Below are 46,412 nucleotides of genomic sequence, written 5' to 3'. Positions count from 1 at the left end.
TCACCCTGACACCACCATCTCCTTGCGCCTCAAGCTCAAGCGCGCCGGGTGGAACGATGCCTTTCTTTTTGAGCTCCTCGGCCACATGCGATAGCCCTGCCCTCCAGGGGAGGTGAGCGGCCCCTAAATCTTCGCGGCCGTCTTCGGCCAATATTTGTCGCGCAAGTGCCGCTTCACCAGCTTGCCGGTCGGCGTGCGCGGCAGCTCGGCTTCGAAATCGATCGAGCGCGGGCACTTGATGGCGGAGAGGCGGTGCTTGCAATAGGCGATCAGGTCGGCTTCGAGTGCTTTGCCGGCACGGCTCATGTCGTGCGGTTGCACCACCGCCTTCACCTCTTCGCCCATCTCCTCGTTCGGCACGCCGAACACGGCGACGTCGGCGACCTCGGGGTGGGTGATGAGCACGTCCTCGGTCTCCTGCGGATAGATGTTCACGCCGCCGGAGATGATCATGTAGGATTTGCGGTCGGTGAGGTAGAGGAAGCCGTCCTTGTCGAGATAGCCGACGTCGCCGAGCGTCGACCAGCCCTTGGCGTTGTAGGCCTTCTTCGTCTTCTCGGGGTCGTTGTGATAGGTGAAGGCCGGCGCGTCCGCGAAATAGACCGTGCCAATCTCGCCCACCGGCTGCTCCTCGTCGTTCTCGTCCAGAATCTTGATCGTGCCGACCACGGCGCGGCCGACGCTGCCGCGGTGCTCCAGCCATTGCTGCGAAGTGCAGACCGTGACGCCGTTGCCTTCCGAGCCGGCGTAATACTCGATCAGGATCGGTCCCCACCATTCGATCATCTTGGCTTTGACATCGACAGGGCAGGGCGCGGCGGCGTGGATCGCGCCCTTGAGTGTGGAGACATCGTATTTGGTGCGCACCTCGTCCGGCAGCTTCAGCATGCGCACGAACATGGTCGGCACCAGCTGCGACTGCGTGACCTTGTATTTTTCGACCAGCTTCAAAAATTCCTCGGCGTCAAAATGCTCCATGATGATGGAGGTGCCGCCGAGCACGATCGCCATCATGTTGAAGCGCAACGGAGCCGCGTGATAGAGCGGCGCCGGCGAGAGGTAAGTGCTTTCGGCGTTCATGCCGCACATGTCGGCGCAGAGCACGCGCAGAAACGGATTCGGCTCGTCGATCGCTTTGCCTTCGAAGGCCTTCTTGACACCCTTGGGCCGCCCGGTGGTGCCGGACGAGTAGAGCATGTCGTAGCCGGCGACCTCGTCTGCGATTGGCGTCGTCGGCTGCGCGGCGGCTTCGTTGTCGTAGGAGCGGAAGCCCGGTGAGGGCTCGTCCATCATGTAGAAGATCGGCTCGCCGGCGGCGCCCCTGATCAGGCCATTGATCTGGTCGGCGCATTTCGGTGTGGTGATGACGACCTTGGCGCCGCAATCCTTCACGATGTAGTCGATCTCGTCCTGCTTCAAATAGCGGCTGATCGCGGTGTAATAGAGCCCGCTGCGTTGTGCGGCCCAGCAGATCTCCATGAAGGCGAGCCGGTTCTCCATTAACAGCGCGATGTGGTCGCCGGCCTTCAAGCCAAGCGAGCGGAACAGATGCGCGCCCTGGTTCGAGAGCTCGTCGAGCTCGCGATAGGTGATCGCCTTGCCGCTGCCGGCCATTCGATAGGCGCTCTTGTTCGGCGTGGTGCGGGCGTGGATGGAGGGGTGAGTCATGTCTCTGCTTGTTCAGTTAGGTGTGGCGTTCCCCGGACGCAGCGCATCGCGCAGTGGTGCGCTGCTGATCCGGGGTCCACTGTGAGGCATGGGCCCCGGCTCTGCGCCGCCGCGCTTCACGCTGCAGCGCGACCGGGACACGCGAAGGCTTACAGCCGCTCCACGATCGTCACGTTGGCCATGCCGCCGCCCTCGCACATGGTCTGCAGGCCGTAGCGCTTGCCGCGCTGGTGCAGGGCGTGGACTAGCGTGGTCATCAGCTTGGTGCCGGAGCCGCCGAGGGGATGGCCGAGCGCGATGGCGCCGCCGTTGACATTGAGACGCTCCGGGTCGGCGCCGGTGGTCTTCAGCCACGCGGTCGGCACCGAGGCGAAGGCCTCGTTGACCTCGAACAGGTCAATGTCACCAATTTTCATGCCGGCCTTCTCCAGCGCGCGCTTGGTCGCGTGCAGCGGGGCGTCGAGCATGATGACGGGATCACCGCCCGTCATGGTCATGTGATGGATGCGGGCGAGCGGCTTGACGCCGAGCTGCTTAAGGCCGCGCTCGTTCACCACCATGACGCCGGAAGCGCCGTCACAGATCTGGCTGGCGCTGGCCGCGGTGAGCTTGCCGTTCTCGGCGATCAGCTTGACGCCCTTGATGCCGTCGAGACTGACGTCGAAGCGGATGCCCTCGTCGATGTGATGGGTGTCCTTGCTGCCGTCCGCACGGGTGATCTCGAGCGGCACGATCTCCTTCTTGAAGTGGCCGGCCTGGGTGGCCGCGATCGCGCGCTGATGGCTGTTGTAGGAATATTCGTCGAGCTCATCCTTGGAGAGGCCGTACTTCTCCGCCATCATCTCCGCGCCGGTGAACTGGCTAAAGACGATGTTGGGATACTTCTTCTCGATGCCCGGGCTCTTGTAATTGCCAAAACCGTTCTTGGCCGGGAGCTGTGACGACAGGCCCATCGGCACCCGCGTCATCGATTCCACGCCGGCCGCGATCACGACGTCCATCGCACCGGACATCACGGCTTGCGCGGCGAAGTGCAGCGCCTGCTGCGAGGAGCCGCACTGGCGGTCGATCGACGTGCCCGGCACGCTCTCCGGCAGTTTTGAGGCCATCACCGCATTGCGCGCGACGTTGTTGGACTGCTCGCCGACCTGCATCACGCAGCCCATGATCACGTCCTCGACCTGGGCGGGATCGACCTTGGTGCGGTCGACCAGCTCGTCCAGCACCTTGGCGGCGAGATCGGCCGGATGCCAGCCGGCGAGGCGGCCCCCCTTGCGCCCGCCCGCGGTACGCGCAGCGGCGACGATGTAAGCCTCGGCCATGTCGGTTTCTCCCTGAATTTCTTGATTGGGGTTGGTTGTCGGGGAGGGATTTAAGGGGCGCGAGATCGTTTAGTCAATCGATCAATTAACTCTTGTGATGCGGCGCGGCTTGGGCTTATCTGCGCGCCTCACGAGGCATGTTCAGGGATCTCTGTGGCTACCAGCGTACCGACCAAGCTCCCCAGCGGGAAGAATTCCACGGCAGAGAAATTGCTCGTGGCCGCAAGCGAGCTGATGATCGAACGCTCCTCGATCGAGATCTCGCTCTCCGACATCGCGCAGAAGTCGGGCGCCAACGCCGCGTTGGTCAAATATCACTTCGGCAACAAGGACGGCCTGCTGCTGGCACTGCTCGCGCGCGATGCCGCGACCGAGCTGTCCAATCTCGAATACCTGCTGGCGCAGCCCATCACACCGACCGCGAAGCTGAAACTGCACATCGGCGGTATCATCCGCGCCTATTACCGGTTCCCGTACATGAACCGGCTGATCCATTATCTGCTGCACGAGACCAATGCGAGCTCCGCCGACGAGGTCTCGAAGTTCTTCGTGGCGCCGCTGCTCGACTTTCACCGCCGCCTGCTCGCCGAGGGCGAGCGAGCCGGCGAATTCCGCGCCACCGATCCGGTGCTGTTCTACACCAGCCTGATCGGCGCCTGCGACCATCTGTTCTTCGGCCGGCACGCGATGTCGCGCGCGACCGGGGTCGGCCCGGTCACCGACGAAGTCTGCCGGCAATACATCAAACACATGGAAACGCTGATCTGCGGCGGCATCCTCGCGCAAGCCGAGGAAGCTGTCGCGGCCGGGTGATCCGGCCGAACTTTCAAGTCCAGAGAAGAAACGCCCAAGGAAAGGTACAAGCGATGCAGTTGAAAGACGTAGCCGTTCTCATCACCGGCGGCGGTTCGGGGCTTGGTGCCGCGACCGCCCGGGCCATGGCCGCCAAGGGCGCCAAGATCGGCGTGATCGACCAGAGCAAGGAAAACGCCGAGAAGGTTGCTGCCGAAGTGAAGGGCGTCGCGCTCCATGCCGACGTCACCAGCGAAGAGCAGATCAAGGCAGCGATCGCCAAGGCAGAAGCCGCGCATGGCGTGGCGCGCGTACTGATGAACTGCGCCGGCATCGGCGGCTCGCAGCGTATCGTCGGCCGCGACGGCGTTTACCCGCTGGAAAAGTTCGCCCGCATCATCAACGTCAACCTGATCGGCACCTTCAACTGCCTGCGCCTGTTCGCCGAGCGCCTGGTCACGATCGAGCCGATCGGCGAAGAGCGCGGCGTCATCGTCAACACAGCCTCGGTCGCCGCTTACGAAGGCCAGATCGGCCAGATCGCCTATTCGGCCTCGAAGGGCGGCGTCGTCGGCCTGACGCTGCCGGCCGCGCGCGACCTCGCCAGCCAGAAGATCCGCGTCAATACCATCGCGCCCGGCCTGTTCTTCACGCCGCTCTTGATGGGTCTCAACGAGGAGGCCCGCAAGAGCCTGGGCGCCCAGGTGCCGCATCCCTCACGCCTCGGCGACGCCAACGAATACGGCATGCTCGCCGTGCACATCGTGGAGAACCCGATGCTGAACGGCGAGACCATCCGTCTCGACGGCGCCATCCGCATGGCGCCGCGGTAAGGCTCTCTTCCCTTCTCCCCTTGTGGGAGAAGGTGGCGCGAAGCGCCGGATGAGGGGTCTCTATCCGCGGACGCAGACCCCTCACCCGAGCGAACTCGTGGCTACCGACGTGCATGCCCTCTCCCACAAGGGGAGAGGGCACAATAATAGGCACCTCCCGCGCGCATGCACGAGGCCCCCATGTCCCGACCGCTGCTGATCGAGCATGATGACGGCGTTGACCGGGTGACGCTGAATCGTCCTGAAAGCCTCAATGCGCTCGATCCGGCGCTGATCGATGCGCTCAACGTCTACTTTCAGGGGCTTCAGCGCAACCGCGACACGCGCGTCGTGGTGTTGCGCGGCGCCGGCACGAATTTTTGCGCGGGCCTCGATCTCAAGGCCGCGATGGCTCGTCGCGCCGGCCAGCAGGAGCCGCCTGGCGTTACCGAGTCGCTGGATTCGCAGCGGCGCATCGCCGACATCGTGATGTTGATGCGGCGCTGTCCGCAGCCGATCCTAGCGCTTGTGCAGGGCGCCGCGGCGGGCGGCGGCTTTGCGCTGGCGCTTGCCTCCGACATCCGCATCGCCACGAAATCGGCGCGCATGAATTGCGCTTTCATCAAGCTCGGCCTCGGCGGCTGCGACATCGGCACCAGCTATTTCCTGCCGCGGCTCGTCGGGGTGTCGGTGGCGTCCGAGTTGATCCTGACGGGGCGTTTCATCGGCGCCGAGCGCGCGCTCGCGGTCGGGCTCGTCTCGGAGGTCGTCGACGAGGACAAGCTCGATGATGCAGCCGCGCCTTATGTCAACGCGATGATGACGGCCTCGCCCGTGGGGCTGAGTCTCTCCAAGGAATGTCTCAACATGAGCGTCGATGCCGGTTCGCTGGAAGCTGCGATCGCAATGGAAGACCGCAACCAGGTCCTGTGCAGCCGTTCCGAGGAATTTTCGGAAGGCATCAGGGCCTTCCTTGAGAAGCGAAAGCCTGTCTATATCAAACGCTAAAGACAAAGATCCGCCAAGGACAAGAAATTCCGGGAGACGCAAAATGAGTGGAAGCGCGGCGGCGGTGATGACGAAGCCCGCCTTTCGCAAGGTCGAGTGGCTCGCGCGCGACATCGCCGTCGAGCGCCGCGGCGACGGCACGGTGGTGCTGAAGTCGCGCATTCCGCTGCAGCCTTACGAGAAGCACATTCCAGCTTCGCTGGCGAAATGGGCGAAACAGGCCCCCGAGCGCATCTGGCTCGCGCAGCGCGGCGGAGTGAATCGCGGATGGCGCAAAGTGTCCTATGGCGAAGCCAAGCGCACCGTGGATGCGCTGACGCAAGCGCTGCTGAACCTCAAGCTCGAGGGACGACCCGTCACGATCCTCTCCGGCAATTCGATCGAGCACGCCCTGATGACGCAGGCCGCGATGCAGGCGCGCGTTCCGGCGGCTCCCGTGTCGCCGGCCTACTCGCTGATGAGCCACGATCACGTCAAGCTGAAATATCTGTTCGATTTGATCCAGCCGGCCGTGGTGATGGTGCAGGACGGCCCGATCTTCGAAAAGGCACTGAAGGCGCTCGACCTCACCGGCGTTACCGTCGTTCACGTCGCGCGCCCCTGCGATGGCATCAAGAGCGTCGGCTTTGCCGAACTCGCCGCAACGCCGGTGACCGCCGAGGTCGAAGCGTCGGTTGCACAGATCACGCCCCAGACCATCGGCAAGCTGCTGTTTACCTCCGGCTCGACCGGCATGCCAAAAGCCGTCATCAACACGCAAGCGATGATGTGCGCCAATGCGGCGATGATGATGCAGGTGCGGCCCCGGGATCCCAGCGGCCCGATCTCGACCATGCTGGACTGGATGCCCTGGAACCACACCATGGGTGGCAATGCGGCGTTCCACCCGATCCTCGTCGATGGCGGCACACTCTATATCGATGACGGCCGGCCGGTGCCGGGCCAGTTCGAAGAGACGCTGCGAAACTTGCGCGAGATCTCGCCGACCTATTACGCCAACGTGCCGGCCGGCTATGCTGCGTTGGCGGCGGCGATGGAGAAGGACGACGCGCTGTGCCGCTCGTTCTTCAAGAACCTGTCGATCATGGCCTATGGCGGCGCGCGCCTGCCGGACGATCTCTACGATCGCATGCAGGCGCTCGCGGTGAAGACGACCGGTGAGCGCATCGTGTTCTACACCGGCTGGGGCTCGACCGAGACCGCGCCGACCTCGACCGGCACGTATTGGGAGACCGAGCGCGTCGGCCTGATCGGGCTCCCGTTCCCCGGGGTCGAATTGAAGATGGTGCCGTGCGGCTCGAAATACGAACTTCGCCTGCGTGGCGTCAACGTCACGCCCGGCTATTTCGGTCAGCCTGAGCTGACGAAGAAGATGTTTGACGAGGAGGGTTTTTACTGCATCGGCGATGCCGGCATCTTCGTCGACGAGAAGGATCCGGTGCAGGGCATCATCTTTGCCGGGCGCGTGGTGGAGGATTTCAAGCTCACTACGGGCACCTTCGTGCACGTCGGCTCACTCCGGACCGATGCGATCGCGGCCGCAACGCCCGTCGTGCATGACGCGCTGGTCGCGGGACAGGATCGCCCGTTTATCGGCCTGCTGGCCTGGCCGAACCTGCACGCTTGTCGCCAACTCGTCGGCAATCCCGATCTGAGCTTTGCGGATGCGGTCAGGCACCCCGAGGTGATCGCTTGCTTCAGGCGCGGGCTGGAGACGCACAACCGGGAATGCGAAGGCGCCAGCAGCCGCATCATCGCGCGTGCCATGCTGATGGCCGAACCGCCCTCCATCGACGGCAACGAGCTCACTGATAAGGGCTACATCAACCAGCGCGCCGGCTTGGAGCGCCGCGCAGCGCTGGTGGAGCGGCTTTATGCGGATGAGCCGGATGAAGATGTGATCGTGCTGCGATGAATGCGCAACACTCTCAACCTCGTCATTCCGGGATGGCCAAAGGGCCAGGTCCGGAATGACGGCTTCAATGAGTACGACGAATAAAAAGGTAGCCCGCCATGAACTTCGATTTCTCCGACGACCAGAAGCAGCTCCGCGACCAAGCGCGCAAATTCCTCACCGAAAAGTGCTCGCCCAAGGCCGTACGCGTCGTCCTCGACGGCAAGGCGTCCTATGACAAGGAGTTGTGGAAGGGCCTTGCCGAAATGGGGTTTCTCGGCGTCGCGATCCCGGAAGAGTTCGGCGGTGCGGGCGCCGGCCATCTCGAGCTCTGCGTGATCGCGGAGGAAATGGGACGCGCGAACGCGCCGGTGCCGTTCTCCTCAACTGTTTACCTCGCCGCCGAAGCGCTGCTGATCGCCGGCAGTGACGCGCAGAAGAAAAAGTGGTTGCCCGCTATTGCCTCGGGCGAGGCGATCGGCACGCTGGCGCTGTTCGAAGGCAAGGGCAATCCGTCGCCGAAGAATGTCAAGCTGGCCGCTTCGAATGGCGCGCTCAACGGAGTCAAGAAGCCGGTCGCCGACGGCGCCATCGCCAATTTCGCGGTGGTCGCCGCGCGCACAGGATCGAGCGGACGTGAGAATGACATCTCGCTGTTCCTGGTCGATCTCAGGGCCGGCGGCGCCGAGGTGAAAAGCCTCACCAACCTCGATCCGACCCGTGGGCAGGCCGAGATCACCTTCAAGGACTGTAAGGCCGAGCCGCTGGGGGGCATCGGTGAGGGTTGGAGCATCCTCACCCAGGTGCTCGACCGCGCCGCGGTGCTGTGCGCGTTCGAGCAAGTAGGCGGCGCCGACCGCGCCCTGGAAATGGGCCGCGACTACGCGCTCGACCGCATCGCCTTCGGCCGGCAGATCGGCTCGTTCCAGGCCGTAAAGCACATGCTCGCCGACATGTATGTCTCGGCGACGCTGGCACGCTCCAACAGCTATTACGGTGCCTGGGCGCTCTCGACCAGCGCAGCCGAATTGCCGGAAGCCGCCGCCGCCGCGCGCATCAGCGCGACGCAGGCGTTCCAGCACTGCGCCAAGAACAACATCCAGGTTCACGGCGGCATGGGTTTCACCTGGGAGTTCGACTGCCACATGTACTACCGCCGCGCCAACGCCATGGCGCTCGGGCTCGGCAGCCTCACCTATTGGGAAGACCAGTTGATCGACCGCATGCGGAAGAAGAACGCGGCGTAACGTTGTCGTCATTCCGGGCGCCGCAAAGCGGCGAACCCGAAATCTGGAGATGAGTGAATAACATCGAGATTCCGGGTTCGCGCTACGCGCACCCCGGAATGACAGAGAGAAAGAGCCATGAACTTCGACGACACCCCGCAAGAGGCCGCATTCCGCGCCACCGCCCGCGCATGGATTGATGCGAACGCGCCCAAGCAATACGAAGAAGAGCTGCGCAAGTCCTCGCTCGGCCGCACCCAGCTCAGGAACGCGAACATTCTCGAGGTCGCAAAGGCCTGGCAAAAGAAGAAGGCCGATGCCGGCTGGGCCTGCCTGCACTGGCCGAAGGAGTACGGCGGCCGCGGCTCATCGCCCATCGAGCGCGTGATCTGGCAGCAGGAGGAGGGCCCGTTCGGAAAGCTCTCCCACATGTTCATCATCGGCCACGGCATGTGCGGGCCGACCATGATGGCATTTGCGCGCGAGGAACATAAGCGCACCTATCTGCCGCCGCTCGCTTCCGGCGAGAAGGTCTGGTGCCAGCTCTTCTCCGAGCCGGCCGGCGGCTCGGACGTCGCGGGGCTTCGTACTCGCGCGGAGAAGGACGGCGATGAATGGGTCATCAACGGCCAGAAGATCTGGACATCAGGCGCGCATTATTCCGACTACGGCATCCTCTTGACCCGCACCGATCCGACCGTGCCTAAGCACAAGGGCCTCACCATGTTCTTCCTGGACATGAAGAGCCCGGGCGTCGAGGTCAGGCCGATCAAGCAGGCGAGCGGCGCGTCCGATTTCAACGAGGTCTATTTCACGAATGTCCGCATCCCCGACCACCAGCGCCTCGGCGAGGTCGGTGACGGCTGGAATGTCTCGCTGACCACGCTGATGAACGAGCGCATGTCGATCGGCGCAGGCGTCTCGACCGGCTTTCCGGAGCTGTTCGAATATTGCTCCAGCCTGATGCTCGACGACGGTCCTGCGATCGATGATCGCGCCGTGCGCGCGAAGCTGGCGAACTGGGCGGTGAAGGCGAGCGGCCTGCGCTACACCAGCATGCGCGCGATCTCGGCGCTCTCGAAGGGCGAGCGGCCGGGGCCGGAGAATTCCATCGGCAAGCTGGTGGCAGGCTCGATGATCCAGGACGTCGCGACCTACGCGCTGGACTTGCAAGGTGCGGCTGGTGTCGTCAGCGGTCCAGAGGATGCCGAAGTCGCGGGCCGCTTCCAGGCGATGCTGCTGCGTGCACCGGGTACGCGCGTCGAAGGCGGCACCGACGAGATCATGCGCAACATCATCGCCGAGCGGGTGCTGGGCCTGCCGGGCGACATCCGTGTCGACAAGGACGTGCCGTTCAACAAGATCCCGACAAAGGGAAGAGGTTAATCATGTCCCGGAGGCGGTGCGGTACGAAGTGCCGCTCCGCCGCGCCGGGACCCCGAGCTACAATGGGCCCCGGCTCGAGAGCGCACCGCTTTGCGCTGCGCAGCGTCCGGGGCAGGGAGAGGAGAGTTCGAAGATGAATTTCGACGACACCCCGCAAGAGGCCGCATTCCGCGAGACCGCGCGCAAATGGGTCGAGGCCAACGCGCCGAAGGAACTCCATGCCGAGTTATCAAAATCTTCGCTCGGCCGAATCCGCCTCGCCAAGCAAGACATCGTCGATGTCGGCAAGGCCTGGCAGAAGAAGAAGGCCGAAGGTGGCTGGGCCTGCCTGCACTGGCCGAAGGAATATGGCGGCCGCGGCGCGACGCCGATCGAACGCGTCATCTGGCAACAGGAAGAGGGCGTCTACGGCAAGCTGACGCAACCTTTCCAGATCGGTGAAGGTATGTGCGGCCCGACTGTGATGGCCTTCGGCAGCGAAGATGCCAAGCGCCGATACTTGCCGAAGCTCGCCTCTGGCGAGGAGATCTGGTGCCAGCTTTTCTCGGAGCCGTCGGCCGGCTCCGACGTTGCGGGCCTCCGCACCCGTGCCGAGAAGAAGGGCGATAGCTGGGTCGTCAATGGCCAGAAGATCTGGACCTCGGGCGCGCATTATTCCGACTACGGCCTCTTGATTACGCGCACCGATCCGAATGTGCCGAAGCACAAGGGCCTCACCATGTTCGTCCTGGACATGAAGAGCCCGGGCGTCGAGGTGCGCCCGATCAAGCAGGCCAACGGCATGCAGGAGTTCAACGAGGTCTATTTCACCGACGTCGTGATCCCCGACAGCCAGCGCCTCGGCGCTGTCGGCGAGGGTTGGAGCGTATCGCTGACCACGCTGATGAACGAGCGCATGTCGATCGGTGCGCGGCTCGCAACCGGCGTGCCTGAGATATTCGAGTTCTGCTCGAATCTGATGCTGGAGGACGGGCTTGCGATCGACGATCCCGCCGTGCGTTCGAAGCTCGCCAGTTGGGCCGTGAAGGCGAGCGGGCTGAAATACACCAGCTACCGCGCGATCTCGGCGCTGTCGAAGGGCGAGCGACCGGGCCCGGAGAATTCGATCGGCAAGCTGGTCTCGGGCATGATGCTCCAGGACATCGCGACCTACGCCATGGACCTCCAGGGCGCAGCCGGTGTTCTGACAGGCAGCGACGAGGAGACGGTGCAGGGCCAGTTCCAGCAAATGCTGCTGTCCTCGCCCTCGATGCGCATCGCCGGCGGCACCGACGAGATTTTGCGCAACATCATCGCCGAGCGGGTGCTAGGTCTGCCGGGCGACATCCGCGTCGACAAGGATGTGCCGTACAACAAGATCCCGACCAAGGGACGGTGATCTCACGCCTCGCGGTATCTCGTAGGATGGGCCAAGCGAAGCGTGCCCACCCTATGCAGATGCTCAGGGGTAAGTTTGCCGGTGGGCAGGGCGCTATCGCGCCTTTGCCACCCTACGAGGACAACGCGAGCTGATCCATGGACGCACAAGTGAAACAAACCGACCGCATCGGCGTGCTTGAAGAGCTGCTCAACGAGCGCTACTCCGTTCGCGCTTTCCTCCCCAAGGAAGTCGACCGCGCCACGATCGAACACGTGCTGAAGACGGCGCAGCGCACGGCGTCCTGGTGCAACAGCCAGCCCTGGCAGGTTGTCATCGCCAGCGGCGCGGCCAAGGAGCGCTTTCGCCAGGCGATCTACACGGAAGCCTCCGGCGGTCTTGGCGACGATTACGATTTCACCCCGCCGCGCGAATATGTCGGGGTCTATCTCGAACGCCGGCGCGAAAGCGGCTTTCAGCTCTACAACACGCTCGGCATCGCCCGCGGCGACAAGGCGGCCTATGCCAGGCAGGCACTGGAGAACTACAATTTCTTCGGCGCGCCGCATGTCGCGATCATTCACACCAACGAGCCGCTCGGCATCTATGGCGCGATCGATTGCGGCGCCTATGTCTCCAACTTCATGCTGGCCGCGCAGGCGCTTGGGCTCGGCACCATTCCGCAGGCGGCGCTGGCACGCCATTCCGGTCTGATCCGCCGCCACTTCAGCCTGCCCGACGATCGCCGGATCGTCTGCGGCATCTCGTTCGGCTATGCCGACCACGCGCACAAGGTCAACAGCTACCGCACCTCGCGGGCGAGTGTGGCCGATAGCGTGATCTTCGTGGACGAGTGATCGGCGCTGCGAGCTTGGCACCATCGGCGACGCACAAAGGCGGCCGCGGAAGCGGCCGCCTTTGTCTGTCTCACCCAGTTGACGCCGCCGTCAGCCGCCGCTGCCGCCGATCACGGCCCGCACGGTCTCGTCGGGCCCAAAGTCCTCGGCGCCCTCGACATAGAGCAGCGCGGCGAGCTTCGAGCGGGCGCGGTTGACGCGGCTCTTGATGGTGCCGACGGCACAGCCGCAGATCGAGGCCGCATCCTCGTAGGAGAAGCCGGAGGCGCCGACCAGGATCAGCGCTTCACGTTGGTCCTGTGGAAGCTTGTCGAGCGCCGTACGAAACTCCTCGAACTCGAGATGCGCATTTTGTGACGGTTGCGTCTTCAGCGTCTTGGCGTAGTTGCCTTCGGCGTCCTCGACCTCCCGCCGCCGCTTGCGATAGTCGGAGCGGAACAGGTTGCGCAGGATCGTGAACAACCACGCCGGCAGGTTGGAGCCAGGCTGGAACGAATCGATGTTGGCGAGCGCGCGAAGCAGTGTCTCCTGCACCAAATCGTCAGCGCGGTCCGCATTGCCGCTGAGCGAGATCGCGAACGCGCGCAGACTCGGCACGGCCGCCAGGATGTCGTTACGCAGGGAGTCGGTGAGAGGCATTAATCCCTCCCATTGCTGTTGTCGTTGGATCCGCCCTCATTTTCCACTTGGGAAGTCGCTCCTTGTGCATCAAGCTTCTTGATCAGTTCAGCGAACCGATCCGGAACCCCCTGCCGCACCACATCGTCGTACATGGCGCGCAGCTGATGCCCGATCCGGGATTGGATCTCCGGAGTGAGCCCTCCCTTGCCGGGGGTCGTGCTTTTGCTGGCTTGAGACTTGAGATCTTTCATGACCTGTTCCACGTTTCCCCGAGTTAAGTGACTGTAAAATCGAGAAATTTTCTCAACCGGGAGCCGTTCCCTGGATAGGCACAATGCGAGCTGCGAGAAAAAGTTCCGCGCAATGCGGAACTTTTCTGAAGCTGAGGCGTAAACAGCCGAGCAGGGGAACCCGGGCCCCCCGCGTAACGCCTGACCTAAGGGTGACCTCAAGGCTGGCCCGAAGATGAATGGAGTGGGGATGTCCCGTTCACAGCTCGTTGCTGAACACTTGCCGCTGTTGCGCCGGTATGCACGCGCCCTGACGGGCAGCCAGGCCTCCGGTGACGCCTATGTCGCGGCCATGTTGGAAGCCATGCTTGGCGATCCGTCGGTGCTCGACGAAAGCCATGGGCCGCGCGCCGGCCTGTTCCGGCTGTTCACCCAGATCTGGAATTCGGTCTCCGTCAACGATGATGCCGAGGTGACGACACTGCCGATGCCGCCGGAGCGGCGGCTGTCGAACATCACACCCCTGCCACGGCAGGCCTTCCTGCTGCTCTCGCTCGAGGGCTTTTCGGAAGAGGAAGTCGCCTTCATCCTCGGCACCGACGTGAGCGAGACGCGGCGGCTTGCGGACGCTGCTGGACGCGAGATGGCGGCCGAGATCGCCACCGACGTGCTGATCATCGAGGACGAGACCTTCATTGCCATGGACCTCGAGAGCCTGGTGAAGAATCTCGGCCACAACGTCGTCGGCGTCGCGCGCACCCATGCCGATGCGGTGGCGCTGGCCAAGAACAAGCGGCCCGGCCTGATCCTCGCCGACATCCAGCTCGCCGACGGTTCGTCCGGCCTGGACGCCGTCAACGAGCTGCTCCGCACCTTCGAGGTGCCGGTGGTGTTCATTACCGCGTACCCCGAGCGATTCCTCACAGGCGAGCGCCCCGAGCCCGCGTTCCTGATCTCAAAACCGTTCCAGCCGGCGATGGTGTCTGCGGTGGCGAGCCAGGCGCTGTTCTTCCAGCGCAATTCGCGCAACCGCACGCCAAAGGCGCCGGCGGCCTGATAGAGGCTCCCGCGCAAGATTGATCCGGCGTGCTGCAAAGGCACGCCGGATTCTCAGTGTTTGCATGCCACGGCTTGACGGGCGTCGAATTGGCCGCTCATACCTCGTGCATCGGACTTCCCTCGGAAGCGTGCACATGGACCAGCAACTCCTCGATCGCCTCGCCATCCGCGACCTCGTCGAGAACTGGGCGGTGTGGCGCGACGCCGGCGACTGGGAGCGCTTTGCCACCGTCTGGCATGATGAAGGCTGGATGTCCGCCACCTGGTTTCAGGGGCCGGCGCGGGATTTCATGCGCGTCAGCCAGGAGGGGTTCGCCAAGGGCGTGCGCATCCTGCATTTCCTCGGCGGCACCAGCATCGACCTCGAGGGCGACCGGGCCATCGCCCAAACCAAGATGACGATCTCGCAGCGTGCCCTGGTGCACGACGTGCTCTGCGACGTCGTCTGCACCGGACGCTTCTACGATTTCCTGGAGAAGCGGCAGGGCGAATGGGGGATTGTCCGCCGCCAGCCGATCTACGAGAAGGACCGGATCGATCCGGTCGATCCCGCCGCGCCGCTTCAGCTCGACCAGAAAGCGCTCGCCGCGCTTCCCGAAGGCTATCGCCACCTCGCCTACATGCAGGAGCTGATCGGCTACAAGGTCAAGCGCGACATGCCGGGCCTCACCGGGCCTGAAGTCGAGAAGCTCTATGGTGAAGGGCGGGACTGGCTGGCGGGGATGGCCAAATAACGCGAAGCAAAAGTGAGCCCCAGACAAAAGTAAGGCGCGACTGGCATCACCACAGTCGCGCCCTACGTCGCCGGCTTATGGGGCAGGGGGGAATAGCCGGCTGCTGAGACGACTCCTGCCCGCGAAAGTCGTTCCACGCCTTGCAAAATATTTTGCGCGGCCGGCGACTTTTTCGCACACGGTTAAGTGATCGTGACGCCCGAGAACCCCTGATCCTTGGTCAGCGTTGTTCCCGCGATCGCCATGGGGCGAGGGATCGACAGCCATGTCACAGACTCAAAAGGCATTTTTAGGCGCCGTCGCAATTGCCGCGACGCTGGGCGCGGTGCAATTGGCCTCCGGCCACGATCTGGCCGACCGTTGGCAGGCGGTCGCCGATATTCCCAGTCACAGCACCAACTACGCGCCAAGCCACAACGTCAACCGAACCGGCAAGGCCGACCGCCTTGGCGAGATCAAACCGGCACCGGTTCCGACCCGAACCGTGTCGATGCGACTGAATGACCTTGCCGATACGTCGGTGCTGCTGCGGGTGCCGGCGGTGATCGAGACCGGCAATGCGAAGCCGCCGGTGCTGCTCCAAAACCAGAATCAGACCCTGCAGAAGGCCCGCAGCAAGCCGACGATCGCCTGCGAGCCGATGGTCAGCTCTCTGACCGAGATCGCCAAGCTGCTCCAGCCCGGCCGCTGCGTGACCTGATCTGGGCATTCGTCCAGTCAAGGCAGGCTCTGCCGCGCCCCATCACATCCTCTTGATCCGCCGTGTCGTCGCGCTATATCCGGGTTCCTCCCTTTGATTTGACCGGGTAAGCGCATGACGACGTCAGATACGGCTGTGCATACGCAGCCTTTCCAGGCCGAAGTTTCCGAACTGCTGCACCTCATGGTGCACTCCGTTTATTCGGAAACCGATATCTTCCTCCGCGAACTCATTTCCAATGCCTCCGATGCCTGCGACAAGCTGCGCTACGAGGCGATCGCAAATCCGGCGCTGCTGGGTGACGGCGAGGCGCTCAAGATCCGCATCATCCCGAACAAGACAGCCGGAACGCTCACGGTGGCGGACAATGGCATCGGCATGGAGCGACAGGAGCTGATCGATCATCTCGGCACCATCGCCCGCTCCGGCACCAAGGCGTTCGTGTCGAAGCTGAAGGAAGCCAAGGACGGCCTTGGCCTGATCGGTCAGTTCGGTGTCGGCTTCTATTCCGCCTTCATGGTCGCCGAGAAGATCGTCGTGATCAGCCGCCGTGCCGGTGAGAGTGACGTCTGGAGCTGGACGTCCTCCGGCGGCTCCGGGTTCGAGATCGCCCGTGCCAGTGACGAGGACGCGGCACGCGTGGCGCGCGGCACCGAGATCGTCCTGCACCTGAAGGAAGACGCGAAAAAATACCTCGAGACCTACGAGATCGAGCGCATCGTCGGTGCCTATTCCGACAACATCCTGTTTCCCATCGAGCTCGTGCCTGGTGAGGGCGAGCCGCGCCAGATCAATTCGGCAAGCGCGCTGTGGCAGCGCTCGAAATCCGAGCTGACCGCAGACGACTACAAGAAGGCCTATCAGCAGATCGCCTCCGCCTTCGATGATCCCGCGGTGACGCTGCATTACCGCGCCGAAGGCCGTTATTCCTACGCCGTGCTGCTGTTCGCGCCGTCGACGAAACCGTTCGACCTGTTCGAGCCGAACCGCAAGGGCCGCGTCAAGCTTTACGTCCGCCGCGTCTTCATCACCGATGATGCCGATCTGTTGCCGGGCTATCTCCGCTTCATCCGCGGCGTCGTCGACAGCGAGGATCTCCCGCTCAACATCTCCCGCGAGATGCTCCAGAACAATCCGCAGCTCGCGCAGATTCGCAAAGCCGTGGCGACTCGCGTCGTGTCCGAGCTCGAAAGCCTCGCCGAGAAGGATCCGGAGAATTTCGCCAAGATCTGGGATGCCTTTGGCGCCGTGCTGAAGGAAGGCATCTACGAGGATTTCGAACGTCGTGAAAAGCTGCTGGCGCTGTCGCGCTTTACCACGACGTCGGGTGAGAAGCGGTCGCTGAAGCAGGTGATCGCCGATTTCAAGTCGAACCAGACCGAGATCTACTATCTCGTCGGCGACAGCATCGAGCGGTTGAAGTCCAATCCGCGGCTTGAGGCCGCGACCGCGCGCGGCATCGAGGTGCTGCTGCTGTCCGATCCCGTCGATGCCTTCTGGACCTCGATGCCCTCGGAATTCGAGGGCAAGCCGCTGAAATCGCTGAGCCAGGGCGATCTCAACCTCGACCTGATCCCGCGCGTCGACGACAAGGACGAGGCGAAAAAGGATGAGCCTGAGGCGGATGAAGCCGCCACTATCGCGGTGATCAAGGCCGCCCTCGGGGAGCGCGTCAGCGACGTCAAGGCCTCGACGCGGCTCACCAGCTCGGCCTCGTGTCTCGTCGCCGACAGCCGGGGTCCGAGTCGCGAACTGGAGCGCATCCTGGCGCAGCAGAATCGCGGCATGAAGACCAAGCCGATCCTCGAGATCAATCTGCGCCATCCGATGGTGGGCGCGATCACCAAGGCGCAGGCGGGCTCGAAGGTGGTCGATGATCTCAGTCTCCTCCTGCTCGAACAGGCGCAGATCCTGGATGGCGAATTGCCGGAAGATCCGGCGGCGTTTGCGGCGAGGCTCAACCGCCTCGTGCTGCAGGGGCTCGGCGGCTAGTTTGCTCCACTCACCTTGCCGTCATCTGTCCCTGGGAACAGTCGCCTCTTGCGTGGTGTTATGCCATATGAGGCGGCTGGCATCCGCGCCGGCGCCTGACCAATTCGAGGTTTCGCCATGCGTCTGTCAATCTTGATGCTCATCGCGGTCTTCACGGTGCTGGGCGCGTCAGATGCCAGCGCCCAGACCTATGATCCGCGATACCCGGTGTGCATGCACGTCTATACGCCCGGCGGCTTCACCGGTGGCGGCGGTGACTATTTCGACTGCTCGTTCACCTCGCTGCCGCAATGCCGCGCCACGGCGTCGGGCCGCTCGGCCAGCTGCGACGTCAATCCCTATTACGCCTTCGATGAACCGCCGCCGCCGCGCCGCCGCCACAAGAAGGTGCACTAGCGCTGCGACTTCTGAGGACTGTCTTCATGCGCCACTCACTCGGCCTGATCATGACTTTCGGTGCCATGCTGGCGGCCGCGCCGCTGCATGCGCAGACTTTCGACCCCCGCTATCCCATCTGCATGCACGTCTATTCCGGCGCGAACGGCGGGGGCGGGGAGTGGTACGACTGTTCGTTCATCTCGGTACCGCAGTGCCGCGCCACGGCGTCGGGCCGCGCCGCGACCTGCGACCTTAATCCGTACTATCCCGTCAACGCCCCGGCCTCGCGCCCGCGTTACAGGCTAAACGGTTAAGGCCGGGCGGATTGCCGCTCCGCCTCGCCTGGGGCTTACCGCTACCCCTTCCTGAACCCCGGCAACTCCACCACCTGCGCCAGCGATCGTCTCGGCCATCGGCATGCCGCCGATCCCTCCGGCTTGACCAAGGGTCACCAGCGTTAATCCCGTACTAACCGGGTTTACCCTGTCTCTTAACATCTGGGCAGGCTCGCAGGTCTAAGCTGCTGGATCAGCACACACGGCCTGAGAGAATGAACGGCATGACCACCAGTGTCATTGAGCAACCGAAAGTCGCGCGCGCGCCCTCGGCTTCGAAAATCTGGCTGAAGGCGATCGAGCTCACCGCGCGGATCGAGACTTTGCCGGGCCGTCTGTTCGCTGACGTCGTCGACGATTGGGCGCGACGCCAGCCCGATCGCGCAGCGCTGGTCATGGACGAGGCCACTCTCGACTACGAAGGCCTGTCGAAGAGGATCAACCGCTATGCGCGCTGGGCGCGCTCGGCTGGGATTGCCAAGGACGACACCGTTGCTCTGATCATGCCGAACGGCATCGACTATGTCGCGGCCTGGCTCGGCATCAGCCGTGTCGGCGGCGTGGCCGCGTTGATCAACACCAAACTCGTTGGGCAATCGCTCGCGCATTGCATCGATGTCGCAAAGCCGTCGCATGTCATCGTTGCGCATAAGCTGACGGGGATGCTGGACAGCGCCGCGCCGTATCTGAAGACCGAAGCAAAAGTCTGGACCCATGGCGATGCCCGCGGCGAACGCGCGATCGACGTGGCGCTGGCCGCGCTCGACGATGGAGCGCTCTCGCCGGACGAATATGGCAACGTCGCCATCGATGACCGCGCGCTGCTGATCTATACCTCGGGCACCACCGGCCTCCCGAAGGCCGCCAGCATCAGCCACCGCCGCATCCTCAACTGGGGCTTTTGGTTCGCCGGCCTCACCGGGGCGACGCCGCAGGACCGGCTCTACGATTGCCTGCCGCTGTTCCACTCGGTCGGCGGCATTGTCGCGCCCTGCAGCATGCTGGCTGCCGGCGGGTCGGTGGTGATTGCGGAAAAGTTTTCGGCTTCGCATTTCTGGTCCGACATCGTCCGGCATGACTGCACGCTGTTCCAGTACATCGGCGAGCTCTGCCGCTATCTGCTCAAGGCGCCGCCGTCGGAATATGAGAACGCGCATCGTCTGCGGCTCGTCTGTGGCAACGGCCTGCGTGGCGACATCTGGGAAGACTTTCAGGCGCGCTTTTCCATTCCCCGCATCCTCGAATTCTATGCGGCGACCGAAGGCAATTTCTCGCTGTTCAACGTCGAGGGGCAGCCCGGCGCGATCGGCCGCATTCCACCGCTGCTCGCGCACCGCTTTCCCGCGAGCCTCATCAAGCTCGACTCCGACAGCGGCGCGCCGTTACGCAACGAAGAAGGCTTTTGCATCGCCTGCGCCCGCGGTGAGGCCGGTGAAGCGATCGGCCGCATCGGTACCGCGGACCAGGGCGGCGGCCGTTTCGAGGGCTATACCGACGCGGGCGAGACCGAGAAGAAGATCCTGCGCGACGTCTTTGCCCGGGGCGATGCCTGGTTCCGCACCGGCGACCTGATGCGGCTCGACGACAAGGGCTTCTTCCACTTCGTCGACCGCATCGGCGACACCTTCCGCTGGAAGGGCGAGAACGTCGCGGCGTCGGAGGTGAACGATGCCGTGCGCGATTTCACCGGCGTGATTGATGCTACCACCTACGGTGTCAGCATCCCCGGCACTGACGGTCGCGCCGGCATGAGCGCGCTTGTCGTGAACGAGGGCTTTGACATCGCCGCGCTGCCCGCGCATCTGGGACAGCGCCTGCCGGCCTATGCCTGCCCCGTTTTCATCCGTATCTGCTGCGAGATCGACGCGACCGAGACCTTCAAGCAGAAGAAGGGCGACCTCGCGCGCGAAGGCTTCGATCCGGACGCGATAGCAGATCCGCTGTTCATGCTGGACCCGAAATCCGGCGCCTATGTCGCGCTCGACGCCGAGGCCCATGCGCAAATCGTGGACGGCACGATCAGGCTGTAACGCTGCGAAAATGCGCAGATAGGTCCAATTTTATCTGAATTGTCCAAGAAGCCATTTACTTCTGTCGGGTACACAGGCGGTCATGGGGAGGCGGTCAGCAAGAGCCGCCGCAACGCGAACAATCGATAACAACAAGCGAGCCAGCCATGTCGGTAAGGTCTAAGGTCATTGAAGCGATCCAGCAGATCGCCAAGGAGCAGCACGTCACGCTTCCCGCACTCTCGGACGATCTGTCCCTGCACGAGACGGGCTTCGACTCGCTCGCCTTCGCGATCTTGGTTGCGCGCCTCGAAGACGAGACCGGCGTCGACCCCTTCACCATTTCCGAGGACGCATCGTTCCCCGCGACCGTCGGCGATTTCGTGCGGGCCTACGAAAATGTCCCCGCGTGAGATCTTTGCGCTTCGCGACCATCTCGGCGCGGAGCTGAAGGGCCGCACGCTCTCGGACGCGCACCATGTTGTGTCGCTGACGGACATCCTGTCGCACACGGTCCTGGGTGGCTGTCTGCGCGAATTGTCCGGCCGCTGCGTGCTCCTCAAGCTATCCGACCAGCTCCGGTCCGGCCTTGCCATGATCGAGCTCGACGGCATTGCCCGTCGCATGCTGTTATGCCCACCCGATCTCAAGCCGGCGTATCTCGACACGTTGATCGCGGATGCCGGGATCGATGCTGTCGTCACCGACGACGACGATGGCTGGACCAACACCGGTGTCGCGCTCATCGTCACGGCGCAATTGCCGCTCGAAGCGGCCGCGCCGGCGAAGACCGAACGTGCCACGGAATGGCTGATGCTCACCTCGGGCACCTCGGGCGTGCCAAAGATCGTCGGCCACACGCTGGAAGCTCTCACCGGCGCGATCGTCGCCGAAGGTCCGCCGCGCGGGCCCGCGCCGGTATGGGCGACGTTTTACGACATCCGCCGCTATGGCGGCCTGCAAATCTTCCTCCGCGCCATCCTCTCCGGCGGCTCCATGGTGCTGTCGGATCCGCATGAGGCGTTGGCCGATCACGTCGTGCGGCTGAACGCGCGCGGCGTATCGCATATTTCCGGCACGCCCTCGCACTGGCGCAAGCTCCTGATGAGCGGCTCGGCGGCACAGTTCGCGCCGGCCTACGTCCGTCTCTCCGGCGAGATCGCCGATCAGGCGGTGCTGGACGGCCTGAAGGCGGCATTTCCCAATGCCTCGGTCGGTCATGCCTATGCCTCGACCGAGGCCGGCGTCGGCTTTGCTGTCAATGACGGGCTTGAGGGCTTTCCCGCCAACTATCTCGGCAACCGCAATGGTGTCGAGATGAAGGTGGTCGACGGCTCGCTGCGCATTCGCTCGACGCGCACCGCACATGCTTACATTGGCCGCGACGCTGCCGCGCTCACCGACGCGGATGGGTTTGTCGACAGCGGCGACATCGTCGAGTTGCGCGGCGATCGCTATTATTTCATCGGCCGCCGCGGCGGCATCATCAATATCGGCGGGCTGAAGGTTCACCCCGAGGAGATCGAGGCGGTGATCAACCGCCATCCCGACGTGCGGATGTCACGGGCCAAATCCCGCCGCAGTCCGATCACCGGCGGCATCGTTGTCGCCGACGTGATTCTCGCCGACGGCTGCGATCCTGCGCGCACGAAAGAGATCCGCGACCAGATTCTGGATCAGTGCCGCGCGCAACTCGCCTCACACAAGGTGCCGGCGGTCATCCGCTTCGTCGAGGCGCTCGATGTCACTCCGGCCGGCAAACTGGCGCGCACCGATGCATAACGTTCTAGTCACCGGCGGCAGCCGCGGCATCGGCCTTGCGATTGCAAGGCGCCTCGCCGGCGCCGGCTTCAACGTGATTGCGGCCGCACGGCGCGAGAGCGAGGAGCTCAAGGCCGGGATCGCCGGGTCCGAAGGACGCCTGCATTTCCGCGCCTGCGATCTCGCCGTGATCGATGCGATCCCGGCGTTCGCAAAGCTCGTCCGCGACGAATTCGGCCCGATCTACGGCCTCGTCAACAATGCCGGCCTCGGCACCGAAGGCCTGCTCGCGACCATGCACAATTCCGAGATCGCGGCGCTGGTGCAGCTCAACGTGCTGTCGCCGATTATCCTCACCAAATACGTGGCGCGGCAGATGATGGCCGATGGCGCCGGCCGCATCATCAACATCTCATCTATCATCGCCACCACCGGCTATAACGGCCTCTCGGTCTATGGCGCCACCAAGGCCGCTGCCACCGGCTTCACCCGCTCGCTGGCGCGCGAGGTCGGCAAGCTCGGCATCACCGTGAACGCGATCGCGCCGGGTTTCATCGAGACCGAGCTGACGCACAATCTCTCCGACGAGGGACGCAAGCGCATCGCCGGCCGCAGCGCGCTGCGCCGCCTGCCCGAGACCGAGGACGTCGCGCGCATGGTGGAATATCTGCTCGGCGAGGGCGGGCGCAACGTCACTGGCACCGTGTTCACGATCGACGCGGGGAATACGGCATAAGCGGAACTCCGCCGCCGCCATAGAGTTGATCCGGCCCAATTTCAATTCACCGGATGTGGTCGTAAGATGCCTCGCAACCGGCTGGGTTACGTCAATCCGTCTGCCCTAACCGACAGGGAGCAGTCATGACCATGCCTGACATGACCCCTTCAAATCAGGGCCAGACGGAGCAATCCCGCGCGACGTCCGATGACGGCCGTTGTCCGCCGATGACGCATCAGAATTTCGGTGGCAACGGCCATGAGATGTATCCGCAGCAATTCGTGCGTCTGATCGGCTGTCATGACGCCTCTCTCGATGTCTTGCGCAAGCGTCAGGACGAGAAGCTGCACTAGCCGCTCACGTCCGGTGCCATCAAGGTCTTCGGCAAATCAATCGGCGACGGCGGCGGTCGGCCTTTCCGGCATCTTCACCGGCGATTGCGTCGAGGCCCGTATGCCGGCGTACGGGTGAGGTCGCGTCCTCGTGGCCGAAGGCGGACGCTTCGATGATTCCGCGGCAATCATTTTCGATAAATCAAGAGTAAACACCATTTGCGATGCGCCGTTGATGTCGATCAAAGTGCGACATTGCATCGCGGTGCGAGCTTGTTGTTCAGCTCCATTTGGCCAATGATCGGGACGTCGCGGCGAGACCGGCCGGCGAACCCTGATCGGTCCTGCCGCGTATCTGTTTTTCAACGTGCCATCCCAACCATCCGGCATCCCCCGATGACATCAGGCGAATCCTTTTACGGCGGCATTCCGGTCTTCCGCGGTTTCACCAGCCTGATGGATCCGGTGCTGTATTCGCCGCTGCCGAACAATTGGAGCATCGGCGTTGCGGACATCGTCGATTCCACCAAGGCGATCGCGGCGCAGCGCTACAAAGCGGTGAACATGGCCGGCGCCGCCGTGATCGCGGCGGTGACGAACGCGTTGGAGGGGCGCGAATTCCCTTTCGTGTTCGGCGGCGACGGAGCGAGCTTTGCGGTCGCGCCTCACGATCTTGAACTTGCCCGCGACGCGCTGGCGGCAACCGCGACCTGGGTACGGGAGGACCTCGATCTGAAGATGCGCGTCGCCCTGGTGCCGGTCAGCGCCATCCGTGCGCAGGGCCTTGACGTACGCGTCGCACGCTTCGGTCCGTCGGCGAACCTGTCCTATGCGATGTTCTCCGGCGGCGGCCTGGCCTGGGCGGACGCCGCGATGAAGCGCGGCGAGTTCGCGGTGGCTGAAGCGCCAAACGGTACGCAGCCCGATCTCTCCGGCCTGTCCTGCCGCTTCGAGGTAATGCCTGCGTCACGCGGATTGATTCTCTCGGTGCTGGTGATGCCGGCGCGCGGCGCTGACCCGCTGGCTTTCCGCAAGGTGATCGAGGACGTCATCCATCTCGCCGAGCGCAGTCCGGATGCCGGCCGTCCAGTGCCGGCGCAGGGGCCGCCGCTGAAATGGCCGCCGCAGGGGCTGGATTATGAAGCCCGCACCAAGCGCCGCGGCCCTCTGCTCGTGCGCCGCGCCACCGTCCTGGCCTACACGTTGTTCGCCTATCTGATCATGCGCTTCGACATCAAGGTCGGCGGCTTCGTGCCAAACGTCTACAAGCGTCAGGTCGTCGAGAACTCGGACTTCAGGAAATATGACGACGGACTGCGCATGATCCTCGACTGTACGGCCGAGCTCGAACGCGCGCTGAGCGATCGTCTCGCTGCGGCCGCGCGCGATGGCATCGTGCGCTACGGCCTCTACCAGCAGGACGCGGCGATGATGACCTGCTTCACGCCCTCGGCGCTGCGCAGTGATCACGTCCATTTCATCGACGGCGCGCGGGGCGGCTATGCCTCGGCTGCCACGGCGTTGAAGGCGATGGTGGCGTGAACCGCTAGCGTCCCGCGCGCGTCCAGGTCTCGCCGCCGCAGAGTGCGCCGACGCAGCCTTCGACCCGCAACGAATCCGCGCCCGTCACCGTGACGCTGCTCGCATAGGTGCTGCCGTCGTCGGCATTGTAGATCTGGCCCGACCATTTGTTCGGAGCTGACGGCTGCATGTCGCTGAACAATGGCAGGCCGATCATCGGACGCTTCGCGAGCGCGGGATTGGGATTCTTGCTGTCGGTCGCGGGCTGGCCGGTCGCGGTGTCATAGGGTTCGCGCAGCCAGACGATGTGGCCGCAGATGCCACCGCCGCATCTGCTGATCTTCACGCGCGCATCGCCTGCCTGGGTGAGCCAAGTGCCATCGGCGCTCTGCGCATGGGCGCTCGCTGCGCCAAGCAGTGCAGCCAGGACGACGAAGGGAAGCGCGAATCTGCTGAACATGGAGAGTGCCCCCGAAAATGAAGGCGCCTCCCATAGCAGGCCGGCAGGATAGTGCAACGCTGGATAGAATCACATTCCCGCGCTTATTGCGTGCGCCTATTCGCCTGCGCTCATTTGCCCCAGCGCACGAAGGCGACCGAGGCGGCGGTCGACAGCCCGAACACGACCATGGCGCCGCCGACCAGAGCGAACAAGGTCCAGGCCGGCGCCTGCACCATCATGAGGCTGACGCCGCCGACCGCGACGATCAGGAGCCGCGCCGTGGAGGCGAGCACGGGCCCGCCGACGCGCGCCGCGCCTTGTGAGGAGAAATACAACGATACGCCCATGCCGAAGAACACGAAAGCCGGACCTGCCCAGTAGAAATAGCTGTAGGCAGCGGCGGTTACGCCGGGATCCCGTGTGAAGAGCGCGACCCATAGCGACGGATCGAGCGCGATCACGAGGCCGATCAGGCCGACCGTGAGCCCGGAGGCGGTCGCCGCGGTCCAGGCCACGCGCCGCGCGCGCTTCAAATGTCCGGCGCCGATTGCCATGCCGACCATCGGCACCGATGCGATGCCGAAGGCGAAGGTGATCGGGATCAGCAGGAATTCCAGCCGCGACCCGATGCCGTAGCCGGCCAGCATCTCGGTGCCGAAGGTCGCGAGGATTTTTGTGAAGATCAGAATGGTGAGCACGGTCTGGAGGGGCGACAGGCAAGCCACCGCGCCCACCTTGAGAATGTCCAGGAACATCGCCCGCTCGAAATGGAAGGCGCGGACGTCGAGCTGCAATCGGCTGCGGCCGGACAAGAGATACCAGAGCAAAAAGACCGCGGCGCAGCTGAACGCGATCAGCTGGCCGCTCGCTACGCCCGGCATGCCGAACTGCTTCACGCCGAACAGGCCGAGGCCGAGGGTGCCGCCGAGCGCGACCTGGAGCACGCTCGCCCCGATCAGCGTCATCGAAGGCAGACGCATATCGCCGGTGCCGCGGATTGCCGAGGCCAGCGTGTTGACGAGCCAGATCGCGACGGCGCCGGAGAACAGCACCTGCGAATAGCCGCTGGCCTCCTCGAGCACGCGCTCGCGGCCGCCGAGCAGCGCAAAGAACGAGCGGCCGAACACGAGCATCATCACCGTGAAGAACAGCCCGCCGCAGAGGCCTATGATGGCCGCATGCAGCGCGAGCGTCGCGGCGCGGTCGCGATCTCCCGCCCCGAGCGCGCGGCTGATCGCGGAGGAGACGCCACCACCCATCGCGCCCGCGCTCATCATCTGCGTCAGCATTGCGAACGGAAACACCAGCGCGATCGCGGCGAGCGGGATGGTGCCGAGCCGGCCGATATAGGAGGTCTCGGCGATCGCAACCAGCGTGCTGCCGACCATCGCGATCATGTTGGGAATCGTGAGCCGCAGCAATGTCGGCAGGATCGGCGCCGTCAGCAGGCTGGCGATGGGGGAGGCGACCGGCGCAATCGGCGGGACGGCGTCTGCAGAGGCGTCGATCGTCATGTTCACCGGGCGGGACGTTAAATGATGGTTGACATATTATAGGGCGTGAGGCGGCCGGCGCAGCCCTTGCTCACGCAGGGCTCACCACGGCAGGCCGCATAGGTCGATGGTGCCCAGCGTCGGCGCGCGGACGATGTCGAAGACGTAGGGTGCCATGTAGTCGAAGCGGATTCGGCCCTCCGGCTGTTCGCAATAGACCTCGCCCTTGAAGGGCTGCCATCTGCGCGCCTCGTAGAACGCGAAATTGTGCGGCTCGCAGAACAGCAGCGCGAAGCGCACCGCCTCGTTGGCGCGCATGGTGTGCACCGCCGCGTCCATCGCCATGGTCGCGTAGCCGCGGCCGCGCCGGTCCTCGCGGGTGCAGACGCCGCCGATGCCGCCGACATGGACCTTCTGCCCGTTCCAGGTGACGGTTCGGAAGTAGACGCCGACATGGCAGACGAGACCATCCTCGGGCGTTTCGATCAGCACGCGGAGATCGGCATTGGCCCATTTGACATGAGCCCAGGGCTTATCCGCGACCATGTGCGGGCCCCAGACCGCCTGGTGCAGCGGCTCTGCGATCGGCCACGAGGCGTCGCCGTTCAGGATGTCGATTTCGATGCTCATGACTTTCTCTTTCGCAACGTCGGTTGATGCATTCGTTCTGGGATAAGCGCCTCAAAGGCAATGTTATTTTGTACCAGGGCACCCAGCCGCGCGAATGCCCGCGTGCTGCGACGATTTATGCAATCGTGCCAAGCGTCCGCCTCACGCATTTTCGCAAATTGGCGGTATTTAACGGCCACGGAACCTTCTATAAGGGGTGACCGTTAGAACTCGTTCCCACCAGTTGCGGACAAGAAGCCATGACCTTTACGCTGCCCCCCCTCCCTTACGCCTATGACGCCCTCGGCCAGTACATGTCGAAGGAGACGCTGGAATATCATCACGACAAGCATCATCAGGCCTACGTCACCAACGGCAACAACGCGCTCAAGGGGACCGAATGGGAAGGCCAATCCCTTGAAGAGATCGTCAAGGGCTCGTTCGGCAAGAACCCCGCGGTGTTCAACAATGCCGGCCAGCACTACAATCACATTCATTTCTGGAGCTGGATGAAGCCCAATGGCGGCGGCACCAAGCTGCCGGGCAAGCTCGAGAAGAAGATCAACGAGGACCTCGGCGGCTTCGAGAAGTTCAAGACCGACTTCCAGGCGGCCGGCGTCGGCCAGTTTGGCTCCGGCTGGTGCTGGCTCCAGGTCAAGAACGGCAAGCTTGAGATCTCCAAGACCCCGAACGGCGAGAATCCGCTGGTGCACGGCGCCACCCCGATCCTCGGCTGCGACGTCTGGGAGCACTCCTACTACATCGACTATCGGAACCGCCGTCCGGACTATCTCAAGGCGTTCGTCGAGAACCTCGTGAACTGGGAATACGTCGAGTCCCTGTTCGAGAAGGCGTGAGGTCTCATCTCGTCATTCCGGGATGGTGCGCCAGCACCAGACCCGGAATCTCGAGATTCCGGGTTCGCACTTCGTGCGTCCCGGAATGACAGACAAGGCGGTCGTCTGCGGCCGCCTTTTTGCTATGCGGAATTGCCTTGCGCGGTGCGCGCATGGGTGTGTCATCACACCGTTTGCATCACATCGCCGGCGCGCTTAATCAGGACGGGCATCCCCTCGATCCGACCCAAGCCCGTTTGTCAGAACCTTCCCCGAAAGACCCGGCGTCTGCCGAGGACGCGGACTCCGAGCCGCGGCCTGGGCGTGTGCGCAAGCCGATCGGCTGGTCGACCATCATCATCGCGGTCCTGGTGGCGGTGAGCGCCGCTCTGGTCTGGCGGCGTGACGGCACGGGCGGTGTTCTCGACATTCTCACCCACGACCTTTCGCTGTTCGGCGGCATCCTGCCGCGCGTGCTGGCCGGCTGTCTGCTCGGTGCGTTCATCTCGGAGATCCTGCCGCACGAAAAGGTCTCGCGCTCGCTCGGGCCGAAATCCGGCCTGATGGGGCTTCTGATCGGCACCGCCTTCGGCGCGATCCTGCCGGGCGGTCCCTTCACCGCCTATCCGGTCGCGAGCGCGCTGCTCGCGGTCGGCGCCGATTTCGGAGCCACCATCGCCATGGTCGTGAGCTGGACCCTGATCGGCTACGGTCGGGCGGTGGCATGGGAAATCCCGATCATGGGCACCGATTTCACGCTGTGGCGGATCGTGATCTCGCTGCCGCTGCCGGTGCTCGCCGGCGCGCTCGGCCGCTTCGTCTATGTCCGGCTCTATCCGAAGCCGATGACGAAGGATGACGAGACGTGAGCGCCGCGCTTCTGATCGACATCTTGTTGTGGAGTTCGGTGTTCGGCGTCGGCCTGATCGCCTTCGGCCGCGGCCCTGCCGTGTTCAGCGCTTCGCTGCGCGAAGGCTCGCTGGACTTCATCAACATCGTGCCGCGGATCGCGCTGGGGGTGATCGGCTCCGGCTACATCGCCGCCATCATCCCGCAGCAGGTGATCACCGGGTGGCTCGGGCCGGACAGCGGATGGCTCGGGGTCGCGTCCGCCGTGGTCGCCGGTGCCGCCACGCCGGGCGGACCTGTCATCGGCTTCTCCATCGGCACGGTGGCGCTGAAGTCGGGCGGCGGGGTGCCCCAGGTGGTTGCCTATGTCGTCGCCTGGGCCCTGTTCGCGTTCCAGCGGGTGATCCTGTGGGAGATCCCATTCATGCCGGCTCGTTTCGTCTGGTTCCGCTGCGCCGTATCGGTGCCGTTCCCGTTCGTGGCGGCCGCCATCGCCATGCTGATCGGCAAGCCTTGAGCCCGGCGTGGACAGACGCAATGTTATAATATAACGTCCTCGCATGGTTCCCGCCGTGTCTCACGCCCGTCATCACGACCACTCCCACGACCACGTGCATTCGCAGGGGCATGACCACACCCATGCCCATGTCCATGATCCCGCTTCGCCGCATCCGGCCCAGGCGGCCCCCTGGTCGATCCTGCGCATGACCATGGCCGGCCGCCTCGCGGCCGCGCTCGCTGTCTGCGCGGTGCTCTGGGGCATGGTCTTTCTGGCGATGAGGTGACCATGGCGGCACTGCACTTCCACAACGTCACGCTCGGCTATGACCGGCATCCGGCCGTGCACCATCTCAATGGCGAGGTCGCATCCGGCGCGCTGGTCGCAGTGATCGGCCCGAACGGCGCCGGCAAGTCGACGCTGCTGCGCGGCATCGTCGGCATCCTCAAGCCGCTCGACGGCAGCATCCACCTCGGCGGCCTCGACAGCAGGGACATCGCCTACCTGCCGCAGAGCGCCGAGATCGACCGCAGCTTTCCGATCTCGGTGTTCGATTTCGTCGGCACCGGGCTGTGGCGCGGGACCGGCCTGTTCGGCGGCATCGGCAAGGCTGCGCGGGACAAAATCCTGCGCGCAATTGCCGCCGTTGGCCTCAACGGTTTCGAGAACCGTCCGATCGGCACGCTCTCCGGCGGCCAGATGCAACGCGTGCTGTTCGCCCGGGTGCTGCTTCAGGACGCGAGTCTGATCGTGCTCGACGAGCCCTTCAACGCCATCGACAGCAAGACCACGGCCGATCTGCTCGCGCTGGTGAAGAATTGGCACACCGAGGGCCGCACCGTGCTGGCCGCGCTGCACGATATGGAGATGGTGCGTACCCATTTCAGCGAGACACTGGTGCTGGCGCGCGGCCCCGTGGCCTGGGGACCGACGGCCGAGGTGCTGACGCCGGAAAACCTGATGGTTGCGATGCGGATGTGCGAGGCTTTCGACGACAGCGCGGCGGCCTGCGCCGGCGACGACGGGCGGTCGCAGGCGGCGTGATTGCAAATGGCCTATGACGCGCTGATCGGTCCGTTCACCGAATTCGAGTTCATGCGGCGGGCACTCGCCGCCGTGATCGCACTGTCGCTGGCAGGCGCGCCGATCGGCGTGTTCCTGATGCTGCGGCGGATGAGCCTCGTCGGCGATGCCATGGCACATGCGATCCTGCCGGGCGCCGCCGTTGGCTTCCTGCTCTCCGGGCTCAACCTGTTCGCGATGACCGCCGGCGGCCTGATCGCCGGCTTTGCGGTCGCAATCCTCGCCGGTGTGGTCGCGCGCTCGACCGGGCTGAAGGAGGACGCTTCGCTGGCCACCTTCTACCTGGCCTCGCTGGCGCTCGGCGTTACCATCGTCTCGATCAAGGGGACCAATATCGACCTGTTGCATGTACTGTTCGGCAACATTCTCGCGATGGACGACCAGACGCTGCTAGTGGTGGCCTTCAACGCCACGGTGACGCTCCTGGTGCTTGCGGTGATCTACCGCCCGCTGGTGATCGAGAGCGTCGATCCCTTGTTCCTGCGCACGGTGAGTCGCGCCGGGGGCCCTGCGCATCTCGCCTTCCTCGCGCTCGTCGTGATCAACCTCGTCAACGGCTTTCAGGCGCTCGGCACGCTGCTTGCGGTCGGCCTCATGATCCTGCCGGCCGGCATTGCGCGATTCTGGTCGCGCGATCTCACCGCCATGATCTGCATCGCCGTGATTGCTGCCGCGGTTTCGGGCTATGCCGGCCTCGTGCTGTCGTTCCAGACCCGAGTGCCGTCGGGCCCTGCGATCATTCTCGTGGCGACGGTGCTCTACGTGGCCTCCGTCCTGTTCGGCCGCGTCGGCGGTATCGTCCGGCAATTGTTTCCCGGCCGGCATCTGGAAGCGTGACGATGCGGCTCATCCTGCTTTGCGCGCTGTTGCTGATCGCCTCGCCGCTGCACGCCGCCGAGCGGCTCAACGTGGTCGCGAGCTTCTCGATCCTGGCCGATTTCGTCCGCAATGTCGGTGGTGACCGGATCAATCTGACCACGCTGGTCGGCGCCGACAGCGACGTCCACGTCTACACGCCTGCGCCGAGCGATGCGAAGCGGATCGCCGATGCAAAGCTCGTCGTCGTCAACGGGCTCGGCCTCGAGGGATGGCTGCCGCGGCTCGTGCAATCCTCCGGCAGCAAGGCGACGGTCGTGACTGCAAGCGCCGGTATCACGCCCCTGAAATTGGGTTCGGCCGCAGATCCCCACGCTTGGCAGTCCATCCCCAATACCAAGATCTACGTCACCGATATCGCCAATGCGCTCGCCGCTGCTGCCCCGGATGACGCGGAGTTCTTCCGCGCTCGGGCCAAAGCCTATCTGGAAACACTCGAAGCCCTCGACAGTGAGGTCCGCGAAGCCGTGGCGAGAATCCCACTGGAGCGGCGCAAGGTGATCTCCACCCACGACGCCTTCGGCTATTTTTCCGCCGAATATGGTATCCGGTTCATCGCCCCCTTGGGCGTCTCCACGGAGACCGAGCCCAGCGCGCGCGACATCGCCGCGATCATCGGCCAGATCAAGGCCGAAAAAATCCCGGCAGTATTCCTGGAAAATATCAGCGATGACCGGCTGATCCGGCGGATCGCGGCCGAGACCGGCGCAAAGGTCGGCGGGACCCTGATTTCCGACGGTTTAACCGGCGAAAAGGGGCCTGCACCCACTTACATTGACATGGTCAGGCACAATATAAAGGCCCTGATCAGCGCGCTTGACCATTAGGGCAGGGGGCCACCCCGCCTCGCGTCGCGCGAAAGCCCGAAATCCGGAGTTGTTATGTCTGAAGTGACCTCCCCAAAAATTCCCGTGACCGTCCTGACCGGCTATCTCGGTGCCGGCAAGACCACGCTTTTGAATCGCATCCTGTCGGAAAACCACGGCAAGAAATACGCTGTCATCGTCAACGAATTCGGCGAGATCGGCATCGACAACGATCTCATCATCGGCGCCGATGAGGAAGTGTTCGAGATGAACAACGGTTGCATCTGCTGCACCGTGCGCGGCGACCTCGTGCGCATCATGGACGGCTTGATGAAGCGCAAGGGGAAGTTCGACGCCATCATCGTCGAGACCACGGGCCTTGCCGATCCCGCGCCCGTCGCCCAGACCTTCTTCGTCGACGAGGACGTGCAGAAAAACGCGCGGCTCGACGCAGTGGTGACGGTCGCCGATGCAAAGTGGTTGTCCGACCGGCTGAAAGACGCGCCCGAGGCGAAGAACCAGATCGCGTTCGCCGACGTGATCGTGCTGAACAAGACCGATCTCGTCAACAAGGGCGAGCTCGCGGAGGTCGAGGCCCGCATCCGCGCCATCAATCCCTATGCGAAGCTGCATCGCACCGAGCGCTGTTCGGTGGCGCTGGCTGACGTGCTCGATCGCGGCGCGTTCGACCTCGACCGCATCCTCGACATCGAGCCGGATTTCCTTGAGGCCGATGATCATGATCACGACCATGATCATCACCACCGTGGTCACGACCATCATCACGGCCATGGCCTGAAGCACTATCACGACGAGGACATGCAGTCGCTGTCATTGAAAACCGACAAGCCGCTCGATCCGAACGTGTTCATGCCCTGGCTCCAGAACCTGGTGCAGGTCGAGGGCGGCAAGATCCTGCGCTCCAAGGGCATCCTCGCCTTCCACGATGACGATGACCGCTACGTCTTCCAAGGCGTCCACATGATGCTGGAGGGCAACCACCAGCGGAAGTGGAAGGAGGGTGAGCCGCGCGAGAGCCGCCTCGTCTTCATCGGCCGCGAACTGCCGGAAGAGGCCATCCGCAAGGGTTTTGAGAGCTGCATCGTCTCGTGATGAAAGAGTTTACGCCGGCTCCTGATTCCGCCTCGATCGTCTCCGTCACCGACCGCGTCAAGCCGATCGCGCTCGGCATGGGCGTGACCTCGGCGCATTTCCTGGCCGATCGGGCCGCCTTCGTCGGCGGCGAGGAGAAAGTCGCGCTGGTCGACGCCAAGGGCGAGATCAGCACGGTCGCCGTGCACAGCGGCGGCATTCTCTCGACCGCCTCCGACGGCAAGCGCCTCGTCATGGGCGGCGACGACGGCAAGGTCGTGTCGCTCGATGCCAAGGGCGAGGTGACGCTGCTCGCCACCGACCCCAAAATGCGCTGGATCGATGCGGTGGCGCTGCATCCAGACGGCGCCTTAGCGTGGTCGGCTGGCAAGACGGCGAACGTCAAGAGCGGCAAGAACGAGGAGAAGTCGATCGAAGTGCCCTCGACGGTCGGCGGGCTTGCCTTCGCGCCAAAAGGCCTGCGGCTTGCGATCGCACATTACAACGGCGCGACGTTGTGGTTTCCCAACATGGCTGCCACAGCCGAATTCCTCCCGTGGGCCGGCTCGCATCTCGCCGTCACCTTCAGCCCGGACAACAAGTTCCTGGTCACCGCGATGCACGAGGCGGCGCTGCACGGCTGGCGGCTCGCCGATAACAGGCACATGCGCATGACCGGCTATCCCGGCCGCGTCCGCTCGATGTCCTGGAGCGCCGGCGGCAAGGCTCTGGCGACCTCGGGCGCCGACACCGTCATCCTGTGGCCGTTTGCCAGCAAGGACGGTCCGATGGGCAAGGAGCCCGCGATGCTCGCGCCGCTCCAGGCCCGCGTGTCCGTGGTGGCCTGCCACCCCAAGAACGATATCCTTGCCGCCGGCTACAGCGACGGCACCGTGCTGATGGTGCGGCTGGAGGACGGTGCGGAAATCCTGGTCCGCCGCAACGGCACGCCACCCGTGGCCGCGCTCGCCTGGAACGCCAAGGGCACGCTGCTGGCGTTTGCGGATGAAAATGGGGACGGCGGCCTGCTGGAGCTTTAATCTGTCATGGTCCCGGCCGTATAGGGGACCATGCGGTTTCTGACGACATTCCAGATTGCCGATTTTGGAGACACGCTGATCAGCCTGTTCACGGCCTTCGTGCTGGGGACGCTGATCGGCGCCGAGCGGCAGTACCGCCAGCGCACCGCGGGCCTGCGCACCAATGTGCTGGTCGCGGTCGGCGCCGCCGCCTTTGTCGATCTCGCCATGCATCTGGATGGCGCCGCCGGCGCGGTGCGGGTGATCTCCTACGTCGTCTCCGGCATCGGATTCCTCGGCGCCGGTGTCATTATGAAGCAGGGCATGGACGTGCGCGGGCTCAATACGGCCGCGACGCTATGGGCCTCCGCCGCGGTCGGCTCCTGCGCCGGGGCCGACATGGTCGCGCAGGCCGCGGCGCTGACCGTGTTCGTCATCGCCGGAAACACACTGCTGCGTCCACTCGTCAATGCTATCAATCGCATTCCGCTGAATGAGCGGGCACTGGAGGCGACCTATTACTTCAAGATAGCGGTGGCGGCCGACGCTCTGCCTGACATGCGCGACCGCCTCGTCGAGAGGTTGGAAGCCGCGAAATATTCCGTTGCTGATATCGACCTGGTGGAGATCGGCGAGGACATCCTGGAGATCGTCGCAAAGCTGGTAGCGACCGCGGTCGATCCGAACGAGCTGAACGCGGTCGCGACGGATCTCCAGCACCTTCCGGGCGTGCGCCACGCCACTTGGGAAGTCAGCACCACGGATTGAGCGCGGCGTTTTAGCGCGCAGGGGTGCGGTTCCCGCCCGGGCAGGCGCGGAACCCGCGCGCGGCCATTTCGTTGGTCCCGCGGGCAAACGCGGTGATCGACATGACAGGCAATGAGAAGCGCAGACTGAAACTCGACCTGATGATCGCCTGCTCGCTGTTCGCCGCGGGCGTCGTGGTGTCGGGCCTGTCGCTGGCGCAGATTCGCGCCGAGAACCGGATGCAGATGGCGCAGGCAACGCCACCGCTCCAGGGCACTCCTTCGGACGATCAGGGCAAGACGCCTGCGGAGTCCAAGCCCGGCGGTGATCGCCCGACCACGCCGGCTCCCGAGCCCGCACGGCCCGAATCCCAGACGCAAGGCGCGGCGACCAAGCCCGCGCTGCCGGCGGCGCCTGCGGAGAAGATCGCGCCGCCGATCAAGGAGAAATAACGACAGCCAGTTGCGGCGTCACCGCTGGGCTTGTCCCGGCCATCCACGTTCTTGGCGTCCCGCGAAAGAACGTGCGTCGATGCCCGGGACAGGCCGGACATGACGGCAGAGCCCTCACCGCACCAGAATATTCCGGAACTGCCAGGGATCGCTCGTGTCGATGTCTTCCGGGAACAGTCCCGGACGATCGGTCAGCGGCGTCCAATCGGTGTAGAAGCCCTTCACCGGGCCGAGATAGGGCAGCTGGATTTCCAAGAGACGTTCGAAATCCATCTCGTCGGCTTCGACGATACCTTCGTTCGGATTCTCCAGCGCCCATACCATGCCGGCGAGCACGGCGGAGGTCACTTGCAAGCCGGTGGCGTTCTGGTAGGGCGCAAGCCTGCGGGTCTCTTCGATGGAGAGCTGCGATCCGTACCAATAGGCATTGTTGTCATGGCCGAACAGCAGCACGCCGAGCTCGTCGATGCCATCGACGATTTCGTTCTCATCGAGGATGTGGTGCTTTTCCTGCATCTTCGCCGCGCGGCCGAACATTTCATGCAGCGAGAGCACGGCATCGTCGGCCGGATGATAGGCATAGTGACAGGTCGGCCGATAGATCGCCGTGCCCGATGCGTCGCGCACCGTGAAGTAATCGGAGATCGAGATCGACTCGTTGTGGGTGACGAGGAAGCCATACTGCGCGCCGCGGGTCGGGCACCAGGTGCGCACGCGCGTGTTGGCGCCCGGCTGCATTAGATAAATGGCGGCGCCGCAGCCCGCTTCGTGGGTCCGCGCATTCTCCGGCATCCATTTCTCATGGGTGCCCCAACCGAGTTCTGAGGGCTGCACGCCTTCCGACAGGAAACCTTCCACCGACCAGGTGTTGACGAAGACGTCAGGCTCTTTCGGGTTCCTGGAGCGCTGGGTGTCGCGTTCGGCGATGTGAATGCCCTTGACGCCGGCCTGCCGCATCAGGTCCGCCCATTCGGCCTTGGTCTTCGGCTTGGGGGCATTGAGCTTCAGATCCGCGGCGACGTTGAGCAGCGCCTGCTTGACGAAGAAAGAGACCATGCCAGGATTGGCACCACAGCAGGAAACGGCCGTCGTGGAGCCCGCCGGGCGCGCCTTCTTGGCGGCCAGCGTCACTTCGCGAAGAGCGTAGTTGGAGCGCGCTTCCGGGCCCTTCGAAGCGTCGAAATAGAAGCCGAGCCAGGGCTCGTTGACGGTATCAATGTAGAGAGCGCCAAGTTCGTTGCAGAGCTCCATGATGTCGGTGGAGCCGGTGTCGACTGAAAGATTGACACAAAAGCCCTGACCGCCGCCTTCGGTGAGTAGCGGGGTCAGCAACTCGCGATAATTGTCCTTGGTCACGCCCTTCTGGATGAAGCGTACATTGTGCTTCTCGCAATGCGCCTTGCGGCCCTCGTCCTTGGGATCGATCACGGTGACGCGCGACTTGTCGTAATCGAGATGCCGTTCGATCAGCGGCAACGTGCCTTTGCCGATAGAGCCGAAGCCGACCATGACAATGGGACCGGTGATCTTCGCGTAGATCTGCGAGGCGGGGCTCATGGGATGGTTTCTCCGGAACGTGATGGCAGACAAAGAGTGAGGGTGTGGATCAGGCGCTGCGGCGCTTGGCGGTGACTTCGATCTCGACCTTCATCTCAGGCTTGTAGAGCGCCGAGACGACCAGAAGCGTTGCGGCCGGGCGGATGTCGCCGAGGACTTCGCCGCAGACGGCGAAATGGGCGTCAGCGTCTTTGATGTCTGTGAGGTAGTAGGTCGCGCGGACGATGTCGGCCATCTCGAAACCACCCTCCTTCAGGGCGGCTTCAATGGTCTTGAAGCAGTTGCGTGACTGGCTCGTGACGTCGGCCGGCATCGTCATGGTCGTGTAGTCATAGCCCGTGGTTCCCGCGACGAAGGCGAACTCGCCGTCGATCACGGCGCGGCTATAGCCGGCGGCCTTCTCGAACGGGGAGCCGGTGGAAATCAGGCGACGGGACATGCTCTCGGACCTCAACTGAAGGGAGGGATGTTTCGCGGGTTTAAAGGGCGTTTCTCGGGCCCGTGCAACCCCAAACGAACAGCATCAAGTCAGCAGCCGGGCATGGCCGCTGGCTGCGGCTTCGGTCGTTGCGATCACCGCAATGCCTTAGGCCGCGTGCGCCTGGAGAGCGCGAACCGCCCTCCGTTTGGGCAGGGCCGCTCCGGTCGGAACGATCATCCCTTCCGCGCCGTCGAGCGCGCCTTCCGCAAACTCGATCGCCAGCAGCCGGTTGCGCTCGAACGGGCCGGGCAGCGACAACGCGCCGGTTTTCTCGGGCGAGAAGCCGAAGCGAGCGTAGTACGGGGCGTCGCCGAGCAGGATCACGGCACCATGCCCGCGCGCCCGGGCGGCGGCCAGCGCTTGATGCATCAGCGCGGCGCCGATCCCGAGTTCGCGGCAGGCAGAGTCGACCGCCAGCGGTCCAAGGACCAGAGCGGGCCTGCCTCCGGCGCTGACGTGCCACAGCCGCACGGTTCCCACGAGCTGTCCCTCGCGCACGGCCGACAGGGCAAGGCCTGTGGCAGGCGCGCGTCCGTCGCGCAGGCGCTGGCAGGTCCGGCCATGGCGGTTCTCGCCAAAGCAGGCATCGAGCAACGCTTCACGCATCGCGACGTCGGCAGCACGCTCCGCTCGGATCGCGAACGGAGCGGCTTTCGAAGTGAGGGCGATCTGTGGCTTCCGAGGAGCAGTCATGGCGCGTCAGTCCCCGCTTGAACGGACATGCGAGAGGCACATCGGTCCAAGACGTCGTCAGAATTGAAATTGTGAGGGAGGAGCCGGCAAGCCGGCTCCCGGGTTCGTCAGGCCTCAAGAGAGAGGCGGATCAGATGTGGTACGTCTTCAGCGGCGGGATGCCGTTGAACGCCACCGACGAGTAGGTCGACGTATACGCCCCGGTGCCTTCGATCAGCACCTTGTCGCCGATCTCGAGCGTCACGGGGAGTGGATACGGGGTCTTCTCGTACAGCACGTCGGCGCTGTCGCAGGTCGGGCCCGCGAGCACGCACGGCGTCATGTCCGCACCGTCGTGACGGGTACGGATGGCGTAACGGATCGACTCGTCCATCGTCTCGGCGAGACCGCCGAACTTGCCGATGTCCAGGTACACCCAGCGCACCTCGTCCTCGTCGCTCTTCTTCGAGATGAGCACGACCTCGGATTCGATGATACCGGCATTGCCCACCATGCCGCGGCCCGGCTCGATGATGGTCTCCGGGATCTGGTTGCCGAAGTGCTTGCGCAGCGCGCGGAAGATCGACCGGCCGTAGGTCACTACCGGCGGCACGTCCTTGAGGTACTTGGTCGGGAAGCCGCCGCCCATGTTGACCATGGAGAGGTTGATGCCGCGCTCGGCGCAGTCGCGGAACACCTGCGAGGCCATCGCCAGCGCACGGTCCCACGCCTTCACCTTGCGCTGCTGCGAGCCGACATGGAAGGAGATGCCGCACGGCTCCAAACCAAGGCGCTTGGCGACGTCGAGCACCTCGACCGCCATCTCCGGGTCGCAGCCGAACTTGCGGGACAGCGGCCATTCGGCGCCGGCGCAGTCATAGAGGATGCGGCAGAACACCTTCGCGCCGGGGGCGGCACGGGCGACCTTCTCGACCTCGGCGGCGCAGTCCACCGCGAAAAGCCGAATGCCCAGCGCGAAGGCGCGCGCGATATCGCGCTCCTTCTTGATCGTGTTGCCGAAGGAGATGCGGTCGGGCGTCGCTCCAGCGGCCAGCGCCATCTCGATCTCGGCGACGGTCGCGGTATCGAAGCAGGAGCCCATGGAGGCGAGCAGGGCCAGCACTTCCGGCGCCGGGTTCGCCTTGACGGCATAGAACACGCGGCTGTCGGGCAGCGCCCTGGCGAAGCTCTGGTAATTGTCGCGCACGACCTCGAGGTCGACGACGAGGCACGGCTCGGTGTCGAGGCCATCCTTGCGGCGGTTGCGCAGGAATTCCTGGATACGTTCGGTCATGGCACTCTCCCAAACGGCCCAGCGACGGGCCCGTTCAAAACATGACGTCGGATAAGAGCGCTCTGGCCAAATCGCGCGATGGAGGCGCGACGAAGCCAAAAAACTCAAACCAGACTGTGCTGCCGTGGATTGGTTGGGAGTGTTCCCGCCCGCACACCTGGCAATGAAGGACAAGCCTTTTCAGTAGCCCGCGCCGGCGTTGGACTGCCGGTAGAGACCAAAAAAGCCCGATCCGTCGTTGCTTTAAGTCGCGTCCCCCGTTGAGAGCGGGGTGCGCCGGTTCGCCTCCGGCTGCCAGTCACGGTTGCAAAGAGTGAAGTCACCTTCGACAAGGCATCCCTTGAGAGAGATGCTGGGCGCTCCGGGTTTGCTTTCAGTCCGTCGGCTTTTCAGTCTTTCGACTTTCAAGTCTTCCGGCTTCTGCACGTCCGAAGAGCCCCTCGGCTTCTTCACCCCTTGGCGGCTGTCCGGCCTCTTGTCCGGATACCTACCGACTGACACACGACCACAGGCACGTGCGAAATTGGGCAAGTCCGCACATAAGCGTTTTGAATCGGCTTCGCAAGAATTTTTTTAGGCTGAGAACAGAATTGCCTAACATCTACTTGCGCAGTGCTGCGCGAGCGACGCGGAAGATGAACACGTGTTAAGTTTTCTGTGCCGCGCGCGCGTGTCTGTCGCGCGCGAGCTTCAGCGGCGCGTCGTGAACGGCTCGATGCGCTGAGCTGTGCGGATGAACGCGGTCATCACCAGCACGCCGAGTGCGAACAGCACGGCCTGGAGGATGTGCGCGCCCTGGTCGCCGAGCCCGAACAGGATCGCGAGCGCCCAGCCGCCGGCAAACGCCGCGCCGAACACCTCCGCGCCGATCAGGATGGCGGCGCTGATAACGGTGATGACGCTCGGCCAGGCGATCTGGCGGGAAGAGGAGGCAGGCGCGTTCATGAGTTCAGGGACCCCGTGTCTTCGAGGGCCGCAATCTCCCCGAAAAGGCGGTCGGGAGCAAGGGCAAACGGCCCAAAAAAGCCCCATCGCGTGCTATAGCTGGCCACAACAAATTCGGCTCAAAAACCGGGACTTGTGATGTCAGAACTCCGCCAAATTACGGATGCCGAGACCAACCCGCTCCTGAAGGCCTGGGTGACGCCGTTCGCGACCCCGCCTTTCGACGAGATCAAGCCGGAGCATTTCCTGCCCGCCTTCGAGCAGGCCTTCGCCGACCATGCCGCCGAGATCGCGGCGATCACCAACGATCCGGCCGCCCCCGACTTCGCCAACACCATCACGGCGCTGGAGCGCTCGGGCAAGCTCTTGAACAAGGTCGCGGCGGTTTTCTACGACCTCGTCTCGGCGCATTCCAACCCGGCCATCCTGGAGATCGACAAGGAAGTCTCCTTGCGGATGGCGCGGCACTGGAATCCGATCATGATGAACGCCGTGCTGTTTGGCCGCATCGCCCAGCTGCACGAGAACCGCGCCAATCTCGGTCTCACGCCCGAGCAGCTGCGCCTCCTGGAGCGCACCTACACCCGCTTCCACCGCTCCGGCGCCGGCCTCTCCGACGAGGCCAAGACGCGGATGGCAGAGATCAACGAGAGGCTCGCCCAGCTCGGCACCAGCTTCAGCCATCACCTGCTCGGCGACGAGCAGGACTGGTTCCTGGAGCTCGGGGAGGCGGACCGCGAGGGCCTGCCGGAGAGCTTCGTCGCCGGCGCCAAAGCTGCGGCAGAAGAGCGCGGCATGGAAGGCAAGGCCATCGTCACGCTGTCACGCTCCTCGGTCGAATCGTTCCTGAAGAGCTCGGCGCGGCGCGACCTGCGCGAGAAGGTCTACAAGGCCTTCATCGCGCGGGGCGACAACGGCAATTCCAACGACAACAACGCAACCATCGTCGAGATCCTGAAGCTGCGCGAAGAGAGCGCCAAGCTGTTGGGCTACCCGACCTTCGCCGCGTATCGACTCGAAGACTCCATGGCCAAGACGCCGGAAGCGGTGCGGAGCCTATTGGAGCGGGTCTGGACGCCGGCGAGGGCGCGCGCGCTCGCCGACCGCGACGACATGCAGGCATTGATCACGGCCGAAGGCGGCAACTTCAAGCTCGCCCCCTGGGACTGGCGCTTCTACGCCGAGAAGCTGCGTCTTCAGCGTGCCAATTTCGATGACGCTGCGATCAAGCCGTATCTTTCGCTCGACAACATGATCGCCGCCGCCTTCGACTGCGCCACGCGCCTGTTCGGCATCACCTTCGAGGAGCGCAGCGACGTTCCGGTCTGGCACCCGGACGTCCGGGTTTGGGAGGTGAAGGGCAAGGACGGCAAGCACAAGGCGCTGTTCTATGGCGACTACTTCGCCCGGCCCTCGAAGCGCTCCGGCGCCTGGATGACTTCGCTGCGCGATCAGCAGAAGCTCGACGGCGAGGTCGCGCCGCTGGTTCTCAATATCTGCAATTTTGCCAAGGGAGCCGGGGGCGAGCCTTCGCTGCTGTCGCCCGACGACGCCCGCACCCTGTTCCACGAATTCGGCCACGGCCTGCACGGCATGCTCTCCCACGTCACCTATCCTTCGCTGTCGGGCACCTCCGTGTTCACCGATTTCGTCGAGCTGCCGTCTCAGCTCTACGAGCACTGGCAGGAGCGGCCCGAGGTGCTGCAAAAGTTCGCGCGCCACTACCAGACCGGCGAGCCGCTGCCGGACGACCTCCTGCAACGCTTCCTTGCTGCGCGAAAATTCAACCAGGGTTTTGCCACGGTCGAGTTCGTCTCCTCGGCGCTGATCGACCTCGAATTCCACACTCAGCCGGCTTCCGCCGCGCAGGACGTGCGCGCCTTCGAGAGACGCGAGCTGGAGAAGATCGGCATGCCCGAGGAGATCGCGCTGCGTCACCGGCCCACGCAATTCGGCCACATCTTCACCGGCGATCATTATGCCGCCGGCTATTACAGCTACATGTGGTCGGAGGTGATGGACGCCGACGCTTTCGGCGCGTTTGAGGAGGCCGGCGACATCTTCGATCCTTCGGTCGCCAAGCGCCTGCATGACGACATCTACGCCTCGGGCGGATCGGTCGATCCGGAAGCCGCCTACGAGGCCTTCCGCGGCCGCCCGCCGGAGCCGGACGCGCTGCTGCGCCGGCGCGGCCTGCTCTACGCCGCGAAGGCGGCGTGATGGGCATGCGCATCCTTCTCGGTCTGCTGCTCGCCGCCGGCCTGTCGCTCGCAGCGGGGCCGGCGCGCGCGCATCCGCATGTCTGGATCACCGCGACCAGCGAGTTGCTCTACGCGGCCGACGGCACCATCACCGGCGTGCGCCACGCCTGGACCTTTGACGACATGTTCTCGGCCTATGCGGTGCAGGGGCTCGAGAGCAAGACCAAGGGCGCCTATACGCGCGAGGAGCTAACGCCGCTGGCGCAGACCAATGTCGAGTCGCTGAAGGAATACGCCTACTTCACCTTCGCGAAGGCCGACGGCAAGAAGGAACGGTTCCAGGAGCCGGTCGACTACTTCCTCGACTACAAGGATACGGTGCTGACCCTGCACTTCACCTTACCGCTGAAGAACCCCGTCAAGCCCAGGCAGCTGGTGCTCGAAGTATTCGACCGCTCCTTCTTCATCGACTTCCAGATGGCCAAGGACAATCCGGTCAAGCTGGTCGGCGCGCCCGCCGGCTGCCAGATGAAGCTGGAGCGACCGAACGACGGCACCGCGAGTGCGCAGAAGCTCAACGAGCAGACCTTCCTCAATGGCGAGAATTCAAACTTCGGCATGATGTTCGCCAACAAGATCATGGTGGATTGCCCTTGAAGTCGCAACTCTCCGGGTTCGCGCTCGGGCTTCTCACTTGCGCCGCCGTTCTGCTGGTCGTGTCCGTGGCCGACGCCGCGCTCCACGATCTCCTCGCGCAGAATCCGTTCGGCGCGCCGCGCGCCCAGCAGGCGGCGGAGCCTGAAGCCAGCGGCCTCATCGGCTGGCTGTTGGCAAAACAGTCGGAGTTCTATCGCCAGATGTCGGCGACCATCCGCGCCGCGAAGTCCGACGGCTCGGCGGTGTGGACGCTGCTCTTTATCTCGTTTGCCTATGGCATCTTTCACGCCGCCGGCCCCGGCCACGGCAAGGCGGTGATTGCCTCTTATCTCGTCGCCAACCGCGAGACTGCGCGGCGCGGCATCGCGCTGTCGTTCGCCTCCGCGCTGATGCAGTCGCTGGTGGCGATCCTGATCGTCGGCATCTCCGCCTGGATCCTGAATGCGACCGCCAAGACCATGTGCAAGGCCGAAGGCGCGATCGAGATCGCGAGCTATGCCCTGATTGCGCTGTTCGGTCTGCGCCTGGTCTGGGTGAAAGGCGGCGCCTTCATCCGCGCGCTTCAGGTAGCCCAGCCGGTGCCAGCGATGGCAGGCGTGCCGCATGACCATGACCACGGCCATGATGCGGATGATCATCATGGCCACGATCATGATCACCATCACGGTCACAGCCACGCTCGCCATGAGCATGGGCATGGCCACGTCCATGACGAGCACTGCGGTCATTCCCACGGGCCTGCTCCGAGCGAGCTCGCCGGCCCCGGCGGCTGGCGGCGCGGCTTTGCCGCGATCCTCGCCGTCGGTATCCGCCCGTGCTCGGGGGCGATCCTGGTTCTGGTGTTCGCGCTGGCGCAGGGCCTGTTCTGGGCCGGCATCGCCGCGACCCTCCTGATGGGACTGGGCACCGCGATCACGGTCGCGTCCATCGCGGTCGTCGCCGTGTCCGCCAAGGACATCGCGCAGCGCCTCAGCGCAAGACGCGACGGGGGCGGCGCCCTCGTCATGCGCGGCATCGAGTTCGGCGCCGCTGGCCTGGTATTGCTATTCGGCGTCGGCCTGCTGTTCGGCTACATCGCCGCTGAACGGACAACCTGTTTTTAAGCCGCGCTCGCGGGCCCCGGCTCTGCGGAGCAGCGCACAGGGCGCTGCACCGCGTGCGGGGCACGGCACCTTAAACCGGCAGAAACCGCTTCAAGGCCGGCATGAAGAAGATCCCGAGATTGATCGCAAAGCCGATGCTCCAGAGGATCGAGCGCAGCGTCGGGCGGTTGCCGAGATAGGTCAGCACATAGGCGATCCGCACGATCAGGAACAGTGCCGCGAGCTCGTCGATCAGCCGCTGCGGCGAATCCCGGAATTCGGCGAGCAGCACCGCGAAGGCGAAAAACGGGAAGGTCTCGATGCCGTTCAGGTGCGCGCCGAGCGCGCGCTGCGCGAGGGCGTCATCGAAGAAGGCGGGGTCGCGCGGCTGGGAATTGTCGAACGTGCGAAACCTGGCCCATTTGATCGAGACGATCGTTGCAAGGTAAAGCAGCAGCGCTCCCAGGACGCACCATTCCGCGAGTGTCATCTTCCCTCCCGCTTGGGTGCAACCGTAGCCAAATCGGCCTCATCTTGACAAGTTCGGAGCAACGCGCGACCCACGGAGCCATGACCAGCGTCGTTCCCATCGACAGCGCGAAACCGGCAGCTCAATCCGCTCTGCCCCGCGTTGGCGTGCTTCTGATCAACCTTGGAACGCCCGATACTGCTGACGCGCCCGGCGTGCGGGTCTATCTGAAGGAGTTCCTCTCGGATGCCCGCGTCATCGAGGACCAGGGCTTGGTCTGGAAGCTCGTGTTGAACGGGATCATCCTGCGCAGCCGCCCCCGCACCAAGGCGCTGGACTACCGCAAGATCTGGAACAAGGAGCGGGACGAGTCGCCGCTAAAGACCATCACGCGCTCGCAGGCCGACAAGCTCGCGATCGCGCTGTCGGATCGCAGTCATGTCGTCGTGGACTGGGCGATGCGCTACGGCAACCCGTCGATCCAGGCGGGCATCGACGCGCTGATCGCAAAAGGCTGCGAGCGCATCCTCGCCGTCCCGCTCTATCCGCAATATTCCGCCTCGACCTCGGCAACCGTCTGCGACGAGGTGTTCCGCGTGCTCGCCCGCCTGCGGGCGCAGCCGACGCTGCGGGTGACGCCGCCTTACTACCAGGATGCGGCCTATATCGAGGCGCTCGCGACCTCGATCCAGACGCATCTGGCGAGCCTGCCGTTCAAGCCGGATCTGATTGTGGCATCCTTCCACGGCATGCCGAAATCCTATGTCGACAAGGGTGATCCATACCAGAACCACTGCATCGCCACGATCGAGGCGCTGCGCCGCCGGCTCGGCATGAACGAGACAACGCTGCTGCTGACCTTCCAGTCGCGCTTCGGCAATGACGAGTGGCTTCAGCCGTATACGGACAAGACCATGGAGCGTTTGGCGAAAGACGGCGTGCGCCGCATCGCGGTGGTGACCCCGGGCTTTGCCGCCGATTGCCTGGAGACGCTGGAGGAAATCGCGCAGGAGAATGCCGAGATCTTCAAACATAATGGCGGCGAGCAGTTTTCCGCGATCCCCTGCCTCAACGACAGCGAACCCGGCATGGACGTGATCCGCTCCCTGGTGCTGCGCGAGCTTCAGGGCTGGATCTGACGTTTACGATGGGGCGGCAAATCTAACGTTTGGCGCTAGGTCCGCGCCGGCATCCTTTCAAGAGCGTTCTCGCAAACACATAATCCTTGCCATTCCCCTTCCGTACGCCTTGTGCAGAATCGCGCCGGTACCGACGTTAGTCGCGACCGCTGAACCGATAGGGTTGCGATACCGACCAATGACAGCGCGGGAAAGGGCCTTTTCCCGTTTGGAGGAGATATGAGCGGTTTCGACATTTTCGCGATTGTTCTGGTGTTGCTCGTCATCGTCACGCTGGTTGCCGGCGTGAAGACGGTGCCGCAGGGCTATGATTGGACTATCGAACGTTTCGGCAAGTACACGCAGACGCTGAGCCCCGGGCTCAATCTGATCGTGCCCTATTTCGATCGCGTCGGGCGCA

General features: G+C 64.2%; 49 protein-coding genes (1 of these 49 only partly in view). 36 read left to right on the top strand and 13 right to left on the bottom strand.

Going from position 1 to position 46,412, the window contains the following annotated elements; all coding sequences use genetic code 11:
- Positions 1-123: 123 nt before the first annotated feature.
- Positions 124-1,668: an acyl-CoA synthetase gene (locus IVB01_RS34985; protein WP_247277741.1), complete on the bottom strand. Its 1,545-nt coding sequence runs from the start codon at positions 1,666-1,668 to the stop codon at positions 124-126.
- A 149-nt stretch (positions 1,669-1,817) separates the two neighbouring features.
- Complete coding sequence (locus tag IVB01_RS34980; protein ID WP_247277740.1) at positions 1,818-2,990, bottom strand: acetyl-CoA C-acetyltransferase; 1,173 nt, start codon at positions 2,988-2,990, stop codon at positions 1,818-1,820.
- A 153-nt stretch (positions 2,991-3,143) separates the two neighbouring features.
- Between IVB01_RS34980 and IVB01_RS34975 the strand changes: the two genes are divergently transcribed.
- The 8 genes from IVB01_RS34975 (at position 3,144) to IVB01_RS34940 (ending at position 12,322) form a co-directional block, all read left to right on the top strand.
- Entirely contained in the window at positions 3,144-3,803 is a 660-nt protein-coding gene (locus IVB01_RS34975; RefSeq protein WP_346015514.1) for a TetR family transcriptional regulator, read from the top strand.
- 53 nt (positions 3,804-3,856) lie between these two features.
- Positions 3,857-4,615 carry an SDR family NAD(P)-dependent oxidoreductase gene (locus tag IVB01_RS34970; protein ID WP_247277738.1) on the top strand — a complete coding sequence of 253 codons (759 nt, stop codon included), beginning with the start codon at positions 3,857-3,859 and terminating at the stop codon, positions 4,613-4,615.
- Between the two features lie 180 nt (positions 4,616-4,795).
- On the top strand, positions 4,796-5,602 hold the full coding sequence (locus tag IVB01_RS34965) for an enoyl-CoA hydratase-related protein (RefSeq protein WP_247277737.1): 807 nt from the start codon (positions 4,796-4,798) through the stop codon (positions 5,600-5,602).
- Positions 5,603-5,645: 43 nt separating this feature from the next.
- Positions 5,646-7,517, top strand: coding sequence for an AMP-binding protein (locus tag IVB01_RS34960; protein WP_247495217.1), 1,872 nt, complete (start codon positions 5,646-5,648; stop codon positions 7,515-7,517).
- A gap of 98 nt (positions 7,518-7,615) precedes the next feature.
- A complete protein-coding gene (locus tag IVB01_RS34955) occupies positions 7,616-8,743 on the top strand; it encodes an acyl-CoA dehydrogenase family protein (RefSeq protein ID WP_247277735.1) in 1,128 nt (375 codons plus the stop codon).
- 117 nt (positions 8,744-8,860) lie between these two features.
- Positions 8,861-10,108, top strand: a complete 1,248-nt coding sequence (locus IVB01_RS34950) for an acyl-CoA dehydrogenase (RefSeq protein ID WP_247277734.1) — start codon at positions 8,861-8,863, stop codon at positions 10,106-10,108.
- Positions 10,109-10,241: 133 nt separating this feature from the next.
- The gene (locus IVB01_RS34945) at positions 10,242-11,486 is read left to right on the top strand and encodes an acyl-CoA dehydrogenase (protein WP_247277733.1); all 1,245 of its coding nucleotides are present in this window, start codon (positions 10,242-10,244) and stop codon (positions 11,484-11,486) included.
- A gap of 137 nt (positions 11,487-11,623) precedes the next feature.
- On the top strand, positions 11,624-12,322 hold the full coding sequence (locus IVB01_RS34940; protein ID WP_247277732.1) for a nitroreductase: 699 nt from the start codon (positions 11,624-11,626) through the stop codon (positions 12,320-12,322).
- A 90-nt stretch (positions 12,323-12,412) separates the two neighbouring features.
- Here the strand turns inward: IVB01_RS34940 and IVB01_RS34935 are convergent, their stop codons facing one another.
- Entirely contained in the window at positions 12,413-12,961 is a 549-nt protein-coding gene (locus IVB01_RS34935) for a sigma-70 family RNA polymerase sigma factor (RefSeq protein ID WP_008543571.1), read from the bottom strand.
- On the bottom strand, positions 12,961-13,194 hold the full coding sequence (locus tag IVB01_RS34930; RefSeq protein WP_247277731.1) for a NepR family anti-sigma factor: 234 nt from the start codon (positions 13,192-13,194) through the stop codon (positions 12,961-12,963). The genes IVB01_RS34935 and IVB01_RS34930 overlap by 1 nt, the downstream gene beginning before the upstream one ends.
- Positions 13,195-13,423: 229 nt before the next feature.
- Between IVB01_RS34930 and IVB01_RS34925 the strand changes: the two genes are divergently transcribed.
- The 12 genes from IVB01_RS34925 (at position 13,424) to IVB01_RS34870 (ending at position 24,733) form a co-directional block, all read left to right on the top strand.
- On the top strand, positions 13,424-14,230 hold the full coding sequence (locus tag IVB01_RS34925; RefSeq protein ID WP_247277730.1) for a response regulator: 807 nt from the start codon (positions 13,424-13,426) through the stop codon (positions 14,228-14,230).
- 136 nt (positions 14,231-14,366) lie between these two features.
- On the top strand, positions 14,367-14,966 hold the full coding sequence (locus IVB01_RS34920; protein WP_247277729.1) for a nuclear transport factor 2 family protein: 600 nt from the start codon (positions 14,367-14,369) through the stop codon (positions 14,964-14,966).
- 265 nt (positions 14,967-15,231) lie between these two features.
- A complete protein-coding gene (locus IVB01_RS34915) occupies positions 15,232-15,666 on the top strand; it encodes a hypothetical protein (RefSeq protein ID WP_247277728.1) in 435 nt (144 codons plus the stop codon).
- A gap of 114 nt (positions 15,667-15,780) precedes the next feature.
- A complete protein-coding gene (htpG, locus tag IVB01_RS34910; protein ID WP_247277727.1) occupies positions 15,781-17,658 on the top strand; it encodes a molecular chaperone HtpG in 1,878 nt (625 codons plus the stop codon).
- Positions 17,659-17,775: 117 nt separating this feature from the next.
- A complete protein-coding gene (locus IVB01_RS34905; RefSeq protein ID WP_247277726.1) occupies positions 17,776-18,054 on the top strand; it encodes a DUF3551 domain-containing protein in 279 nt (92 codons plus the stop codon).
- A 26-nt stretch (positions 18,055-18,080) separates the two neighbouring features.
- Positions 18,081-18,350, top strand: coding sequence for a DUF3551 domain-containing protein (locus IVB01_RS34900; RefSeq protein WP_247277725.1), 270 nt, complete (start codon positions 18,081-18,083; stop codon positions 18,348-18,350).
- Between the two features lie 236 nt (positions 18,351-18,586).
- The gene (locus IVB01_RS34895) at positions 18,587-20,401 is read left to right on the top strand and encodes a long-chain-acyl-CoA synthetase (protein WP_247417157.1); all 1,815 of its coding nucleotides are present in this window, start codon (positions 18,587-18,589) and stop codon (positions 20,399-20,401) included.
- 146 nt (positions 20,402-20,547) lie between these two features.
- A complete protein-coding gene (locus tag IVB01_RS34890; RefSeq protein ID WP_247277723.1) occupies positions 20,548-20,793 on the top strand; it encodes an acyl carrier protein in 246 nt (81 codons plus the stop codon).
- Positions 20,780-22,162, top strand: a complete 1,383-nt coding sequence (locus IVB01_RS34885) for a fatty acid--CoA ligase family protein (RefSeq protein ID WP_247277722.1) — start codon at positions 20,780-20,782, stop codon at positions 22,160-22,162. Before IVB01_RS34890 ends, IVB01_RS34885 begins: the two co-directional genes overlap by 14 nt.
- Complete coding sequence (locus tag IVB01_RS34880; RefSeq protein WP_247277721.1) at positions 22,155-22,877, top strand: SDR family NAD(P)-dependent oxidoreductase; 723 nt, start codon at positions 22,155-22,157, stop codon at positions 22,875-22,877. The genes IVB01_RS34885 and IVB01_RS34880 overlap by 8 nt, the downstream gene beginning before the upstream one ends.
- A gap of 125 nt (positions 22,878-23,002) precedes the next feature.
- Positions 23,003-23,212, top strand: a complete 210-nt coding sequence (locus IVB01_RS34875) for a hypothetical protein (RefSeq protein WP_247277720.1) — start codon at positions 23,003-23,005, stop codon at positions 23,210-23,212.
- A gap of 375 nt (positions 23,213-23,587) precedes the next feature.
- A complete protein-coding gene (locus IVB01_RS34870; protein WP_247277719.1) occupies positions 23,588-24,733 on the top strand; it encodes a DUF3095 domain-containing protein in 1,146 nt (381 codons plus the stop codon).
- Between the two features lie 4 nt (positions 24,734-24,737).
- Here IVB01_RS34870 and IVB01_RS34865 read toward each other — a convergent pair whose 3' ends face one another.
- The 3 genes from IVB01_RS34865 to IVB01_RS34855 form a co-directional block, all read right to left on the bottom strand.
- A complete protein-coding gene (locus IVB01_RS34865; protein ID WP_247277718.1) occupies positions 24,738-25,172 on the bottom strand; it encodes a DUF2147 domain-containing protein in 435 nt (144 codons plus the stop codon).
- A gap of 110 nt (positions 25,173-25,282) precedes the next feature.
- Entirely contained in the window at positions 25,283-26,668 is a 1,386-nt protein-coding gene (locus tag IVB01_RS34860; protein WP_247277717.1) for an MATE family efflux transporter, read from the bottom strand.
- Positions 26,669-26,749: 81 nt separating this feature from the next.
- Complete coding sequence (locus IVB01_RS34855) at positions 26,750-27,277, bottom strand: GNAT family N-acetyltransferase (RefSeq protein WP_247277716.1); 528 nt, start codon at positions 27,275-27,277, stop codon at positions 26,750-26,752.
- 239 nt (positions 27,278-27,516) lie between these two features.
- Between IVB01_RS34855 and IVB01_RS34850 the strand changes: the two genes are divergently transcribed.
- The 11 genes from IVB01_RS34850 (at position 27,517) to IVB01_RS34800 (ending at position 35,515) form a co-directional block, all read left to right on the top strand.
- Positions 27,517-28,113 carry a superoxide dismutase gene (locus tag IVB01_RS34850; RefSeq protein ID WP_247277715.1) on the top strand — a complete coding sequence of 199 codons (597 nt, stop codon included), beginning with the start codon at positions 27,517-27,519 and terminating at the stop codon, positions 28,111-28,113.
- A gap of 236 nt (positions 28,114-28,349) precedes the next feature.
- On the top strand, positions 28,350-28,961 hold the full coding sequence (locus IVB01_RS34845) for a permease (RefSeq protein ID WP_247277714.1): 612 nt from the start codon (positions 28,350-28,352) through the stop codon (positions 28,959-28,961).
- Positions 28,958-29,458 (top strand): hypothetical protein, encoded by a 501-nt coding sequence (locus IVB01_RS34840; RefSeq protein WP_247277713.1) that lies wholly within the window; start codon positions 28,958-28,960, stop codon positions 29,456-29,458. Before IVB01_RS34845 ends, IVB01_RS34840 begins: the two co-directional genes overlap by 4 nt.
- A gap of 43 nt (positions 29,459-29,501) precedes the next feature.
- Positions 29,502-29,726 carry a hypothetical protein gene (locus IVB01_RS34835; protein ID WP_247277712.1) on the top strand — a complete coding sequence of 75 codons (225 nt, stop codon included), beginning with the start codon at positions 29,502-29,504 and terminating at the stop codon, positions 29,724-29,726.
- 2 nt (positions 29,727-29,728) lie between these two features.
- The gene (locus IVB01_RS34830) at positions 29,729-30,484 is read left to right on the top strand and encodes an ABC transporter ATP-binding protein (protein WP_247277711.1); all 756 of its coding nucleotides are present in this window, start codon (positions 29,729-29,731) and stop codon (positions 30,482-30,484) included.
- A gap of 6 nt (positions 30,485-30,490) precedes the next feature.
- A complete protein-coding gene (locus IVB01_RS34825) occupies positions 30,491-31,360 on the top strand; it encodes a metal ABC transporter permease (protein WP_247277710.1) in 870 nt (289 codons plus the stop codon).
- Positions 31,361-31,362: 2 nt separating this feature from the next.
- Positions 31,363-32,226, top strand: coding sequence for a zinc ABC transporter substrate-binding protein (locus IVB01_RS34820; RefSeq protein WP_247277709.1), 864 nt, complete (start codon positions 31,363-31,365; stop codon positions 32,224-32,226).
- Positions 32,227-32,280: 54 nt separating this feature from the next.
- The gene (locus tag IVB01_RS34815) at positions 32,281-33,318 is read left to right on the top strand and encodes a GTP-binding protein (RefSeq protein WP_247277708.1); all 1,038 of its coding nucleotides are present in this window, start codon (positions 32,281-32,283) and stop codon (positions 33,316-33,318) included.
- A complete protein-coding gene (locus tag IVB01_RS34810) occupies positions 33,318-34,337 on the top strand; it encodes a WD40 repeat domain-containing protein (RefSeq protein ID WP_247277707.1) in 1,020 nt (339 codons plus the stop codon). The genes IVB01_RS34815 and IVB01_RS34810 overlap by 1 nt, the downstream gene beginning before the upstream one ends.
- Positions 34,338-34,367: 30 nt before the next feature.
- A complete protein-coding gene (locus tag IVB01_RS34805) occupies positions 34,368-35,084 on the top strand; it encodes an MgtC/SapB family protein (protein ID WP_247495216.1) in 717 nt (238 codons plus the stop codon).
- A gap of 101 nt (positions 35,085-35,185) precedes the next feature.
- Positions 35,186-35,515 (top strand): hypothetical protein, encoded by a 330-nt coding sequence (locus IVB01_RS34800; protein WP_247277762.1) that lies wholly within the window; start codon positions 35,186-35,188, stop codon positions 35,513-35,515.
- A gap of 114 nt (positions 35,516-35,629) precedes the next feature.
- On the opposite strand, the gene IVB01_RS34795 is transcribed toward IVB01_RS34800, so the two are convergent.
- From IVB01_RS34795 to IVB01_RS34775, 5 genes are all read right to left on the bottom strand, one after another.
- Positions 35,630-37,072: a homospermidine synthase gene (locus IVB01_RS34795; RefSeq protein WP_247277706.1), complete on the bottom strand. Its 1,443-nt coding sequence runs from the start codon at positions 37,070-37,072 to the stop codon at positions 35,630-35,632.
- Between the two features lie 49 nt (positions 37,073-37,121).
- Positions 37,122-37,511, bottom strand: a complete 390-nt coding sequence (locus tag IVB01_RS34790) for a RidA family protein (RefSeq protein WP_247277705.1) — start codon at positions 37,509-37,511, stop codon at positions 37,122-37,124.
- A 147-nt stretch (positions 37,512-37,658) separates the two neighbouring features.
- On the bottom strand, positions 37,659-38,246 hold the full coding sequence (locus IVB01_RS34785; protein ID WP_247277704.1) for an N-acetyltransferase: 588 nt from the start codon (positions 38,244-38,246) through the stop codon (positions 37,659-37,661).
- A gap of 130 nt (positions 38,247-38,376) precedes the next feature.
- Entirely contained in the window at positions 38,377-39,519 is a 1,143-nt protein-coding gene (locus IVB01_RS34780) for a type III PLP-dependent enzyme (protein ID WP_247277703.1), read from the bottom strand.
- A gap of 690 nt (positions 39,520-40,209) precedes the next feature.
- The gene (locus IVB01_RS34775; RefSeq protein ID WP_247277702.1) at positions 40,210-40,464 is read right to left on the bottom strand and encodes a hypothetical protein; all 255 of its coding nucleotides are present in this window, start codon (positions 40,462-40,464) and stop codon (positions 40,210-40,212) included.
- Between the two features lie 138 nt (positions 40,465-40,602).
- On the opposite strand from IVB01_RS34775, the gene IVB01_RS34770 reads away from it, so the two are divergent.
- From IVB01_RS34770 to IVB01_RS34760, 3 genes are read left to right on the top strand one after another with little or no spacing between them, the layout of a single operon-like run.
- Positions 40,603-42,684: a M3 family metallopeptidase gene (locus IVB01_RS34770; RefSeq protein WP_247277701.1), complete on the top strand. Its 2,082-nt coding sequence runs from the start codon at positions 40,603-40,605 to the stop codon at positions 42,682-42,684.
- Positions 42,684-43,322, top strand: coding sequence for a DUF1007 family protein (locus tag IVB01_RS34765; protein ID WP_247277700.1), 639 nt, complete (start codon positions 42,684-42,686; stop codon positions 43,320-43,322). Before IVB01_RS34770 ends, IVB01_RS34765 begins: the two co-directional genes overlap by 1 nt.
- Positions 43,319-44,425: a nickel/cobalt transporter gene (locus tag IVB01_RS34760; RefSeq protein ID WP_247277699.1), complete on the top strand. Its 1,107-nt coding sequence runs from the start codon at positions 43,319-43,321 to the stop codon at positions 44,423-44,425. The genes IVB01_RS34765 and IVB01_RS34760 overlap by 4 nt, the downstream gene beginning before the upstream one ends.
- Before the next feature lie 70 nt (positions 44,426-44,495).
- On the opposite strand, the gene IVB01_RS34755 is transcribed toward IVB01_RS34760, so the two are convergent.
- Positions 44,496-44,894 carry an MAPEG family protein gene (locus tag IVB01_RS34755; protein ID WP_247277698.1) on the bottom strand — a complete coding sequence of 133 codons (399 nt, stop codon included), beginning with the start codon at positions 44,892-44,894 and terminating at the stop codon, positions 44,496-44,498.
- Positions 44,895-44,974: 80 nt separating this feature from the next.
- Between IVB01_RS34755 and hemH the strand changes: the two genes are divergently transcribed.
- The gene (hemH, locus tag IVB01_RS34750; protein ID WP_247495215.1) at positions 44,975-46,012 is read left to right on the top strand and encodes a ferrochelatase; all 1,038 of its coding nucleotides are present in this window, start codon (positions 44,975-44,977) and stop codon (positions 46,010-46,012) included.
- A 219-nt stretch (positions 46,013-46,231) separates the two neighbouring features.
- Positions 46,232-46,412, top strand: partial view of an SPFH domain-containing protein gene (locus IVB01_RS34745; protein ID WP_247277696.1) — the 5' portion only. 821 nt of this gene lie beyond the right edge of the window; only the first 181 of its 1,002 coding nucleotides appear in the window; it begins with the start codon at positions 46,232-46,234; its stop codon lies beyond the right edge, outside the window.

Source organism: Bradyrhizobium sp. 164 (genome assembly GCF_023073715.1).
Lineage (GTDB): Bacteria > Pseudomonadota > Alphaproteobacteria > Rhizobiales > Xanthobacteraceae > Bradyrhizobium.
This window is presented reverse-complemented; position numbering and strand designations above follow the sequence as displayed.

What these genes read in the sequence shown, in the direction of transcription:
- IVB01_RS34985 (WP_247277741.1), bottom strand. Translation starts at nt 1,668, where the DNA reads ATGACTCACCCCTCCATCCACGCCCGCACCACGCCGAACAAGAGCGCC.
- IVB01_RS34980 (WP_247277740.1), bottom strand. Translation starts at nt 2,990, where the DNA reads ATGGCCGAGGCTTACATCGTCGCCGCTGCGCGTACCGCGGGCGGGCGC.
- IVB01_RS34970 (WP_247277738.1), top strand. Translation starts at nt 3,857, where the DNA reads ATGCAGTTGAAAGACGTAGCCGTTCTCATCACCGGCGGCGGTTCGGGG.
- IVB01_RS34965 (WP_247277737.1), top strand. Translation starts at nt 4,796, where the DNA reads ATGTCCCGACCGCTGCTGATCGAGCATGATGACGGCGTTGACCGGGTG.
- IVB01_RS34960 (WP_247495217.1), top strand. Translation starts at nt 5,646, where the DNA reads ATGAGTGGAAGCGCGGCGGCGGTGATGACGAAGCCCGCCTTTCGCAAG.
- IVB01_RS34955 (WP_247277735.1), top strand. Translation starts at nt 7,616, where the DNA reads ATGAACTTCGATTTCTCCGACGACCAGAAGCAGCTCCGCGACCAAGCG.
- IVB01_RS34950 (WP_247277734.1), top strand. Translation starts at nt 8,861, where the DNA reads ATGAACTTCGACGACACCCCGCAAGAGGCCGCATTCCGCGCCACCGCC.
- IVB01_RS34945 (WP_247277733.1), top strand. Translation starts at nt 10,242, where the DNA reads ATGAATTTCGACGACACCCCGCAAGAGGCCGCATTCCGCGAGACCGCG.
- IVB01_RS34940 (WP_247277732.1), top strand. Translation starts at nt 11,624, where the DNA reads ATGGACGCACAAGTGAAACAAACCGACCGCATCGGCGTGCTTGAAGAG.
- IVB01_RS34935 (WP_008543571.1), bottom strand. Translation starts at nt 12,961, where the DNA reads ATGCCTCTCACCGACTCCCTGCGTAACGACATCCTGGCGGCCGTGCCG.
- IVB01_RS34930 (WP_247277731.1), bottom strand. Translation starts at nt 13,194, where the DNA reads ATGAAAGATCTCAAGTCTCAAGCCAGCAAAAGCACGACCCCCGGCAAG.
- IVB01_RS34925 (WP_247277730.1), top strand. Translation starts at nt 13,424, where the DNA reads ATGTCCCGTTCACAGCTCGTTGCTGAACACTTGCCGCTGTTGCGCCGG.
- IVB01_RS34920 (WP_247277729.1), top strand. Translation starts at nt 14,367, where the DNA reads ATGGACCAGCAACTCCTCGATCGCCTCGCCATCCGCGACCTCGTCGAG.
- IVB01_RS34915 (WP_247277728.1), top strand. Translation starts at nt 15,232, where the DNA reads ATGTCACAGACTCAAAAGGCATTTTTAGGCGCCGTCGCAATTGCCGCG.
- htpG (WP_247277727.1), top strand. Translation starts at nt 15,781, where the DNA reads ATGACGACGTCAGATACGGCTGTGCATACGCAGCCTTTCCAGGCCGAA.
- IVB01_RS34905 (WP_247277726.1), top strand. Translation starts at nt 17,776, where the DNA reads ATGCGTCTGTCAATCTTGATGCTCATCGCGGTCTTCACGGTGCTGGGC.
- IVB01_RS34900 (WP_247277725.1), top strand. Translation starts at nt 18,081, where the DNA reads ATGCGCCACTCACTCGGCCTGATCATGACTTTCGGTGCCATGCTGGCG.
- IVB01_RS34895 (WP_247417157.1), top strand. Translation starts at nt 18,587, where the DNA reads ATGAACGGCATGACCACCAGTGTCATTGAGCAACCGAAAGTCGCGCGC.
- IVB01_RS34890 (WP_247277723.1), top strand. Translation starts at nt 20,548, where the DNA reads ATGTCGGTAAGGTCTAAGGTCATTGAAGCGATCCAGCAGATCGCCAAG.
- IVB01_RS34885 (WP_247277722.1), top strand. Translation starts at nt 20,780, where the DNA reads ATGTCCCCGCGTGAGATCTTTGCGCTTCGCGACCATCTCGGCGCGGAG.
- IVB01_RS34880 (WP_247277721.1), top strand. Translation starts at nt 22,155, where the DNA reads ATGCATAACGTTCTAGTCACCGGCGGCAGCCGCGGCATCGGCCTTGCG.
- IVB01_RS34875 (WP_247277720.1), top strand. Translation starts at nt 23,003, where the DNA reads ATGACCATGCCTGACATGACCCCTTCAAATCAGGGCCAGACGGAGCAA.
- IVB01_RS34870 (WP_247277719.1), top strand. Translation starts at nt 23,588, where the DNA reads ATGACATCAGGCGAATCCTTTTACGGCGGCATTCCGGTCTTCCGCGGT.
- IVB01_RS34865 (WP_247277718.1), bottom strand. Translation starts at nt 25,172, where the DNA reads ATGTTCAGCAGATTCGCGCTTCCCTTCGTCGTCCTGGCTGCACTGCTT.
- IVB01_RS34860 (WP_247277717.1), bottom strand. Translation starts at nt 26,668, where the DNA reads ATGACGATCGACGCCTCTGCAGACGCCGTCCCGCCGATTGCGCCGGTC.
- IVB01_RS34855 (WP_247277716.1), bottom strand. Translation starts at nt 27,277, where the DNA reads ATGAGCATCGAAATCGACATCCTGAACGGCGACGCCTCGTGGCCGATC.
- IVB01_RS34850 (WP_247277715.1), top strand. Translation starts at nt 27,517, where the DNA reads ATGACCTTTACGCTGCCCCCCCTCCCTTACGCCTATGACGCCCTCGGC.
- IVB01_RS34835 (WP_247277712.1), top strand. Translation starts at nt 29,502, where the DNA reads ATGGTTCCCGCCGTGTCTCACGCCCGTCATCACGACCACTCCCACGAC.
- IVB01_RS34830 (WP_247277711.1), top strand. Translation starts at nt 29,729, where the DNA reads ATGGCGGCACTGCACTTCCACAACGTCACGCTCGGCTATGACCGGCAT.
- IVB01_RS34825 (WP_247277710.1), top strand. Translation starts at nt 30,491, where the DNA reads ATGGCCTATGACGCGCTGATCGGTCCGTTCACCGAATTCGAGTTCATG.
- IVB01_RS34820 (WP_247277709.1), top strand. Translation starts at nt 31,363, where the DNA reads ATGCGGCTCATCCTGCTTTGCGCGCTGTTGCTGATCGCCTCGCCGCTG.
- IVB01_RS34815 (WP_247277708.1), top strand. Translation starts at nt 32,281, where the DNA reads ATGTCTGAAGTGACCTCCCCAAAAATTCCCGTGACCGTCCTGACCGGC.
- IVB01_RS34810 (WP_247277707.1), top strand. Translation starts at nt 33,318, where the DNA reads ATGAAAGAGTTTACGCCGGCTCCTGATTCCGCCTCGATCGTCTCCGTC.
- IVB01_RS34805 (WP_247495216.1), top strand. Translation starts at nt 34,368, where the DNA reads ATGCGGTTTCTGACGACATTCCAGATTGCCGATTTTGGAGACACGCTG.
- IVB01_RS34800 (WP_247277762.1), top strand. Translation starts at nt 35,186, where the DNA reads ATGACAGGCAATGAGAAGCGCAGACTGAAACTCGACCTGATGATCGCC.
- IVB01_RS34795 (WP_247277706.1), bottom strand. Translation starts at nt 37,072, where the DNA reads ATGAGCCCCGCCTCGCAGATCTACGCGAAGATCACCGGTCCCATTGTC.
- IVB01_RS34790 (WP_247277705.1), bottom strand. Translation starts at nt 37,511, where the DNA reads ATGTCCCGTCGCCTGATTTCCACCGGCTCCCCGTTCGAGAAGGCCGCC.
- IVB01_RS34785 (WP_247277704.1), bottom strand. Translation starts at nt 38,246, where the DNA reads ATGACTGCTCCTCGGAAGCCACAGATCGCCCTCACTTCGAAAGCCGCT.
- IVB01_RS34780 (WP_247277703.1), bottom strand. Translation starts at nt 39,519, where the DNA reads ATGACCGAACGTATCCAGGAATTCCTGCGCAACCGCCGCAAGGATGGC.
- IVB01_RS34775 (WP_247277702.1), bottom strand. Translation starts at nt 40,464, where the DNA reads ATGAACGCGCCTGCCTCCTCTTCCCGCCAGATCGCCTGGCCGAGCGTC.
- IVB01_RS34770 (WP_247277701.1), top strand. Translation starts at nt 40,603, where the DNA reads ATGTCAGAACTCCGCCAAATTACGGATGCCGAGACCAACCCGCTCCTG.
- IVB01_RS34765 (WP_247277700.1), top strand. Translation starts at nt 42,684, where the DNA reads ATGGGCATGCGCATCCTTCTCGGTCTGCTGCTCGCCGCCGGCCTGTCG.
- IVB01_RS34755 (WP_247277698.1), bottom strand. Translation starts at nt 44,894, where the DNA reads ATGACACTCGCGGAATGGTGCGTCCTGGGAGCGCTGCTGCTTTACCTT.
- hemH (WP_247495215.1), top strand. Translation starts at nt 44,975, where the DNA reads ATGACCAGCGTCGTTCCCATCGACAGCGCGAAACCGGCAGCTCAATCC.